General features: G+C 56.4%; 48 protein-coding genes and 1 pseudogene (1 of these 49 running past the window's edge). 27 read left to right on the top strand and 22 right to left on the bottom strand.

Going from position 1 to position 57,671, the window contains the following annotated elements; all coding sequences use genetic code 11:
- Nucleotides 1-890: the 5' portion of an amino-acid N-acetyltransferase gene (gene argA, locus EKL30_RS07570; RefSeq protein ID WP_126706622.1), read on the bottom strand. The gene continues 469 nt to the left of window position 1, outside the view; 890 of the gene's 1,359 nt are visible here — the first part of the coding sequence; it begins with the start codon at nt 888-890; the stop codon falls past the left edge of the window.
- An 81-nt stretch (nt 891-971) separates the two neighbouring features.
- Here argA and hrpA point away from each other — a divergent pair, with 81 nt between their 5' ends.
- Genes hrpA through EKL30_RS07535 form a run of 7 tightly spaced genes read left to right on the top strand, consistent with a single transcriptional unit; the run spans nt 972 to nt 13,014 of the window.
- Nucleotides 972-4,841, top strand: a complete 3,870-nt coding sequence (gene hrpA / locus EKL30_RS07565; protein WP_126706621.1) for an ATP-dependent RNA helicase HrpA — start codon at nt 972-974, stop codon at nt 4,839-4,841.
- A gap of 35 nt (nt 4,842-4,876) precedes the next feature.
- Nucleotides 4,877-8,368, top strand: coding sequence for a DNA polymerase III subunit alpha (gene dnaE, locus EKL30_RS07560; protein WP_126706620.1), 3,492 nt, complete (start codon nt 4,877-4,879; stop codon nt 8,366-8,368).
- Nucleotides 8,365-9,471: a glycosyltransferase family 4 protein gene (locus tag EKL30_RS07555; protein ID WP_126706619.1), complete on the top strand. Its 1,107-nt coding sequence runs from the start codon at nt 8,365-8,367 to the stop codon at nt 9,469-9,471. Before dnaE ends, EKL30_RS07555 begins: the two co-directional genes overlap by 4 nt.
- Entirely contained in the window at nt 9,468-10,307 is an 840-nt protein-coding gene (locus EKL30_RS07550) for a polysaccharide deacetylase family protein (RefSeq protein ID WP_126706618.1), read from the top strand. Before EKL30_RS07555 ends, EKL30_RS07550 begins: the two co-directional genes overlap by 4 nt.
- Nucleotides 10,304-11,083: a glycosyltransferase family 2 protein gene (locus tag EKL30_RS07545; protein WP_126706617.1), complete on the top strand. Its 780-nt coding sequence runs from the start codon at nt 10,304-10,306 to the stop codon at nt 11,081-11,083. The genes EKL30_RS07550 and EKL30_RS07545 overlap by 4 nt, the downstream gene beginning before the upstream one ends.
- Before the next feature lie 17 nt (nt 11,084-11,100).
- Entirely contained in the window at nt 11,101-11,826 is a 726-nt protein-coding gene (locus EKL30_RS07540) for a polysaccharide deacetylase family protein (RefSeq protein WP_126706616.1), read from the top strand.
- Nucleotides 11,827-11,838: 12 nt separating this feature from the next.
- The gene (locus tag EKL30_RS07535; protein ID WP_233582904.1) at nt 11,839-13,014 is read left to right on the top strand and encodes a glycosyltransferase family 4 protein; all 1,176 of its coding nucleotides are present in this window, start codon (nt 11,839-11,841) and stop codon (nt 13,012-13,014) included.
- Here EKL30_RS07535 and EKL30_RS07530 read toward each other — a convergent pair.
- Both EKL30_RS07530 and EKL30_RS07525 read right to left on the bottom strand, forming a co-directional pair.
- The gene (locus tag EKL30_RS07530) at nt 13,011-13,568 is read right to left on the bottom strand and encodes a hypothetical protein (protein ID WP_126706615.1); all 558 of its coding nucleotides are present in this window, start codon (nt 13,566-13,568) and stop codon (nt 13,011-13,013) included. The genes EKL30_RS07535 and EKL30_RS07530 overlap by 4 nt on opposite strands.
- Before the next feature lie 30 nt (nt 13,569-13,598).
- Nucleotides 13,599-14,984, bottom strand: coding sequence for an FAD-binding oxidoreductase (locus EKL30_RS07525; protein WP_126706614.1), 1,386 nt, complete (start codon nt 14,982-14,984; stop codon nt 13,599-13,601).
- 1,216 nt (nt 14,985-16,200) lie between these two features.
- On the opposite strand from EKL30_RS07525, the gene EKL30_RS18975 reads away from it, so the two are divergent.
- The 8 genes from EKL30_RS18975 (at nt 16,201) to EKL30_RS07485 (ending at nt 24,444) form a co-directional block, all read left to right on the top strand.
- Complete coding sequence (locus tag EKL30_RS18975) at nt 16,201-16,539, top strand: hypothetical protein (RefSeq protein ID WP_199748509.1); 339 nt, start codon at nt 16,201-16,203, stop codon at nt 16,537-16,539.
- Nucleotides 16,540-16,974: 435 nt separating this feature from the next.
- Nucleotides 16,975-17,862: a MurR/RpiR family transcriptional regulator gene (locus EKL30_RS07515; protein WP_158618407.1), complete on the top strand. Its 888-nt coding sequence runs from the start codon at nt 16,975-16,977 to the stop codon at nt 17,860-17,862.
- Between the two features lie 54 nt (nt 17,863-17,916).
- Nucleotides 17,917-19,221 carry an aspartate aminotransferase family protein gene (locus tag EKL30_RS07510; RefSeq protein ID WP_126706612.1) on the top strand — a complete coding sequence of 435 codons (1,305 nt, stop codon included), beginning with the start codon at nt 17,917-17,919 and terminating at the stop codon, nt 19,219-19,221.
- The gene (locus EKL30_RS07505; RefSeq protein WP_126706611.1) at nt 19,218-20,267 is read left to right on the top strand and encodes an ABC transporter ATP-binding protein; all 1,050 of its coding nucleotides are present in this window, start codon (nt 19,218-19,220) and stop codon (nt 20,265-20,267) included. The genes EKL30_RS07510 and EKL30_RS07505 overlap by 4 nt, the downstream gene beginning before the upstream one ends.
- Nucleotides 20,268-20,310: 43 nt before the next feature.
- Entirely contained in the window at nt 20,311-21,336 is a 1,026-nt protein-coding gene (locus EKL30_RS07500) for an extracellular solute-binding protein (protein WP_158618406.1), read from the top strand.
- Nucleotides 21,337-21,349: 13 nt separating this feature from the next.
- Complete coding sequence (locus EKL30_RS07495; RefSeq protein WP_126706609.1) at nt 21,350-22,189, top strand: ABC transporter permease; 840 nt, start codon at nt 21,350-21,352, stop codon at nt 22,187-22,189.
- Nucleotides 22,186-23,037 carry an ABC transporter permease gene (locus EKL30_RS07490; RefSeq protein WP_126706608.1) on the top strand — a complete coding sequence of 284 codons (852 nt, stop codon included), beginning with the start codon at nt 22,186-22,188 and terminating at the stop codon, nt 23,035-23,037. The genes EKL30_RS07495 and EKL30_RS07490 overlap by 4 nt, the downstream gene beginning before the upstream one ends.
- A 30-nt stretch (nt 23,038-23,067) precedes the next feature.
- Entirely contained in the window at nt 23,068-24,444 is a 1,377-nt protein-coding gene (locus EKL30_RS07485) for an aspartate aminotransferase family protein (protein ID WP_126706607.1), read from the top strand.
- Here the strand turns inward: EKL30_RS07485 and EKL30_RS07480 are convergent.
- From EKL30_RS07480 to EKL30_RS07470, 3 genes are all read right to left on the bottom strand, one after another.
- Nucleotides 24,441-24,686 (bottom strand): motility-associated protein, encoded by a 246-nt coding sequence (locus EKL30_RS07480; protein WP_126706606.1) that lies wholly within the window; start codon nt 24,684-24,686, stop codon nt 24,441-24,443. The genes EKL30_RS07485 and EKL30_RS07480 overlap by 4 nt on opposite strands.
- A 202-nt stretch (nt 24,687-24,888) precedes the next feature.
- On the bottom strand, nt 24,889-25,881 hold the full coding sequence (locus tag EKL30_RS07475; protein WP_126706605.1) for a tripartite tricarboxylate transporter substrate binding protein: 993 nt from the start codon (nt 25,879-25,881) through the stop codon (nt 24,889-24,891).
- A gap of 46 nt (nt 25,882-25,927) precedes the next feature.
- Nucleotides 25,928-27,022 carry a mandelate racemase/muconate lactonizing enzyme family protein gene (locus tag EKL30_RS07470; RefSeq protein ID WP_126706604.1) on the bottom strand — a complete coding sequence of 365 codons (1,095 nt, stop codon included), beginning with the start codon at nt 27,020-27,022 and terminating at the stop codon, nt 25,928-25,930.
- Between the two features lie 70 nt (nt 27,023-27,092).
- Between EKL30_RS07470 and EKL30_RS07465 the strand changes: the two genes are divergently transcribed.
- Nucleotides 27,093-27,986 carry a LysR family transcriptional regulator gene (locus EKL30_RS07465; RefSeq protein ID WP_126706603.1) on the top strand — a complete coding sequence of 298 codons (894 nt, stop codon included), beginning with the start codon at nt 27,093-27,095 and terminating at the stop codon, nt 27,984-27,986.
- A 203-nt stretch (nt 27,987-28,189) separates the two neighbouring features.
- Here the strand turns inward: EKL30_RS07465 and EKL30_RS07460 are convergent, their stop codons facing one another.
- The 7 genes from EKL30_RS07460 to EKL30_RS07430 form a co-directional block, all read right to left on the bottom strand.
- Complete coding sequence (locus tag EKL30_RS07460; RefSeq protein ID WP_158618405.1) at nt 28,190-28,930, bottom strand: enoyl-CoA hydratase; 741 nt, start codon at nt 28,928-28,930, stop codon at nt 28,190-28,192.
- A gap of 25 nt (nt 28,931-28,955) precedes the next feature.
- Complete coding sequence (locus EKL30_RS07455) at nt 28,956-29,783, bottom strand: CaiB/BaiF CoA-transferase family protein (RefSeq protein ID WP_158618404.1); 828 nt, start codon at nt 29,781-29,783, stop codon at nt 28,956-28,958.
- A gap of 489 nt (nt 29,784-30,272) precedes the next feature.
- Nucleotides 30,273-33,935: a hydantoinase B/oxoprolinase family protein gene (locus EKL30_RS07450; RefSeq protein ID WP_126706600.1), complete on the bottom strand. Its 3,663-nt coding sequence runs from the start codon at nt 33,933-33,935 to the stop codon at nt 30,273-30,275.
- Between the two features lie 15 nt (nt 33,936-33,950).
- A complete protein-coding gene (locus EKL30_RS07445; protein WP_126706599.1) occupies nt 33,951-35,234 on the bottom strand; it encodes a TRAP transporter large permease in 1,284 nt (427 codons plus the stop codon).
- Nucleotides 35,224-35,829: a TRAP transporter small permease gene (locus EKL30_RS07440; RefSeq protein ID WP_126706598.1), complete on the bottom strand. Its 606-nt coding sequence runs from the start codon at nt 35,827-35,829 to the stop codon at nt 35,224-35,226. The genes EKL30_RS07445 and EKL30_RS07440 overlap by 11 nt, the downstream gene beginning before the upstream one ends.
- A gap of 2 nt (nt 35,830-35,831) precedes the next feature.
- On the bottom strand, nt 35,832-36,887 hold the full coding sequence (locus EKL30_RS07435) for a TRAP transporter substrate-binding protein (protein WP_126706597.1): 1,056 nt from the start codon (nt 36,885-36,887) through the stop codon (nt 35,832-35,834).
- A gap of 18 nt (nt 36,888-36,905) precedes the next feature.
- Nucleotides 36,906-37,694 (bottom strand): putative hydro-lyase, encoded by a 789-nt coding sequence (locus EKL30_RS07430; protein ID WP_233582902.1) that lies wholly within the window; start codon nt 37,692-37,694, stop codon nt 36,906-36,908.
- Between the two features lie 116 nt (nt 37,695-37,810).
- On the opposite strand from EKL30_RS07430, the gene EKL30_RS07425 reads away from it, so the two are divergent.
- On the top strand, nt 37,811-38,689 hold the full coding sequence (locus EKL30_RS07425; protein WP_158618403.1) for a LysR family transcriptional regulator: 879 nt from the start codon (nt 37,811-37,813) through the stop codon (nt 38,687-38,689).
- 468 nt (nt 38,690-39,157) lie between these two features.
- Here the strand turns inward: EKL30_RS07425 and EKL30_RS07420 are convergent, their stop codons facing one another.
- A complete protein-coding gene (locus EKL30_RS07420; RefSeq protein WP_233582964.1) occupies nt 39,158-39,721 on the bottom strand; it encodes a TauD/TfdA family dioxygenase in 564 nt (187 codons plus the stop codon).
- An 18-nt stretch (nt 39,722-39,739) separates the two neighbouring features.
- On the opposite strand from EKL30_RS07420, the gene EKL30_RS07415 reads away from it, so the two are divergent.
- Nucleotides 39,740-40,462, top strand: a complete 723-nt coding sequence (locus EKL30_RS07415) for a cysteine hydrolase family protein (protein ID WP_126706593.1) — start codon at nt 39,740-39,742, stop codon at nt 40,460-40,462.
- 27 nt (nt 40,463-40,489) lie between these two features.
- Here the strand turns inward: EKL30_RS07415 and EKL30_RS07410 are convergent, their stop codons facing one another.
- The 4 genes from EKL30_RS07410 to EKL30_RS07395 all read right to left on the bottom strand — a co-directional run bounded on the left by EKL30_RS07410 (nt 40,490) and on the right by EKL30_RS07395 (nt 43,239).
- Nucleotides 40,490-40,810 (bottom strand): DUF4387 domain-containing protein, encoded by a 321-nt coding sequence (locus EKL30_RS07410; protein ID WP_126706592.1) that lies wholly within the window; start codon nt 40,808-40,810, stop codon nt 40,490-40,492.
- A 1-nt stretch (nt 40,811) separates the two neighbouring features.
- Complete coding sequence (locus EKL30_RS07405; protein WP_126706591.1) at nt 40,812-41,063, bottom strand: hypothetical protein; 252 nt, start codon at nt 41,061-41,063, stop codon at nt 40,812-40,814.
- The gene (locus EKL30_RS07400; RefSeq protein ID WP_126706590.1) at nt 41,063-42,214 is read right to left on the bottom strand and encodes an acyclic terpene utilization AtuA family protein; all 1,152 of its coding nucleotides are present in this window, start codon (nt 42,212-42,214) and stop codon (nt 41,063-41,065) included. The genes EKL30_RS07405 and EKL30_RS07400 overlap by 1 nt, the downstream gene beginning before the upstream one ends.
- 140 nt (nt 42,215-42,354) lie before the next feature.
- Nucleotides 42,355-43,239, bottom strand: coding sequence for a LysR substrate-binding domain-containing protein (locus EKL30_RS07395; RefSeq protein ID WP_126706589.1), 885 nt, complete (start codon nt 43,237-43,239; stop codon nt 42,355-42,357).
- Between the two features lie 92 nt (nt 43,240-43,331).
- Between EKL30_RS07395 and EKL30_RS07390 the strand changes: the two genes are divergently transcribed.
- The 7 genes and pseudogenes from EKL30_RS07390 (at nt 43,332) to EKL30_RS18840 (ending at nt 50,252) form a co-directional block, all read left to right on the top strand.
- The gene (locus tag EKL30_RS07390; protein ID WP_126706588.1) at nt 43,332-44,201 is read left to right on the top strand and encodes a CoA ester lyase; all 870 of its coding nucleotides are present in this window, start codon (nt 43,332-43,334) and stop codon (nt 44,199-44,201) included.
- Between the two features lie 73 nt (nt 44,202-44,274).
- Nucleotides 44,275-45,456 (top strand): CaiB/BaiF CoA-transferase family protein, encoded by a 1,182-nt coding sequence (locus tag EKL30_RS07385; RefSeq protein WP_126706587.1) that lies wholly within the window; start codon nt 44,275-44,277, stop codon nt 45,454-45,456.
- A gap of 82 nt (nt 45,457-45,538) precedes the next feature.
- Nucleotides 45,539-46,528: a tripartite tricarboxylate transporter substrate binding protein gene (locus EKL30_RS07380; protein WP_126706586.1), complete on the top strand. Its 990-nt coding sequence runs from the start codon at nt 45,539-45,541 to the stop codon at nt 46,526-46,528.
- A gap of 42 nt (nt 46,529-46,570) precedes the next feature.
- Nucleotides 46,571-48,241 carry an amidase gene (locus EKL30_RS07375; protein ID WP_126706585.1) on the top strand — a complete coding sequence of 557 codons (1,671 nt, stop codon included), beginning with the start codon at nt 46,571-46,573 and terminating at the stop codon, nt 48,239-48,241.
- Nucleotides 48,242-48,290: 49 nt separating this feature from the next.
- On the top strand, nt 48,291-48,980 hold the full coding sequence (locus tag EKL30_RS07370) for an isochorismatase family protein (protein WP_126706584.1): 690 nt from the start codon (nt 48,291-48,293) through the stop codon (nt 48,978-48,980).
- Between the two features lie 195 nt (nt 48,981-49,175).
- Nucleotides 49,176-49,361, top strand: a pseudogene (locus EKL30_RS19455) (hypothetical protein); the annotation flags it as partial.
- Between the two features lie 744 nt (nt 49,362-50,105).
- Nucleotides 50,106-50,252, top strand: coding sequence for a hypothetical protein (locus EKL30_RS18840; RefSeq protein WP_158618402.1), 147 nt, complete (start codon nt 50,106-50,108; stop codon nt 50,250-50,252).
- 764 nt (nt 50,253-51,016) lie between these two features.
- Here the strand turns inward: EKL30_RS18840 and EKL30_RS07360 are convergent.
- The 3 genes from EKL30_RS07360 to EKL30_RS07350 are packed head-to-tail and all read right to left on the bottom strand — an operon-like array spanning nt 51,017 to nt 53,023.
- The gene (locus EKL30_RS07360; protein ID WP_126706583.1) at nt 51,017-51,280 is read right to left on the bottom strand and encodes a YkgJ family cysteine cluster protein; all 264 of its coding nucleotides are present in this window, start codon (nt 51,278-51,280) and stop codon (nt 51,017-51,019) included.
- 3 nt (nt 51,281-51,283) lie between these two features.
- On the bottom strand, nt 51,284-52,048 hold the full coding sequence (locus tag EKL30_RS07355) for a YdcF family protein (protein WP_126706582.1): 765 nt from the start codon (nt 52,046-52,048) through the stop codon (nt 51,284-51,286).
- 18 nt (nt 52,049-52,066) lie between these two features.
- Nucleotides 52,067-53,023, bottom strand: coding sequence for a glycosyltransferase family 9 protein (locus tag EKL30_RS07350; RefSeq protein WP_126706581.1), 957 nt, complete (start codon nt 53,021-53,023; stop codon nt 52,067-52,069).
- A gap of 120 nt (nt 53,024-53,143) precedes the next feature.
- Between EKL30_RS07350 and msbA the strand changes: the two genes are divergently transcribed.
- Entirely contained in the window at nt 53,144-54,925 is a 1,782-nt protein-coding gene (gene msbA, locus EKL30_RS07345; protein ID WP_126706580.1) for a lipid A export permease/ATP-binding protein MsbA, read from the top strand.
- A 19-nt stretch (nt 54,926-54,944) separates the two neighbouring features.
- Nucleotides 54,945-55,370 (top strand): hypothetical protein, encoded by a 426-nt coding sequence (locus tag EKL30_RS07340; RefSeq protein WP_126706579.1) that lies wholly within the window; start codon nt 54,945-54,947, stop codon nt 55,368-55,370.
- On the opposite strand, the gene rng is transcribed toward EKL30_RS07340, so the two are convergent.
- Complete coding sequence (gene rng, locus EKL30_RS07335; protein WP_126706578.1) at nt 55,363-56,826, bottom strand: ribonuclease G; 1,464 nt, start codon at nt 56,824-56,826, stop codon at nt 55,363-55,365. The genes EKL30_RS07340 and rng overlap by 8 nt on opposite strands.
- Nucleotides 56,827-57,671 lie beyond the last annotated feature (845 nt).

Here is a 57,671-nt window from a genome sequence, read left to right as displayed (position 1 = left end):
CCCACGCCGTCGTGAGTAAAAATCTCGAGCAATACGCTGCCATCGAGCGTATAGGGAACCAGATGGGCTCGGGCAACGCCGCGTTTTACAGCACGGGAAGCATGGCCCAGGAAAGATGCGGTATCCTCGTCGAGCGTGCCTGCTGTCAATAATTTGTCGGCATCTTCGCGTGCGAGTTCGGTGTCGACCGATCCATCGGCATCATGCACCGTTCTGTCTTGTGTCAGGAAGATCAGTTTTTCAGCGCGCAGTGCAACGGCAGCGCTGGTGGCGAGATCCTCCATGGCCAGGCTGAACGCCTCGCCCGTCGGCGAAAACCCTAGCGGAGAAAGCAGTACTATGGCCCCTTGGTGAATGATCATCTTGATGGCATCGATGTCCAGCTTGCGCACTGCGCCTGTGTGCCTGAAATCAACGCCGTCAATGACGCCAACAGGTCGCGCTGTGACGAAATTACCGGAAATCACGCGGATCTGTGCGTGCGACATCGGCGTGTTGGGCAAGCCTTGGCTAAAAGAAGCTTCGATGTCCAGCCGAATTTCTCCGGCGGCTTCCTTGGCGCATTCAAGGGCTTCCGGGCTGGTGGGCTCCGTTCCGCGTCCGAACTGGGTGTCGAAGCCTTTTAGTTTGAGCTGTTCGTTTACCTGGGGGCGTGAGCCATGCACCAATACCAGCTTTACGCCCAGCGCCGACAATAGCGAGATGTCTTGTATCAGTGTATTGAGCGCACCGTCGTTAACAAGCTCGCCGCCAAAAGCTATGACAAAAGTTTTACCGCGAAAGTCGTGCACATAGGGCGCTACTTCGCGAAACCATCGCACAAACTGCGCCGGGGCAAACTCGGGTGCATCCTGCGCGGATAAGGTTGTGTCGATGTCGCTGGTGGTCATGAGTAGTTTAATGTTCCCGCAAAAAATGTTTATGCCTGGACCAAAATTATAATGATGGTCTGCCCACTCGAAAGAAGTTTCATGCAAGAGCCTGCAAATCTGTCGGAAAACGAACACAAAGAACGCAATGCCAAGCCCGCTAAGCCGGTGCGGGCCGAACGGCGACCGCAGCGCCAGGTCGAGCCACGGCGTGCCTTGCCACCCATAGTCTACCCAGAAGACTTGCCAGTCAGCGCTCGCCGGGGCGATATCGCGGCCGCCATCAAGGCACATCAGGTGGTAATTGTGTGCGGCGAGACGGGGTCCGGAAAAACGACGCAGTTACCCAAGATATGTTTGGAGCTCGGTCGTGGCCAGGAAAAAATGATAGGCCACACCCAACCGCGCAGGCTGGCGGCTACGTCGGTTGCCAAACGGATTGCCGAAGAACTGAAAACCGAGCTCGGCGACTGGGTGGGGTATCAGATACGCTTCAATGATCGCACAGGGCCAAACGCGGCGATCAAGCTGATGACTGACGGCATTTTGCTGGCGGAATCGCAGCGAGATCCTTTGCTGCGACGTTACGATACGATCATCATTGACGAAGCGCACGAACGCAGTCTGAATATCGATTTTCTGCTGGGATTCCTGAAGCAGTTGCTGCCCAAACGACGTGATTTGAAGTTGATCATTACTTCAGCCACCATTGACGCTGACCGCTTCTCGCAGCATTTTGCCGACAACGGCCGCCCGGCGCCGGTTATCGAGGTGTCGGGTCGCCTTTATCCCGTCGAGCTGGTTTATCGCCCCGTCTTGCAGGACAAAGAAGCCGGCGCTGAATCGGACAGCCGGCGGGCCACCGTCGACGAAGAGCGCGACCTGATCGATGCCATCGTGGAAGGCGTGGCCGAGTGCGCGCGCCACGGCGTCGGCGATGTCCTGGTTTTTCTGCCTGGCGAGCGGGAAATCCGCGAAACCGTCGAGGCGTTGCGCAAGAACCACCCCATCAGCACCGAGGTGCTTCCCTTATATGCACGGCTTTCTCAATCGGAACAAGAAAGGATCTTCAAGCCTCAAAGCAATGCCCGGCGCATTGTGCTGGCCACCAATGTCGCGGAGACTTCTCTTACGGTTCCAGGGATTCGCTATGTCGTGGATAGCGGTCTGGCACGCGTTAAACGATACTCCTGGCGCAACAAGGTAGAACAACTTCGCATCGAGCCTATCAGCCAGGCGTCCGCAAATCAACGTGCTGGCCGTTGTGGCCGTATTGGCCCGGGCATGTGTATTCGTTTGTACGACGAAACCGACTTTAAGGCTCGAGCCGCTTTTACGGATCCTGAAGTCTTGCGCTCGTCTCTGGCGTCAGTCATCTTGCGCATGAAAGCACTGAAGCTGGACGATATCGAGACGTTTCCTTTTGTCGACGCTCCTTCGGGACGCGCTATTGCCGATGGCTATCATCTGCTGCAGGAATTGGGCGCATTGGACGAAGACAACCGTCTGACCGCAACGGGCGAATCGCTGGCTCGATTGCCTGTGGATCCTCGTCTGGCGCGCATGATTCTTGCCGCCAAAGACCACGAATGCCTGAATGAGATCCTTATCATTGCATCGGCATTGTCGGTCCAAGACCCGCGTGATCGCCCCATGCAGGAGCGCGAGGCTTCCGAAGCGGCTCACGCCAAGTTCGGCGATGACAAATCGGAATTCGTCTCGTACTTGAAACTCTGGCGTTGGTACAACGAGCAGGTCGAACACAAAGCATCGCAGCGCAAGCTGGTTGCTTTATTGCGGCAGAATTTTCTGTCGCCATTGCGCCTGCGTGAGTGGCGGGACGTTCATAGTCAGCTTGCGTCCATCGTCGGAGAACAGGGCTGGCGGATGAATACGCTGGAAGCAACGTACGAACAGACTCATGTTGCTCTGCTCTCGGGGCTGCTGGGCAATATAGGCCTGAAAAGCGAAGAGTCGGGAGCCTATCAAGGCGCCCGAGATATCCGTTTCAACATTCATCCGGGCTCCCGGCTGGTCAAGAAGGCGGGGCGCTGGATAGTGGCTGCCGAACTGGTGGAAACGACTCGGCTATACGCGCGTTGCGTTGCTCGCATCGATCCCGTCTGGCTGGAAAAAGTAGGCGCGCATCTCATTCGCCGCACGTGGTCCGATCCTCGTTGGGAAAAAAAGGCGGGGCAAGTGGTGGCCAATGAACGAGCCACTTTGTATGGGTTGCCGGTGTACACCGGTCGTCGAATTCATTTTGGAAAAGTCGATCCGGCACAAGCGCGCGAGCTGTTCATTCGCCAAGCCCTGGTCACAGGCGAAATCGATACGCACCTGCCTTTCCTGAAACATAATCGTCAATTGATTGCGACGATCGAGAAGCTGGAACACCAAACCCGGCGACCGGATATCCTGGTTGACGATAGTCTGATTTACGCGTTCTACGATCAGCAGATCCCGGCCGAGGTCTATCAGACAGTGACTTTGGAAAAGTGGTTTAAGCGCTTAAGCAAAGAACAGGCGCAGGCCTTGATGCTGACGCGTGATGCGCTGATGAGGCATGATGCGGCGGGCATCACCACTGATGTCTTCCCCAAAAAGGTCGAATGGCAGGGCGTTCAGATGGCGCTCGATTATCATTTTGAGCCAGGGTCGGTACGCGACGGCGTGACCCTTACCGTTCCGTTGTTTGCCTTGAACAAGATCGATCCCTTACGCTGCGAGTGGTTGGTGCCCGGTATGGTGAAAGAAAAGGTTCATTTGCTGCTCAAGTCGCTGCCTCAAAAAATACGTCGCCATTGTGTTCCATTGCCCGAATATGCCGCTGGATTCGTCGATCGGTGGTTTGAACGCGCCGCCGAGCCGGAAGGGGGCTTGCTCGAAGCGATAGGGGCCGATATGTGGGAGCAACTCAAGATCCGTCCCTTGCGCAGCGACTTCAAGGTGGAAACCTTGCCCGCCCACTTATTCATGAATTTCAAGGTCGTGGATGAGAACGGCCGGATGCTGTCCGGTGGACGCAATCTCGACCAGCTCAAGGCCGAGCACGGAAAAGAGGCTCAAGCCTCGTTTCAAAAATTTGCCGCGAGCGATAACCAGGTGGCTCAGGCGCTTTCGCATGAAAAGCTGACCGACTGGACTTTTGGCCCTTTGCCCGAAATCATGGAAATCCGGAGGAAAGGTCAGTCGTTTGTCGGCTATCCGGCCCTGATCGATCGCCAAACGTATTGCGACCTGGACGTGTATGACGATCCGGCCGAGGCGCAGGTGCAGCACCATGCTGGCTTGTTGCGTCTGTTTCGCCTCGCCTTGCGTGAACAAGTCAAATTTCTGGAAAAAAATATTGCCGATCTGACACGTATGAGCATGCTCTACATGTCCTTGGGTTCTCAGGAAGAGCTGCGTGATCAAATCATCGATTGTGCGCTGGATCAGGCCTGTCTTGCAGAACCTTGGCCGCATAACCAAGAAAGTTTCGAGCAGCGCCGCAACGAGGGAAAATTGCGCCTGGGTTTATTAGCTCAGGAAATTGCCCGTCTGGCAGGCCAGATATTGACCGAATGGACGGCTTTACAGAAGAAGCTACCGCAGGCCCGTCCCCATCCTGCCGCTTATGCCGATATTCAAAAGCAACAGGGCAGCCTGATGACCAAATGGTTCTTGCGCGACACGCCGTATCGCCAACTTACCCACTACGCGCGCTATCTCAAGGCAGCGCAGGTACGGATCGACAAGCTACGTGCCGATCCGGCACGAGACGCACGACTCATGGCAGAGATGGCGCCACTGCTGGCTCAGTATCAACGCGCGGTATCCGCGCTCAAAGGCGCGCCCGATGCGCAACTGGAGGCGTTCCGTTGGCTGCTTGAAGAGTTGAGGGTCGCGCTGTTCGCCCAAGAGCTCCGAACCCCTATGCCAGTTTCGGTCAAACGCCTACAAAAAGCCTGGTCAACCATGCTGCGCTAGGTCTTGACCTGGCTTTCCCTAGGTACAATTAGCGCATGACCGAAGCGAATTCATCTCCTCTTTTTGTACATCTGCGCATCCACTCCGAGTTCTCCGTGGTGGATGGGATTGGCCGCATCCCCGATCTGGTGGCGAAAGCCGCCGAATTCGGCCAGCCGGCCATGGCACTGACCGACCTCTCCAATCTGTTTGGGCTTATCAAGTTCTACAAGGCGGCTCGTAAAGCGGGACTCAAGCCTATTGCGGGCTCAGATATTTGGATCGAAAACGAACAGGATCGAGACAAACCTTACCGGCTGCAGTTGTTGGTTCGCAATCAGCAGGGTTATCTGGCTTTGTGCGAGATCCTTAGCCGTGCCTGGCTCGAAAATCAGTATCGGGGCCGTGCTGAAGTGCGCCGCGAGTGGCTCATGAATTACACCGGCCTTATCGTTCTTTCGGGCGGGCGCATGGGCGACGTGGGACAAATGCTCGACGCTGGCAAAATAGACGAAGCCAAGGTCTTGGCTGCAAGTTGGTCTCGTGCTTTTCCGGGTAGTTACTACATTGAATTGCAACGTGCTGGCGTCGATGGCGATGAAGCCTACGTGCAGCATGCCATGCGTCTGGCTGGCGAGCTATCGCTTCCGGTCGTGGCAACCCATCCAGTGCAATTTGTTCACAGGGGCGATTTTCGCGCACACGAAGCACGGGTATGCATTGCAGAAGGCGAACAGCTTGCTAACCCCAAGCGAGTGCGACGCTTCACTGAAGACCAATACATGCTCAGTAGCCAGGAAATGGCAGAGCGCTTCGCTGATGTGCCGTCCGCGCTTGCCAACTCGGTGGAAATCGCCAAACGATGCAACCTGACCCTGGTTCTCGACAAGCCACGCCTGCCCGATTTCCCAACGCCCGACGGAATAACCCTCGATAACTACATGACTCAGCTGGCCGAAGAAGGCCTGGCGGTCAGGATGGAGCAGCTTTTCCCGGAAGAAGCACAGCGTCAGGAAAAATACCCCCAGTATCTCGAGCGCCTGAGGTGGGAATGTAAAACCATTACCAGCATGGGCTTTTCCGGCTATTTTCTTATCGTTGCCGATTTCATCAACTGGGGCAAGAAAAATGGGGTTCCGGTCGGTCCTGGGCGTGGATCAGGCGCCGGTTCGCTAGTGGCATATTCGTTGGGCATTACCGATCTTGACCCGATCTGTTACGACTTGCTGTTCGAACGCTTCCTGAATCCAGAACGCGTTTCCATGCCCGACTTCGATATCGATTTCTGCCAAGATAATCGCGAACGGGTCATCGACTATGTTAAGCAAAAATACGGCAAAGAGGCGGTAAGCCAGATCGCGACTTTTGGTACGCTCGGCGCCAAGGCGGTCGTGCGCGACGTAGGGCGGGTGTTGGAAATGCCATATATGCTGTGCGACGGCCTTTCCAAGATGATACCGTTCAGTCCAGCCGATCCCTGGACCCTGGCGCGCACGCTTGCTGAAGAACCGGCCTTCAAAGAGCGTTACGAACAAGATGAAGAAGTCCGGGCACTAATCGACCTGGCTCGACCGCTCGAAGGCCTGACCCGAAACATTGGCATGCACGCGGGCGGGGTGCTTATTGCACCCGGCAAGCTTACTGACTTTTGCCCCCTGTATTGTCAGCCAGGGGTCGACAGCAACGCCGTGTCGCAGTTCGACAAAGACGACGTCGAATCAGCGGGTCTGGTCAAGTTTGACTTTCTTGGCCTGCGCAACCTGACAATTCTGGATTGGGCCGTGCGCTTTGTGCGCCAGTTCAACGAGACCAAGCGCGATTTTGACATCATGGCGCTTTCCCTTGATGACCCGAAGGCGTACAAGCTGCTAAGCGAGGGCAATACCACTGCGGTCTTTCAGCTTGAATCGCGCGGGATGAAAGAGCTGCTGAAGAATCTTCGCCCCAATACATTTGAAGACGTTATCGCCATGCTGGCACTTTATCGGCCAGGCCCGCTTGAATCCGGCATGGTGGTTGACTTTGTTAATCGCAAGCACGGGCGGGCCGAAGTCGATTACTTCCACAAGGACCTCGAACCGGTACTCAAAAGCACTTACGGTGTGATTGTCTACCAAGAGCAGGTGATGCTCATTTCCCAGATCGTAGGCGGCTACTCTTTGGGCGGGGCCGATTTACTGCGTCGTGCCATGGGCAAGAAGAAGGCCGAAGAAATGGCCGAGCATCGCGCGATCTTCGAAAAGGGCGCCGTTCAAAAGGGTTATGACGCCGATCTTGCCGTCAAGCTATTCGACCTGATGGAGAAGTTCGCTGGCTACGGATTCAATAAGAGTCACTCCGCCGCCTATGCGCTGATTGCCTACCAGACCGCGTGGCTGAAGGCCTATCATCCCGCCGAATTCCTGGCGGCCACGTTGTCGTCCGACATGGACGACACCGACAAGGTCCAGATTTTCTGGAAGGATGCCTTGGCCAACGATGTTCAGGTATTGCCTCCCGACGTCAACGCATCGGCCTATCGCTTCGAGCCCGTCAATGACGAGCACTCTGCCAAAGGTAAGCCACCTCGCACCATGCGCTATGGCCTGGGCGCCGTCAAAGGCACCGGCCAGTCGGCAGTCGAAGCCATTATCAAAGCCCGCGAAGAGGGCGGGCCATTTGTCAGCCTTTTCGACTTCTGCCGCCGCATTGACCGTCATTCAGTCAATCGTCGTACCATCGAAGCCTTGATTCGCGCCGGCGCTTTTGACCTAATCGAAGAAAACCGCGCGGCTTTGCTGGCGACGGTGCCTAGTGCCATCGAAGCGGCAGAACAAGCCGAGCGCAGCGCTAACCAGGTCTCTTTGTTCGCGGACGACGCCAACGATATCGTCGAAGGCGAACTCGCCAAGGTCGCACCCTGGGATCTCCAAACTCGCTTTACCGAAGAAAAAGCCGCGCTTGGCTTTTTCTTTAGTGGTCATTTGTTCGATGCCTGGCGCGACGAAGTTCGCCGATTTGCACCGCAACCGCTGGCTCGGCTGGAAGCCGCGCGCGGCTTGCAATGGTTTGCCGGGGTTCTCTCTTCGGTTCGTCCGAAAATGACGCGCCGCGGGAAGATGCTGTACGCCATTCTGGACGACGGTTCGGCCCAAGTAGAAGTCGCCATTTTCAATGAACTGTACGAACAGCATCGAAATCGCCTGAAGGAAGATCGCCTGGTGATCGTTCATGGCAAAGTCAGTAATGATGACTATTCCGGTGGTTTGCGCGTGTCGGCAGAGTCCGTCTTCGATTTGCAATTGGCTCGCGAGGCCAGGGCGCGCAGCTTGCGGATCACCCTTAACGGGAATACCGACGCGGCCCGGCTACGGCAGCTACTGAACCCGTTCCGGGCAGAGCCAGAGAACGGCGTGCCAGGGGTTCCCGTGGAATTGCGCTTGCAGCATAGCGATTTCCTTTGCACCGTTCGCCTGGGAGAAGAATGGCGTGTCCGTATGGCCGACGCCATGCTCGAACAACTTAGCGAGTGGGCACAGCCCGATGGCGTGGAAATCAACTACGTATGAACACAGACCCTTTGCGCATTCTGCATTCTGAGGCAGCCACCAGCTTTGGCGGACAAGAGCAGTATATTCGTCGCATGATGCTTGCCATGCGCGAACGCGGTCACCATCTCGAAGCCGTTTGCCAGCCGGATGCCTTGCTGACCCAACGCTTGCGCGACGAAGGGTTTACGGTGCATACGACTTTTATGGATGGTCCTGCCAATTTCGTCAAGAGCGTGAGTAAGATCCGGCGCATATTGCGGCAGGGCAACTTCGATGTGCTGAATACCCATAGCCGTCGTGACACCATTGTTGCTGGCTGCTCGGGCCGCCTGGCAGGAACGCCTCTCATTGTGCGCACTCGCCATCTGGCAAACAAGGTAGGATCTTTACTCTCTTATACGGTAATTCCTCATCGCGTTACCACCGCCAGCGATTTCGTCCGGAATCACCTGATCGAGCGTGGTGTTCCGCCAGAATACGTGGCCACTGTTTACCCGGCCGTAGACCTGCCCCAGCCCCCGGACCAGTCGACTCTGCGCCAGGAACTGCAGCTTGCGCAAAGCGATATCATTGTGGGTTGTGTTGCTGTCATGCGAGCGCAAAAAGGTCACCGCGACCTTATCGATGCGATGGAACCCTTGTTCAGGCAGCGCCCGGATGTACATCTTGCTTTGGTGGGCGGGGGTTCGCCCGTTTTCGAGGAAATACTGGCGTACATAGCAGCAAAGAATATCGGGGGGCGCGTTCATATGCTCGGCGCCCGTCGTGATGTCCCAAACTTGCTGGCCGGCTTCGACATATTTGCTCTGGCGACAAGAAAAGAGGCGTCGGGCACTGTATTCGTCGAAGCTGGCGCAGCAGGGCTTCCAGTGGTCGGTACCAATGTCGATGGCGTGCCGGAAATGATGCAAGACGGCGTCAGCGGAATTTTAGTGCCGCTCGACGACAAGCCTGCGCTTACCGCCGCGCTGAAGCGGTTGATCGACGAACCGCAACTGCGTCAACAGATGGGCGAAGCGGGATTAAAGTTTTGCCGGGAGGAAAATCGCTTCAGCGCTGAATCGATGGCGCAACGGGCGGAAGCCTGTTATGCGCGCTGGCTTGCGGAGCGAAAGTCATGAAATATGCGCAAACCGTCCCGGTTCTGATGTACCACCACGTGTCACCCGTCGAGGGCATGATCACCACCTCGCCCATCAATTTCGAAAGCCAGCTCCAATGGTTGAAGAGGCGTGGCTATCAAACGCTCACGACTGACCAATTTGCCAGTCATTTAAACGGCAGCCCAGTACCGGTCAAATCGGTCCTTATTACCTTTGATGATGGATATCTTGATAACTGGGTATACGCTTATCCGTTATTGAAGAAATACGGGTACAGTGCCGTGATTTTTTTGGTGACATCCTGGGTCAACGACGGCCCCGTGCGTCATCATATGGGCCAAGGCGAACTTCCCCCGACCCCTTCCCATAATCAGTGTGAAGCGCTTATCGAGCAAGGCCGCAGCGACGACGTCATATTGCGCTGGAGCGAAATCAAGGCGATGCAGGCTGACAGCGCCTTCGAATTTCACAGTCATACGCATACGCACACGCGCTGGGATAAAGCCGACCCTGGTGAAAAAAACCGGCATATGGCCGAAGAGCTTGCCTTATCGAAAGAATCGCTGAAGGCACATTTGGGCGAGCCCTCTGAGCATTTTTGTTGGCCCCAGGGCTACTTCGATGCCGACTACGTCAAGCTCGCGCAGCAAGCGGGATTTCGATACCTTTACACCACGCAGGCTTTTGGCCAGAACCGCGCTTATACAGATCCCGCTTCGATTTATCGCTTTGCCGTTCGTAATACGTCGGGGAATTCGGTCGGACGCCGTCTTTCGATCGCCGCTCATCCATGGATTGGACCCTTGTTCAATCGCTGGAAGCTATGGAAACGAGCCCGCAGGCAGCAAGCATGACAACGTTATCGGTCATCATCATTACAAAGAACGAGGCACTGCATATCGGCGACTGTATCGATTCTGTTGCCTTCGCTGATGAAATCATTGTCGTGGATTCTGGCAGCACCGATGCGACCCGCGAGATCGCGGCGGCCAAAGGTGCAAAGGTGACACTTACGGAAGATTGGCCCGGTTTCGGCCAGCAAAAGAATAGGGCGCTTGGTTTGGCGACGCAAGAATGGGTACTGTCCATTGACGCCGACGAACGCGTCACGCCGGAACTCGCGCAAGAAATCCAGCGTATGGTTGCGCAACCTTCAGCAGAAGCGTACAAGATTGCGCGGCTGTCCAATTTTGGCGGCCGTTGGATACGCCATAGCGGTTGGTGGCCTGACTATGTCTTGCGCCTTTTTAAACGCGGCAAGGCTCGGTTCAAGGACGTAGCCGTGCACGAAAGCCTGCAGACTACTTCCACAGTACTAGCACTCCGGGGGCATTTTCTGCATTATCCGTACGCCGATCTTGAAAGCTTTATTGCCAAGATTAATCATTATTCCTCGGAAGCCGCGGCCATCATGCATGCCAAAGGAAAGCAAACGAGTGTTCTCGGGGCAACCGGCCATGCGTTCTGGACGTTTGTGCGCATCTACTTGATACGGCGCGGCTTCCTCGATGGAAAAGAAGGTTTTATTCTGGCGGTCATGGCCTCTGCAGGAAGCTTTTTTCGTTACAATAAGTTGCTATTTCTTAATAAAAGGCAAGTAAAGGCGCCTTCAGATTCCTTGAGCGCGTAGCATATATATATAATCTATTGATGATCCCTATTCTTATGTACCACCAGGTGGGTCAACCGCCTCCAAAAGGTTCTCCCTACCGCGGACTGACCGTCCATCCTTCTGATTTCAAACGTCAGATGACGTGGTTGCGCCGTTTTGGGTATCGGGGTCTTTCGATGCACGACCTTTTGCCTTACCTGCGCGGCGAGCGTCACGGGAAGGTGTTTGGTATAACTTTCGACGACGGCTACCGCAACGTTTTTCAGAATGCCATGCCCATTCTTAAAGAAATGAATTACACCGCCACTAATTATTTTGTCGCGCGGCAACTCGATGGCGGCAACGTTTGGGATTATGAAAAAGGCGTGCCCCATGCTGACCTGATGTCCATTGCCGAGATGCGGGAATGGGCGGCAGCCGGTCACGAAGTGGGTTCCCATACGCTGGATCATCCATATTTGCCCAACTTATCTCCCGAACTTGCCGACTACCAGATTCGGCAATCAAAGGTGGAACTCGAGCAAGCGTTGGGCACAGCGGTTACGGCGTTCTGTTATCCCTATGGGGGCGAATCGCCAGAAATCCGCAACATGGTTCATAACGCGGGCTACACCAATGCGACCACCACTCAACGGGGCTTGGCGAGGATCACTGATAGCCCTTATGGGCTTCCGCGCATTACCGTTTCACGCTCGACGCACATTCTCCGTTTTCTGCAAAAGTGCATGACCCGTCTTGAAGATCGTCGGCGCAAGGACTGATATCAGCCCACTATGTCCATGCCCCGCTTGAAGATCGCGTTCGTGGTTGATCGATTCGGTAATCGATTTGGCGGCGCCGAAGCCTACGGCGTCGCGTTAATGCGCGAACTCACAAAATGCCACGACGTTACGGTGCTGGCACGAGACTATGACGATGCCTGCGACTTACGCCTGCCGTTTGTGCCCTTGCGTTCTTGGTCGCGGTGGCCAAGCTGGATCCGGGTACTGATATTCGCCATTCGTGCGCGACGCGCTACGCGAAATGGTTACGATATCGTCCATTCTCACATGAACGGTTGGTGCGGTGATATCGAAGTCATTCATGTGACGCCCGTACGCTTTAACTGGCGAGTTCGGCCACTGCCGGTGCTCAAACGCCTGTTGTCATACGTTAGCCTCAGGGTGCAGACCTATCTTGGTCTGGAGGCACGGCGGGTCGCGCGCCGTCCGGCCCATAGGACCGTTGCCGTATCGGGCCTTATTGCCGAGCAGCTACGGCAAGCCTACGGTGATTCATTCATCTGTCCGGTAATTCCGCCAGGCGTGTCGCGTCCGGACACAAAAGGTGGTGCCCACAGGCACGTAATCCGCGAGCAAATGGGCTGGACAAACGACGATTGTGTCTGTCTGTTGGTAGCACGCAATCCTCTGCGCAAGGGACTGCCGACGGCGTTAAAAGCGCTTGCGCAACTGCCGGAAACATTCAAGCTTTTGGTCGTTGGTGGGAATGCGTCCACCCGCGAATTTATTCATAAAACGGCCGCATACTCGCATTTTTCGAATCGTGTCCGCGTGGTTGAAGAGACCTCAGACGTAGCTCCGTATTATCTGTCTGCCGATATCTATGTGCATCCGACCTTGAACGACAGTTTCGGTATGGCTCCTCTCGAAGCCATGTCCTTCGGTTTGCCGGTCATCCTCAGCCCCGGCCATTGCTGCGGTTTTGCCCAGTATGTTCGAGATGGGCAAGACGCTTTGGTACTAAGCCACCCAGAAGACGCTGCCCAACTGGCGCAGTTTGTCTTGCAAATTAAGGACGACGCAGCATGGCGCGAGCGCCTTGTTCAAGGTGGTAACGAAGTGGTCGACCGTCACAGCTGGCCGAAAATTGCCGATCAGTATCTGGAACTCTATCGCCAGGTAATTGCCGAACGAACAGAATTGGCCACAGCTGAGTCGAAAACCTAGTGCTGTGCCGCCATCACATTGGCTCTTGCTTCTGCTTCCCGAAACAGTGATTTGACTCTATCAATGTTCCATGGCCGCTCAATCAATTTTTCGTGATCCCATTCGCTTCGTGGTTCGCCCGGCTCGAAGAAATCGCCGCCATACACATGTATGGCGCAGGTCATTTTTCCGATCGGGTTCAGCACGGAATGGATAACGTCGCGAGGGAAGCTCGCCACATCGCCAGACCCCAGTGATTTGGCCCCAGCTGCCCTGATGCTTGTCTGTGTCCTCCGCCAAAGAATATTGTCTTCTCTGCCCGAGTAGATACCGATGACCGCGAACATTTGATGATTGTGCGGCATGAGGCTCATGCAGGGCGCCCAGACGAACTTGATGATGGTTAGATCGGGCGCCCTGTAAAGGGGTGTAATGCCGGCGTGCTCGGGTGTTCCGAGCCCCTTCATTACACCCTCGCTGTCGGAAACCGCTAAGGCTACTATCTCGCGGATAGCGTCTCGTCCGGCAGGAACGGCTTCTATACAGTCCTGAATAAATCGATCTTTATCAAACATGATCCTGTCCTGATCCTTGCCAACGTTTGTTTACGTAGGAGCGATGTTCTGGTTCATATGAAACAGATTATCAGGATCATATTTTCGTTTGATCTGTGCCAAACGATCATAATTTGCACCATAAGCGGAGCGCACCCGATCGGTTTCATCAGAGGTCAGAAAGTTCACATAGACGCCACCGCTTGCGAACGGAGCCGAGGCAGCGAAAAAGTCGCGCGCCCAAGCTATGCAGCGCTTGTCATCCGCTGGGTCGTCCCAACGGCCATGTACGTTCATGACATATCGCGCGTCACGATGGGCGTAGGCCGTAAAGTCGGAAGGCTTTCGCGTTGTGGCGCCGCCGATAGCACCAAAGAAAATTTCGCATTGTGGCGATGGAAGCTTTCCGATGTATTCAATAACGGCATCGAACAGTCCGTCATCCAGCTTGGCGAAATTGTGGGATTTCCAATAATTCCGGGCTCCCGGAGTTAACAGTGGATCAAAGGCCTTTTGCCAATTGACATAGGGTTGAACGCCGATATGTTCGCCGAGCAAGGTGCCAAATTTGCGCAAGGGATCGACCATCTTGGTGCCTTGATCTGGATCGCCCACATAAAGTATGGCAAGCACTACGACTGCCTGGCCATGGACGTCGGCTGGCAGGAACGGCAGCGGTGGAGCTTTGCGCAGGACGCTCCACACGGTGAGATCGTCAGGCGCCGCAGCCATAAAGTCGCGATATTGCTGAAGTACCGATTTCGCCTCGGATATCGGATAGACCATCAGGCCACTTAACAAGTCTGGTCCAACCTGGTGAAGATTAAATGTAAATCGCGTGACCACTCCGAAGTTGCCTCCGCCGCCTCTCAGTGCCCAAAACAGGTCCGGATACTCGGTTTCGCTGGCCCGTATGAGTCCGCCATCTGCCATGACGACCTCTGCCGATTCCAGATTATCTACCGTCATTCCGAACTTTCGGCTAAGCCATCCAAAGCCACCGCCTAGCGTTAAACCCGCTACGCCGGTGGTCGAGTTGATACCGAGGGGAGTTGCCAGCCCATGCGCCTGTGTCGCGGCGTCCATATCGGCAAGGGTGGCGCCGCCTTCGACCGTGGCGCGGCGAGTGGCGGGATCCACGTTTGCCGCCTTCATTCCCGAGAGGTCGATGACTATGCCGTCGTCGCACATCGCGTTCCCGGCGATATTGTGGCCGCCGCCGCGCACGGCGAGAAGAATACCGTTATCTCGTGCAAAGTTGACTGCGCGAACTACATCTTGTGTTGTGGAGCAACGCGCAATTAGCGCAGGACGCTTGTCAACGGTTGCGTTCCAGATTTTTCGTGCGTCTTCATAGGCAGGATCTTCCGGCAGTAAGATTTCTCCGCCGAATCCACCTTGTAGTTCTTCGGTGTTCAAGACTTGAGCATTCGTCATGGTTCTCTCCATAGTGCGTTATCGCAAACTACGTCTCATGCAGTTAAATGCAGAACCTGCCGGATGTTCTGGATGATGTGGACTATTCTGAGCATGGCCTTTTCGGTCAGTTTGATGCTAGACCCGGCACTCCACTTGCAGGGGCGCAATGTCTTGGCTGCGACCCTTTTCCATTGATTACTATACTCTCGACTTACTCCGCACTGAAATACTGAAAAACGCGGTATTTTTTCTTTTTTGTATCTACTGGCATCATCTGGCACAGTGAGAACGCAACAGACCGTGTAGCTGTTTCCATCCTTGCCAGATGGCTGAAGCCAAATGTAAACGGGCCCGACTGCCTGCCTTTGCCGAACAATCGATGTATGCACTTCACGGCTTGGGCGCCAAGGATCATCCCGGCTTATGAAGCCACCATCCCAGCCAGCGCATTAATGTCGGCATAACGACGTAAGACATGGTGGGCACGATCAATGCCGTCAATATGGCAATCCGCAGCAGGAACGGCAACCCTTCTAACAGGGGTGAACCAAACCATAGAGATACCGATACGGTGGGAAAGATTCCTAACCAACTTACTGCCGCCAGGCGGGCTTTATAAGCCCCGCGGACACGAGGAAGCATCTCGGTCAACGTAAAAATAGCTTTCGTTTCGATGAAGTGGCAACGATAGGTGGACGGCTCGGACCATGATTCGAGCTTTTTGTGCCAGCCCTTGCTTTCTATAGATTTCCGCCACTCATCCAGGTGATGCTGGGTAGAGAATTTCTGTATAAGCTTACATGCAAGTTTCTTCCGAAAACCCAGGGCAGATAAGTCGTGAGAGGATTGACATATTTAACTGGAGACGTTTTTTTAGAAAGTAAAAATACTTTTGCGCGGGAGCCCAGCAGGGCGACCAAGCGACACGCGAGGGCAGCAGCCCCAGGGTGTCTTCGTGCAGCAAGGGGCCGGCGCCAAAGTCCGCCCGGGCGGCTTCTGCCGGGCCGAAGGCCAGCGGCATGGTGGCCTTGGGGGGGCGGGCTCCTGCGAGCCAGAGCGACATCCGGTATAGCCGTGTGAGCGTCGTGTACGGGGAAAAACTGCTGGACCGGACACTACAGAAAGGATTGCGTTAAGACGCCTGTTTGGTTTATCGAATACCTCGCTATGCATTCGATCTCCAGGCAGCGAACCCACGCTGCATCCTAACTTTTTCGACATATGCAAACGGGTTGTGGGAGAGACTCAGCTCGCGGTCACGTTCACGACTCATGGTCATCGCTTGACGCCACAGCTGGTCGAGCGCCTCAAGGGCTCGATCCACTTTGCACGCATTAGCGTTGACGGGGTAGGTCGCACCTATGAAGAACAGCGCGGGAAGCAGTTTGCCAGTCTGCTCCGAGGCATGGAGTCGATTGCGACCTTGTCGCCCGTTGGAATCAACGTCGTGATCAACGAGCGCACGGTTACAGAACTTGACGCGATGAGCGAGCTCGCGCAAAAGGTTGGAGCTAGTGAATTGCTGTTGCTTCGATGGAGTGGTCGGCCGAGCACTTCAGGACTGGGTTTCTAACTACAGAGGCAAGGTTCGCCTCGCGGTCAGTGAGGCGGGTGCGACAGGATTGCCTACGTGCGACCTCTCCCCGATGAGCGAGGCCTTCAGGCCTATGCGCACATAGACGCGTCCGGAATGCTGCGCGCGAGTTCTTACTCGCCCGTCGGCACGAAGATTGGAGACGCCGGCGTTCTGTCGGCGCTTAAGCGACTCAGAAATATGTTCGAGATCGAAAGTGAGACGCAATCATGAAAATTTGGAATGGATAAGGGCATCGTGCGCCCATGATTTCAGCCCGCCCAAACCAGGCATGCTGGTCTTAGCATACGGAGCTACACCGCGCACTTTCAAGGCGATGCCACATTACGCACTAGGGTTTTCATCGATTCAATATTTGCGTCTGTCACTTAAGCTGCACTATAAATTTGCATGAAGATCGATAGGAACCTCAAGGTGACAGTTGAATCCATTGAAGATTTGCGTAGGTTTCTGGAGTACGAACGCCGTGGAACCGGTCGGGGACGTGTTGGTGACAAAACGCTTGCTGTCCTGGCCGATATGCTTAATCGGCCTGGCGCTGCCGCGGTGGAGAGCATTTCCGAGATTGCTGCCCATAGCCGGGTCGACCCTTCTACGCTGACACGCCTGGGTAAGCGACTCGGGTTCACCGGCTTTACCGAACTACAGGATATTTTCCGGCGCCATGTAACGCAAACGCAGCCGTTTTACAGTACCCGCATCCATGAGCGCGTACTCGATGCCCAAGGCAACAGCCAAACCGAACTGCTGAGGCATCACGCTGCAACCGAATGCCAAAAACTGCTGGCCGCTGTTGACAAGATAGACCCGCTGCTGGTTGACCAGGCCGCCGACCTTCTTGCCTCGGCGAAAAACGTCTTCGTATTAGGCCTTCGAGCCACCTACGGCTTGAGCTTTTTCCTGGGCAGCTACCTTGCCACCATCCGGGACAATGTGCGAATCCTTGGCGGCCCCGGTCAGGCACTCACCTCCGATCTGATCGCCATCCACAAAGACGACCTGTTGGTGGCCATCTCCTTTAGTCCGTACACCCGCAACGTGGTGACTTCCGTAGACATTGCCAAGGACATAGGCGCAAAAGTGCTCTCCATCACCGACGCGGTTTCCCCGCTCGAAGTGGCTGGTAGCCATGGCGTGACCATCGCCGTTGACCAGCCTTTTTACTTCGATTCGGCGACTTCTCATTTCTTTGTCCTGCAGGCCATCCTTTTAGCAACCGCCAGGCGCATTGGCCCGGCCGCCGTCGAAGTGTCCAAGCGGCGCGAGTTTATCGATAAAGCCCTAAACATTGAAGTCAGATAGGCCACGGCAGGACGCCGTTCTTTCAACCGAGACCAACCACGATCCCCGACTCCTATGACAACTGCAACCAGCTCACTTCAAGATGCTCTGCAAGACGCTCACGCGCGTTACGCAGCGGCCAACCCCAAAAGCCTTGCGCAGCACCGCAACGCAGCAAAAGTGTTGCCCGGGGGCAATACACGCACGGTTCTCTTTAGCGACCCGTTTCCGGTCTGCGTCAGTGCCGCTGAAGGGTGCTACGTGCATTCGCTGGATGGCGACGTCTATGCTGACTACCTGGGGGAGTACACGGCCGGACTTTTCGGGCATTCCGAGCCCGCCATCAAAGAAGCCGTGCAACGAGCGCTGGATAGCGGCTGGGTGCGCGGTGGTCATATCCCGCAAGAGGCTGAATTAGCCTCGCTCATTTGCGAGCGTTTCCCTTCGATCGAGCGAGTCCGGTTTGCCAATTCAGGCACGGAGGCCAACCTGTACGCCATCCAAACCGCGCGGGCCGTGTCCGGTAAAAACAAAGTCGTGGTGTTTGAAGGCGGCTACCACGGTGGCGTGTTCGTGTTTAGCGGCGCTAAAAGCCCGATTACGGCGCCGTTCGACTTCATTATCGCGCCGTACAACGACTGGGCGGGCACGCTCGCCCTGCTTGAGGCTGACAAGCGCGACATAGCATGCGTGCTTATTGAGGCTCACCAAGGCTCGGGCGGCTGCATCCCGGCAACACCGGCGTTTCTCAAGCACATCGAAGCCTGGGCCAACGAGCACGAAGCCCTCTTTATCCTGGACGAAGTGATGACGTCGCGGTTATCGGGAGGCGGGCTTCAAGAGGTCTACGGACTCAAGCCCGACATGACGACGCTCGGAAAATACATCGGCGGCGGTTTTAGCTTTGGCGCCTTTGGCGGCCGTGCCGACATCATGGAGCGCTACAACCCGCTGCGGCCCAACTACATCGGGCACGCAGGCACCTTCAATAACAACGTCTTCACCATGTACGCCGGTGTGGCGGGCTACGGCAAGGTGTTTACGCCCGAGGTGGCCAAGGCGCTCACCGCCAAAGGCGAGAGCCTACGCAAGCGACTCAATAAAATCGCCCGCACGGCCGCATTTCCCATGCAATTCACAGGCCTGGGCTCGATGATGAACGTACATATGTGCCCTGGTGAGATCACAAGCACGCGCGACCACAGCCGCAGCAACCCATTGCTTCGTGACCTCTTTTACTTTGACATGCTCGAGCAAGGCATCTGGCCGGCTCGCCGCGGCATGCTCAATTTGTCGCTGCCGATGGGTCAAAAGGAATTTGACCAGCTTGCCGACGCCGTGTCTCACTTCGTGGAAACGCGCCGGGACTTGCAAATATGAGCGCAATCGAGCTACGAAACATCTCCAAAAACTTCGGCGATACGCAGGTCATTTTCCCCACCGACCTGACAGTCGAGCATGGCGAGCTCGTCACGCTGCTTGGACCCAGCGGCTCGGGCAAGAGCACGGTGCTGTCGATGATCGCGGGGCTACTTACCCCGAGCAGCGGCCAGATATTGATTGGCGGCAAGGACATCACGCATGTGCCGTCGGCAAGGCGCAATCTTGGCATGGTGTTTCAAAGCTACGCGCTTTTCCCCCACATGACGGTTTTCGACAACGTGGCGTTCCCCCTTACGATTCGAAAGTTTTCCAAAGCGCAGATCGAAAAGAAGGTAAAGCGTGTGCTCGATATGGTGCGCCTCGAAGGCTTGGAAAAACGCAAGCAAACCGAATTATCGGGCGGGCAACAGCAGCGTGTCGCGCTTGCGCGGGCTCTGGTCTTCGAGCCGGATATTCTTCTCTTGGATGAGCCCTTGGGCGCACTCGATAAAAAGCTGCGCGAGGAAGTGCAGTTGGAACTGCGACAGTTGCAGCGCAACCTGGGTGTGACCACCATCATGGTGACTCACGACCAGGAGGAGGCACTCTCCTTGTCAACGCGTCTGGTCGTGCTCGACGCGGGCCGTGTTCAGCAGGTTGGCACGCCCGAGCAAGCCTACAAGAAACCGGTGAACAAATTTGTGGCTGAGTTTCTTGGTACGGCCAACCTGTGGCGGGGCAATGCCCACGAGGTGAATGAGGCGCCCTATATCAGCCTGCCCTCTGGCGAGCGACTGCCTTGCCCGCCCAACAGCACCTATCAAGGCGGCGCGCATCTGCTGGTCAGGCCCGAGGACCTGCGCATCAACGAGCCTGACCCAGTGCACGGCTTACCCGCCACCGTCACTGAAACGGTGTACTTGGGCCAAAGCACCCGAATGCACCTGGAGACGGCGAGCGGTCTGCCCGTTGTCGCCATGCTCAATGGCATGCAGGCTTTTAGCGAAGGGCAATCCGTCATGCTTACTTGGGCCCCTGAAAATACCTGGGTCATCCCAGCATAACGGGGCGTCAAGCCCCCCACTTTTACCACCAGAGGAGAGCAACATGAAAAAAAGATACAGCGTCGTCATCGGTGCAATCGCTGCGGCATCCCTTGCCTGCGTCGCAGGCGTGGCCAGCGCCCAAGTCAAAGAGTTGCGCATACTTGAGTCGGGCGGCCCAAGTGGGGAGGCGACCGAGGAAGCCTATATTGCACCCTTTACCGCTCGCACCGGCATCAAGGTGGTGCGCGAAAGCCCTACGAGCCTTGGCAAGTTGCAGGCCATGGTGGCATCCAAGAGTGTCACGTCCGTGCTGGTTGAGCTAGGCAGCACCAACCTGTTCCAGGCACGCGCATCAGGCCTGCTTGAGCCGTTGGACTGGAATAAAATTAATCCGGATCCGATGTTTCCGGAAGCCAAGCTTGCCGATGGCTTTGGCTACCAATACTTCTCCACGATCATGGCGTGGCCTAAGGGCACCAAAGCGGTCAACAGTTGGGCCGACTTCTGGAATGTAAAAGACTTTCCGGGCAAGCGCGCGCTACCCGACTACGCAGGCTACACCTTGCCTTTGGCCCTTCTGGCTGACGGCGTCAAGCCAGAAAATCTCTACCCTTTGGATATCGATCGGGCGTTCAAAAGCCTGGACAAAATTAAAGCGAACGTAGCCGTTTGGTGGAAAGCCGGAGCACAACCTCCCCAATTGCTTGAGGACGGCGAGATCCAATACTCCGCCGCATGGTCGGGTCGAATTGTCGGCAACGCCAAGCTCGACTACACCTATAAGCAAGGCTTTTTACAAGTATCGTATTTCGCCGTTCCCAAGGGGGCGTCCCCAGAAGCTAAGGAAGCCGCGATGGGACTGCTCCATGAGATGTCCAAGGCTGACAACCAAATCAAGGCCACCAGAACCATTCCCTACACAGGCGCAAGCCCTGATATTCAAGCCAAAATACCGGCAGACAAGCTCGATGACTACCCGACCTCACCGAACAATAAGGCCGTTCAGGCGCTGGCCGATCCAAGTTGGACTGCCAATAACGCCAAGGAAATTGAGCGTCGCTGGCAAGAGTTCAAGCTGAGCATGTAAAGGGGAACGAACGATGAGCGTTGTAGAAAAAGGGCGTCTTTCCCTGAGCTTCTGGATGGTCATCCCTTTGCTGCTCGTCATGGCAGCTGGCTTTAACTTTCCGCTTCTCGTCATGTTTGGAAGAAGCCTCATTGGCCCTGACGGATTCACGCTGTCTAGCTATGCAACGCTCATCGATACCACGGTGTACTTGAAGGTGCTTGGCAACACGTTCAAGATTGCCGTCATCTCGACGGTCTTCTGTGTCGTACTCGGCTACCCCTTGGCCTACTGGCTGCGCAGCCTATCGCCCAAGTGGCGCATGATTGGCTTGGCGGCCATCGTTATCCCATTCTGGATCAGCATTCTGGTGCGCAGCTACGCCTGGATTGTCATTATGGGGAACGCAGGCCTCATCAACCGGAGCCTGGCACACCTGGGCTGGATTAACGCTCCCCTGCAGCTGCTGTACAACGAGCTGGGGGTGATCATAGGAACCATCAACGTCTTGCTTCCCTTTTTGGTGCTCCCGCTATTTGCCTCAATGATCAAAATTGATAACCAAATACTCAATGCGGCCCAAACCTTGGGGGCGAGGCCTGGCACCATTTTCTGGCGCATTTTCTTCCCCTTGACCGTGCCCGCATTGGCCGCCGGCGCCATCTTGGTTTTCATCTTGTCGCTGGGTTTCTACATTACCCCGGCCATCCTTGGGGGAGGCCGCGTTCCGATGATTGCCAACATGCTGGACCTTTTAATCAACCAGATGCCCTCTTGGGAGCTTGCCTCCTCCATATCGGTCGTGCTGCTTGCGTTCACGTTGTTGCTCTTTGCCTTTTATTTGCGGCTCGCCAACGGGGAAAAACGCGCATGACGACCCATGTCCAGTCTGAGTTGTCGGCAGAGCCTAGCTACCGCTGGGAGCAGTTTTCAAAGAAGCTCAATAAATTGCTGCTAGCGGCTTCAGGCATTGGCGTGCTGTTCTTTCTCGTGCTGCCCGTGTTCATTGTTATACCGATGTCGTTCAGTGAAGCAAGCTCACTGAAGTTCCCCCCGCAAGGTTTCTCCTTTCGGTGGTATCTGGAGGTCTTCTCCGACGCCAGGTGGCTTGCCGCCATGAAAACCTCCGTCGTACTGGCCCTGCTGTCGAGCACCATTGCCTTGGTGCTGGGCAGTCTTGGGGCCTACGGCCTGACACGAGGCGTCTTTAGGGGAAGGGATATGCTGCAGAGTAATTTCATTGCGCCATTGATTATTCCTTCTGTCATCCTGGCGGTGGCGCTTTACCTGGCGCTGGCCTCTGCGGGGCTGCTGGGCTCCTTCGCAGGTTTGCTGCTGGCGCACACGTTGCTCGGTGTTCCCTATGTCGTCTTGATCATGTCGGTGGCCATCAAAAGTTTTGACATCCGCATTGAGCAGGTCGCCTTCACGCTCGGGGCGCCTTGGCCAACCATGTTTGTTCGGGTGCTCCTGCCCAATCTGTTGCCCAGCGCGGTCGCCGCATGGATTTTTGCTTTTGTCACGAGCTTTGACGAAGTGGTGGTCACCAATTTTGTGGCCGGCACCTACGAAACTGTGCCTAAACGCATGTTCAATGAACTTATCTTGCAAGTGAATCCCGGTATCACGGCTATCGCAACGGTACTCATCGCCGTAAGCATCATCCTAATGAGTATCGCGGTAAAGCTCAGTCACAAGCCCAAAGTCGCACCCATCCCCTAATTGTCTGCCCTTTTGTAAAGACCCGTCCAAATGAGCACCTCTACGTCAGCGCACTCCTTACCCGCTCATGGCGGGCCCGTCCAAGTGTTTTATCAAAAACCGGGGGCAACGCCGCGCCCTACCGTCGCACAGGGCAAGGGCATTTATCTTTGGGATACCGATGGCAAGCGCTATATTGACGGGTCGTCCGGGCCGATCGCCGTCAACATCGGTCATGGCAACGAGCGCGTGGCCCATGCGGCACGAAAGCAGATGGAGCAGGTGGCCTATGCCAGCCGGTTTTTCTTTGAAAACGAGGCGAACACGCAGCTCTCCAATTTGGTGACCGCTCATGCTGGCCCAGGCTTTGAGCGTGCATTCTTCGTGTCGGGCGGCTCGGAAGCCACGGAGTCCGCCCTCAAGCTGGCGCGCCAGTATGCCGTGTTAAGCGGCCAAAGCGGGCGCTGCAAGGTGATTTCCCGCAACCCCAGCTATCACGGAGCAACGCTTGGGGCGGTGGCCATCAGCGGCGACTTTGTCTCTGAACGCATGTACGGATCCATGACTCGCCCCATGCCCAAGGTCGGCGCCCCCTTTACGTATCGTATTCCGGGCGGCCAGACGCCCGAGAGCTTTGCCATCGCCTGCGCCGAGGAACTCGAGCACGCCATCGTCCAAGAGGGCGAAGAAACCGTACTGGCTTTCATAATGGAACCGATAGGGGGGCTCGCAACAGGGGCATTGGTGGCGCCCGATGTGTACTACCAGCGCGTGAGAGAAATCTGTTCCGAGCACGGCGTGCTGCTCATCTATGATGAGGTCATGAGCGGCGTGGGGCGCGCCGGCAAATTTCTGTCGGCCCACTATTGGAGCCATCACCTCCCCGACATCGTGACACTCGCTAAAGGGCTTGCCTCCGGGTACACGCCGCTTGGCGCGGTTCTCGCCTCCAATAAGCTGGTAGACGTCGTGGCGAGCTCCGGTGGTTTCATGCACGGCTTTACCTATTCGTCCAACCCCTTGTCGTGTGCCATCGGGCTTGCCGCTGTCTCGGAGACCCTGCAAAACAACTTGCCAGACAACGCTGCCGCAATGGGCGAACGCCTGCGGGGGCGTTTGCAGGAAATCCAGACGCGAAGAAAGGTGCTCGGCGACGTGCGGGGCCGAGGCCTGTTGATGGCCATGGAGATTGTGAAAGATCAGGAGAGCCAGGAAACCTTCCCGGCGCATGCACAGGCAATCCAACGCATCGTTGGGTTGGCCATGGACCGAGGCCTGCTTTTGTACTCACGCCGCACAGCCGAAGGTAAGTACGGTGAATGGGTCATGGTTGCGCCGCCGTTGATCATCGATGCAGCCCAAATCGATGAAATGGCCAACATCATTGATGACACCCTGGCCGCCTTCGAAGCAGAGGTTTTCGCCTAAGCCACCTTTATCCTAATGTACAGATCCTTGCTGTACGGATTTTTCCGCAGAATCATAGGAAACGCGGCAAAGAGCATCTTTATCGACTTGCCGCTGTTGGAGGCGATGTATGCGCCCAGCGCGGTGCCGGCAATGAGAACAAATTCAAACGGCTGGTACAAGGCGCCCAGATGTCCACCCATGGCAATAAAGCTGCCAAAGACCGAGACGAAAACGATGACAAAGCCAAGCAGAATAAACACGGAAACGCCCTAGTTGAACAGATGGCGCCTATGATCCGCTACTTTAGGCAAGGTAAAAGCGTCTTTCAAAGGGCATTTATCAGCCTATATCCCGGCGCTGGTATCAATGGACCGCGGCCAAAGGCGGCTGTGGCGTCGATCGGCTGCGCTGTGGGCGATGCCGGTATCTCCGTGAACCGAGACAGCGGCATCCGACCCGGCACTACTGTGCAACCAGTGCACCGCGTTTGATTACCTCTGTCCATTTGCGGACCTCGTCTTGAATGCGGCGCTCGAACTCGACAGGCGTGCTGCCCACCGGGATAAAGCCCATGTTCGTGAGCTTTTCGTGCATCTCGCCGGACCGTACCGACGTCGAGATCGTGGTGGATAGCGTCTGAATGATATCGTCCGGGACACCGGCCGGCGCCACCAATCCAAACAATGGCGTCAGATCGACTCCTGGCAAACCGAGCTCGGCAAAGGTCGGTACATCGGGCAGGCGTTCTACGCGCTGGCTGGTTGTGACGGCAATGGCGCGGAGTCGTCCGGCTTTGATGTGTTCAGATAAGGTGGGGACCGTGGCGAAGGCAAATTGCACTTGCCCGCCCAGAAGGTCTGTAATGACGGTCCCGCCGCCGCGGTAAGGAATATGCTGAATATCAATGCCGCCATGCTGGCGCAATTGCTCGCCTGCCAGGTGTGGCCCACTGCCAACCCCCGCAGAGCCATAGGACAGCATGCCGGGGTTGGCTTTGGCGAGCTCAATGAATGATTTTAGATCTTTGGCGGAAACGGAAGGGTGGACCACCATGACGAAGGGCGCGGTAGCTATCTGTGAAATGGGCTTGAAGTCTTTTAGCGTGTCGTAGGGGACTTCAGCGCCGCGTAGCCCGGGATTGATGACGAAAGCCGAGTCCACAATACCGATCGTGTAGCCGTCGGGCGCCGATGTTGCGAGGGCTCGCGTACCGATCATCGTGCCGCCGCCGCCCCGATTCTCCACGACGAACGACCGCTTGAGTGCCTTGCCCCAAACGTCGGCGGCCATGCGCCCCAAGTTGTCGCTCGCGCCGCCGGGCGGGTAGGGGATTATCAGATGCACCGGCTTGTCGGGATACCCCGCTGTATGCGCGGCACTTGTCGAAGTGGTTGCGAGGGCGCCCAGCATCAGGGCTGAAGCGCCTATTACAAACGAGCGACGTCCAGTTTTCATTTATGTCTCCTTTTCGGCTCTGAGGGATGTTTGTCGGTTCTAACTATTAAAGAAAACCGCCTTCAACCAGTTCGGTTTCGGGATCGGCGCCCAGTCCCGGGGTATCCGGAACGTGAATCCATCCATGCTCTATCGGCACGGTGTGCTGATAAGGTGTGCGGTCGAGTTCCACATACAGTCGTTCCAGCGACACCTCCTGGCGCTGTGCGGCTATCAAATGCAGACTGGCGAGATAGCCAGGGCCAAAAAAAGCAACTTGCGGCGCACAGACAACCGGGGTCCCGTCGCATCGCCGCGAAATGCCTAGCGTCGCGGTGAGCCCAAGTTTAATGACGCTGGGTTGCACATAACGCGCGGATTCGTTGTCGACTAGTTCGGTCAAGGCATGCGCACTGCTAGCGTTTTCGCCGACGGCCAAGGGCACTCCGCATGATTGCTGCAAGCGTGCCAGCGCACCGGCATCCTCCGGGGGCCAGAGAGGCTCTTCGATCCAGAATGGATTATGCTCGCGCATAGCTGCGATAGCCTCTGGCGCCTCATCGGGCAGCCATGCGCAATTCGTGTCGACCATAATGGGAACCTGCTCACCTGCCGCGCGGCGGGCTGCGGAAAGTGCCGCGCTGCCGCGCTCATGCAGCTTAATCTCCGTATAGCCCTCTTGCAGGGCCTGAGTCGTGACAGTGTCGAGAAGCCGAGCGTCTCCGTAATATTGCAACAGCGATGCGTACGCGCGCACACGGTCGCGGCGTTTGCCTCCCAATAGCTCATAGAGCGGGACACCCGCACGCTTAGCGCGCAGATCCCATAGCGCGATGTCCAAGCCGGCCATGGCGTGCACCACCGGGCCAGAACGGCCGAGGTTATGCAGTGTTCGCTGCATCGATGGCAAGAGCGACGGATCGGAAGCGGACTTGTCCAAGGCAAGCGGTGCGATCAGTGTCTTGAATATGGCTTCGAGTGCGCGAGGCTCCACGCAGTACGACTCGCCCCACGCCACCACTCCTTCCTGGGTTTCCAGGCGAACCAGGGCACTGTCCAGGGTTGTGCGCGGACGCCCCGCGAACAGTGGTGGATCGGTCCAATGGTGAAACGGTAGGCGCATCGGGATGCAGGTCACCGAGCGGATTATGTCGTCATTCATGCTTACATTGTCCAGTCCGCAATGCATATGGTCAAATAGATATATTGAATGATTTGATAATAAAAAACATATGTTAAGTAGACGTGAACTGACTTTGCTGCGCGCGATGTATCAATGCGGAACCGTGACGGCGGCTGGGGCATCGATCGGAATGACGCAACCGGCGGCAAGCACGTTGCTTCGCACGATGGAAACGCGCTTGGGCTTTGCATTGTTCAGCCGCCAGAACCGCCGTCTGCAATTGACCAGTCAAGGGCGTGCCTTAATTCCCGATGCCTTGAACGCCCTGGCGGGAATGGAAGCCGTGGACAGGCTGGCGGGCGACATTCGGCAGGGCTCAACGAGCCGGCTGGTGATAGGCGCAGTGGCCATTGCAGCATCCAGCATATTGCCCTCCGCACTAGCCATAGTGCGCCGTGAGCATCCCGGCATCGCCGTGACGGTTCGGGCGGGCACCGCGCTCGAGATCATAGAGATGGCGGTCGACCAGCGAATCGATCTGGGACTCATAGTGGGAACTTTGGTTGAGAAGGACAGGGTGGCCAGCCTCGCATTAGCCCCCATGAGCCTGTACGCCGTCATGCACGCCGCGCACCCTTGGGCCCAGAGGCAAGGATTGAGTCTGAAGGAGATTGCCCATGCCGGGCCAATCGTTCTGGCGACCACGCTGCCGGCAGGACGCGTAACGCGACAAGTCATGGAAGCGGCCCGGCTTCCTTATCAGCCCATTATGGAAGTCGGTCAGTCGTCGGCCGCATGCGGGCTGGCGGCACAGGGGCTCGGGATTGCCATCGTGGAGACGCTCGGCGCCCGTTACGCGCAGCGGCAGAGGCTAGTCGCCCGACATCTGTTGGCTGTCCCTGAAATCGGCCTTGGCCTGGTCTGGTCGCATGACCGAACAATGAGTCAGCCCGCCGAAACGCTGCGGTCCAGTCTGATTGCTGAAGCGGCCAGCGTTGTTTGAGCGCCATTGTGGGCGTCGAACCGGCACACCTTTCGGCAAGGGGCTTGAGAGGGGGCGGGAAATACGATATCCAATGCATCGACTAGCGCAAAAAAAAGACGGCAGCGGAGGTCGCACCACCCATCAGAAATGATGGCCGGATGCGGCATCATCTATACGCCTCGAAATACGGGCACTCTTTTTTCCTTAAAAGCGGCGCGCCGCTAACGATAATCCGCACTATCGAAGCAGTCTGAGATCAACCGATTCGCTGTCGCGAGATCTTGTGATGCGGTATCTAGCAGCGCTTGCCGAACGCTGAACTTCGCAAACTTAATCGTCAAAGGCGCGTTTCGAACAATTGTGGATGTGTACCGGTCGGTGGCGGCTTCCAGTTCACCAGCAGGCACGACTTGGTTCACCAAGCCCAATTGCAGTGCTTCTTGCGCATTGACGCGCCGGCCGGTAAATAAAATGTCCTTGGCCGCAGAAGGGCCCACTAGGTCGGTGAGCATCTGCACGCTATCAACGCCGTATGCGATGCCTAACTTGGCTGCCGGTATGCTAAAAATCGAACACTCGCTTGCGATGCGAATATCGGCCGGCAGCGCAATATCAACGCCTGCGCCAAGGCAATAGCCACGGATCATTGCGATGAGCGGCTTGGTCAAGCTGCTCATCGCTTCTCGCGCGCGGCTTGAGACCTGCGAATACTGCTGCGCTTGCTTGGCGTTATCGCGCACGGAGTCGAACTCCGATATGTCTGCGCCTGATACGAACGCTTTATCACCGGCGCCAAGCATAATCACAGCCTTTACGCTGGAGTCGGATTCGTACTCCAACAGCTTATTCGCAGCTACCTGCCAAAGCGACAGCGACATGGCGTTGTGCCGCGCAGGATTATCGAAGATTACCCAACCTACTGCTGGTGTAAGGCCGGTAACTTCGTCTTGGGAGAGGCTCATTGTCGTCACACCCTTGATCATTGTCTTAGAACACTTGTTCGCGCTGCAAGTGGGCTACTGCTTCTTCGCTCAGGCCCATCTCCTTTAATATGTCGACCGAATGCTCGCCGCGCGTCGGGGCGGGTTTATTGTCTATGGGCGTAGCGGCGGAAAGTCGTATGGGTTGACCAAGCACAAATTTTTTTCCCAAAGTCGCATGGTCGACAGCGCGCACAACCTGCAGGTGTTCGACCTGCTCATCACCGAACATTTGCTCAACTGTATAGACGGGACCGCACGCCACACCGGCCTTATTCAGCTTTCTCACCCAGTATGCCGTGTCTTGGGTTCGTAATACTGACTCTAACTCCACGTTTAGCGCTACTCGGTTCTTCGATCTGCCGGCCTGTTCGGCAAAGAGCTGATTAGAGACAAGATCCTCGCGCCCAATCTGTGCACAAAGCTTTCTCCACATTGCATCAGCGGCAGCGCAGATGGTTACCTCTCCGTCGGCGGTCTGATACACGCCAGTTGGCATGCGCGCTGCGTGATCGTTACCCACTTGCAACGGCATTTCTTTCTCGTTCAGGTAGCGAACGGCTTGGAAGTCCATCAAATTGATAAGCGTTTCCAAAAGCGAGACTTGCACCCATTGCCCGATACCCGATCTTTCACGCTCAAAGAGCGTGAGCAGTACGCCCTGGGCGCACATTTGGCCCGTCACCAAGTCGGCCACAGCGATTCCGGTGCGGACATAGGGCGTACCGGGATGGCCCGTAACCGACATCAGGCCGCTCATGCCTTGAATGATCTGATCAAACCCTGGTCGCTTATGGTAGGGGCCATCTTGGCCAAAGCCGGAGATGCTTGCCAAAGTAAGCGAGATGGGGGGGTCGAACCTTATACTTACTTTGTCCCTCAAGAATCTGCGCGGCCCCAGCGCTTGGTTGCTTATGACCTTGTATGGCATTATTCTATGGATCATTGATGTCTAGTCTTGTTCGCCCACTCATCAGACTCTAGGAGAACAAATCATGATTAGCCCAGAACTGGTCATCATCGGAGTCGGCTCTTTCATGGTTGCTTTTGGGCTTTTTTCTCTGTATTTCTGCAGTAAATCAGCACAGCGAAAATTCAACCCTAACAATGAAAGATGATCCTAGCTCACGTTAAAAAAAGCCAGATTAATCATCTGGCTTTTTTGTTGTCTGAGGCGCTACCCCGCTAGCTGGCGCCCCTTACCACTTGCTCAACCCCTTCACCCGTTACGCCTTGATCTTGGACAGCGGCTCTTCGCGTTGCGCGGGGTCAAATCCTTTAGCAAACTTTTGGGGTGCAGTCCAAAAGCCTGCGTTTTTATTTACTACTGCGGCCTCCCGAAGCCGCCGCCTCCGGGCGTTTCGATGACAAACACATCGCCCGCCTGCATGTCGGCCGAGCCCGTCGAGCCTAGCTCTACCCGACTGCCGTCCGTACGGATGACGTAGGTCTTTCCAGGTTCTCCCGGTTCACCGCCCTCCAACCCAAACGGCGCGATGCGCCGGCGATTGGCCAAAATCGATGCGGTCATCGGCTCAAGAAAGCGCACGCGGCGTATGCCGCCGTTACCACCACGGGCCTTGCCACGCCCCCCGCTGCCTTCACGTATGACATAACTTTCGAGCATCACCGGGAAACGCCATTCAAGCACCTCCGGATCGGTGAGGCGAGAGTTGGTCATGTGCGTTTGGACGACATCGGTCCCGTCGAAATACACGGACTTTCCATCGGCACCGCCCAAGATGCCGGCCCCCGAACCGCCGGAGATCGTCTCGTAATACTGATGCTGATCATTCCCGAAGGTGAAGTTGTTCATCGTGCCTTGTGCGGCCGCCATAACGCCCAGCGCGCCATATAGCGCGTCGGTCACGCACTGCGAGGTTTCGACGTTGCCGGCCACGGTCGCCGCCGGTGGCATCGGGTTAAGCATCGAGCCTTCTGGAATAATGACATTCAGCGGTTTGAGGCACCCGGCGTTCATCGGGATTTCGTCGTTGACCAGCGTACGGAACACGTACAGCACGGCGGCCATGCACACTGCCGAGGGCGCATTGAAGTTGTCCGCCAGTTGCATGGAAGTGCCAGTAAAGTCGATATCGGCGCTGCGATTGGCGGTGTCCACGCGCACGGCGACGCGGATGAAGGCGCCGTTGTCCAGTTCGTAATGGAACTCGCCATCTTGGAGCACGCCGATCACACGGCGCACGGCCTCTTCGGCGTTGTCCTGAACGTGATCCATGTACGCATGCACCACGTCCAGCCCGAACTCGCGCACCATACGGCGAAGTTCCTGAGCCCCTTTTTCATTGGCCGCGATCTGCGCGCGCAAATCGGCGATGTTCTGCGCCGGGTTGCGCGCGGGATAACGGCACTCGGTAAGCAAGCGGCGCAGTTCGGCTTCGCGCATGCGACCGCCTTCGACCAGCTTGAAGTTGTCGATCAGCACGCCTTCCTCTTCAATCGTGCGGCTGTTGGGCGGCATCGATCCGGGCGTAATGCCACCCACGTCGGCATGGTGCCCGCGAGAAGCGACAAAAAACAGTATGGTGGTTCCGGCCTCGTCGAAGACAGGCGAGACGACAGTGATGTCGGGCAGATGCGTGCCGCCGTTGTAGGGATCATTTAACACATAGGTGTCGCCCGCGCGCATGCGTCCGGCGTTCTTGCGTATCACCGTCTTGATGCTCTCGCCCATCGAGCCCAGATGCACTGGCATGTGCGGCGCGTTGGCAATGAGATTACCCTGCGCGTCAAACAAGGCGCAGGAAAAATCCAGCCGCTCTTTGATGTTGACCGAGAAAGCGGTGTTGGCCAGCGTCGCCCCCATCTGCTCGGCAATCGACATGAATAGATTGTTGAAGATCTCCAACATGACAGGATCGGCCTGTGTGCCGATGGCGCTGCGGCCTGCCTTGGGCACTGCCCTCGTCAGGAGGATCTCTGCGCCAGCGAGAATCTCCAGTTGCCACTCGGGCTCGACGATGGTCGTGCCGTTGGCGTCGCACACCACGGCCGGCCCTAGCAGACGCATGCCGAGGCTGAGATCCGCTCGGTAGAACACCGGTGCATCATGACGCGCTTTTTCGAAGTAAAGCGAGACGCTGGATTGTGCGACGGGTTGGGCCCCGAGCGTCGCCGCCGTGACGGATTGCTGCGGCGCTTCACCGCTCAGGCCAACGGCTTCCACCGACACCGCTTCAATGACCAGCCGCTTATCAGGCATCAAAAAGCTATAGCGCTGGGAATAGGTTTGCTCGAAACGCTCGCGCATCTCGCCCGCCGTACCATAGTTGACGACGAGCGCCGCATCCGTACCCTCGTAGCGCAAATGGGCGCGCTGGATTAACTGAGTGCGATCAGCGGGAATACCTTGGCCGGCGACTTCGTCGCGCGCTGCCCGCCCAAGCTCAGCCAGGAGAGCCTCGCAGGCGTCGAGCTCGCCGTCCTCGAGCACCAGCTCTACGCTGGCCTCGCGCATGGCGGTGATATCAGCCAGGCCCATGCCATACGCCGACAACACCCCGGCCAAGGGGTGAATCAGTGCGCGGGTCATGCCCAGGGCGTCGGCCACCAAGCAGGCGTGCTGGCCGCCCGCTCCGCCGAAAGACACCAGTGTGTACTTGGTGACGTCATAGCCGCGCTCCACCGATATCTTCTTGATGGCATTGGCCATATTGGCGACGGCAATATCAAGATAGCCTTTGGCAACCTCTTCGGGAGTGTTGACGCTACCGGTGTCGGCCTCGATCCGAGCCGCCAGTTCGGTAAACTTGCTGCGCACCGTGTCCACGTCCAGGGCTTCATTGCCTTGCGCACCGAAAATCTTCGGAAAGAATTCGGGCTGTAGCTTGCCCAGCATGACGTTGCAATCCGTGACGGTGAGCGGGCCGCCATTGCGATAGGCGGCGGGACCTGGATTGGCGCCTGCCGAATCCGGGCCGACGCGCATGCGGGAACCATCGAAGTGGACGATAGAGCCCCCGCCAGCTGCAACGGTATGGATATTCATCATGGGCGCGCGCAGGCGTACGCCGGCCACCTCGGTTTCGAAAGCTCGCTCGAATTCGCCGTTGTAATGCGAAACGTCGGTCGACGTGCCGCCCATATCAAAGCCAATCAGGCTGCTCGCGCCTACCGCTTCGGCCGTGCGTGCCATGCCCACGATCCCGCCCGCCGGACCAGACAGGATGGAGTCCTTGCCCTGAAAGCGCTCCGCCGCCGTGAGGCCACCGTTGGATTGCATGAACATCAGGCGCACGCCGTCCAGTTCGCTTGCCACTCGGTCCACATAGCGACGCAAGATAGGCGACAGGTAGGCGTCGACCACCGTGGTGTCGCCACGACCCACGAGTTTCATCATGGGACTGACTTCGTGAGAGACCGACACCTGGGTAAAGCCTGCCTCGCGCGCTAGCGCTGCCACGTGCTGTTCGTGCTGCGGATAGCGGTAAGCATGCATGAGCACGATGGCGATCGAGCGAAACCCCGCTGCATAGGCATCTCGCAGTTGCTCGCGTACGTCCTTGGGATTGAGCGCCTGCAGGATATCGCCCAGGGCGGTAATGCGCTCGTTCACTTCGTCGATGCGGCTGTACAGCAGCTCAGCCAACATGATTTGACGATCGAAAATACGCGGGCGCTCTTGGTAGCCGATGCGCAAGGCATCGCGAAAGCCCTTGGTGGTAAAGAGCACCGTTGGGTCGCCCTTGCGCTCGAGCAAAGCGTTGGTCGCTACCGTCGTACCCATCTTCACCGCTTCAATCATGTGGCCGGGAATGAGCTCGTCAACGCGCAGGTCCAGCAGTTTTCGTATGCCTGCCAACGCCGCGTCGGGATATTGGCTGGGGTTGTCCGACAGAAGCTTGTGCGTAAGCAAGGTGCCGTCGGGGCGGCGAGCAACGATATCGGTAAACGTACCGCCCCGATCCACCCAGAATTGCCAGCGTTTATCGGTACCCACCGCGTCGCTCGTTGTTTGTGTAGCCATTTAGCGTTGTCCTTCTCAATAGAACTGTTGCGGCAACCATGTTGCCATGCCTGGTACGAGAGCCAGCAATACGACCATGAATATCATGGCGATAACGAAGGGAATTGACCCCAAGATAACGTCGTTAAGCGATCCACCCCGGCGCACGCCCTGGACGACAAATAGATTCAGCCCGACGGGCGGCGTGATCAGTGCCATTTCCAGCAGCACCATGACGACGATGCCATACCAGACAGGATCAAACCCCATGCTTATCATCAGCGGTGCTGTGATCGGTATGGTGGTGACCATCATGGATAGCGTCTCCAGAAAGCAGCCCAATACCAGGTAGAACAGAACAACCGCCATGAAGGTTTGCATCGGCGTCCATCCCAGGCTCAGGATCGTGCTCGTGAGCATGTCCGTCAGGCCAATACCCACCAGTACGAAATTCAGGAAGTACGCGGCAAGAACAATCAGAATGACCATCGACGCCGTTCGTATGGTGCTTTCGGCCGCCTCGCGCAGCATTGTCCATGACAGGCTCTTGTACAGCGCCGCCAAGCCCAGCGCCGACATAACGCCGACCGCTGCTGCTTCCGTCGGGGTAGCGATACCGGCATAAATCGAACCGACCACGACCAGGAAAATCAGTAGCGGTGGTACCAGGTTGACCAGCGATGCGACGCGCGCCCCCCAGGTAGATGTCTGGCGAACACCGCCCCAGGCGGGCTTAAAGAAGCAGGCGATGGCCACCGTCAATGAAAAGATGCAGGCCATCACCAGGCCAGGGATAAAGCCCGCCAAGTACAGCTGCGGCACCGAGGTGTCGGTGAGCGTGCCGTAAATGATCATGTTGATGGAGGGCGGAATCAAGATGCCCAATGTGCCGCCGGCAGCAAGCGTACCGAGGAATAATGGCTGCGAATAACCGTGGCGTTCTCCCTGCGGGATCGCTACCGTTCCAATGGTGGCAGCGGTGGCTACGCTCGATCCCGACGTCGCGGCAAAGGTAGCGCAAGCGCCAATGTTGGCATGCATCAAGCCGCCGGGAAGCCAGCCCAGCCATTTCTCCATGGCATCGTACAGCCGCTCGGCCATCCCGGCTCGAAGCATAAGCTCGCCCAGCAGAATGAACATCGGAATGGACACCAGCAGGAAGTCGGTGCTGGTGGACCAGAACACTTCACCACTGGCTCGATACAAAGGTAGCATCGAATAGAGCTGGTCCAGGACCAGGCCCAGTATGCCCATGGCCGCGGCCACAGGAATGGCCAGGGCAAGCATACCCAGCAATAACATCAAGGCATTAAGGAGCATGGGATACCTCTGATTGAATCGCGCGCAGCGTCTGCGGTGATACTTCGTCGCTGACTTCTTCTTCAACGCTACGGATACCTGCGATAAGACTGACACCGTCCCAGTCTCCACGTATCAATAAGCCAATGACGCGCAGTACAAGAACCACCAGGACGAACATGAACAGCAGGAAGCCCGCCACCCACAGCGCCTGCGGGATAACCAGCGGCGTCTGCAGCTGCGTGCTGGCGGTGGCGCTCATGGCCGCTGAGGACAGTAGCATTTGCATGGCGAACCAGGTGACGAAGGCCATGAAAATACCCATGGCAATCAGCCCCAGCAGATCCAGCCACACTGTCCAGCGCTTTGGCAAACGCATATACAGCGCGTCGATCCGGATATTGGCCCGGCGCAGCAATGCGAACGACAGGCCCCAGCTGGTACTAATCGCCAGCACGTAGCCGGCCAGTTCGTCGCTGCCATGCAGGGATATGTTCAGCAGCTTACGCAAGATGACGTCCAGCGTAATGTAGGCCGCGACGGCGAACAGCATGGCCGCGCTACCCCAGGTAGCGGCCTTGCTGAGACGCTCGGCCCAGGTATAAAGTTTTTGCATGATTACGGTAGGGTGATGCCGACAACGGGGCCGACGGTTTCATTGAAGTCGGCGCTGCATGCGGGCCCACAGCGTTTGCTCCACGACTTGACCACGACATTCTCAAGCAAGGTATGTAGCGCTTTGCGATCGGCATCCAAAAACTCGACGACTTGCATCTTGGCGGGAGCACCGTAAGGGCAGGGAGCATTGCCGGTATTGCAGGCGATGCCTTCGGTGGTCTCTTTGTCGGCCGCGATCCAGATGCGATCCTCCAGTCCTTTAATTTCCTTTTGCAGAAAGGCTTGGGTTTTGGGATCCATTTTGTCCCAGGTCTTGTTGCTCACGCTATGCACGACTTGGCTCCAGCCAACGGGTAAGGTGTACAGGTAGTCGCTGACCTCGTGCCACTTGGCGGAATAACCGGACAGCGTGCCAGTGATGGCGCAATCGACCACGCCGGTTTGCAAGGCCTGTACCACTTCGGCAAAGGTCAGCGTCACGCCCGTGCCGCCCAAGGCACCCACAAAATCCGTTAGCGTACGGGTACCCGTGCGCACTTTCTTTCCAGCCAGGTCTTTTAAGCCCGTGATGGGCGCTTTGCAATACAGTACCTGGCTCGAGAACGGCCATACGCCCAGCAACTTGGCATCATATTTTTCCGCATACAGTTTTTCAAGGACGGGGCGATAGGCTTCGGTGACCTTGCGCGCCGTTTCGATATCGGGGCTAAGGCCGGCCAAATCAATCACTTCATTGCGAGGATCGTCACTGGCAAGGTAGCCGGGTGGGATGGATGCGAATTGGATGACCCCTTGTTTCATTAGGCGGCCGATTTCGCCACCTTTGAGGCCGAGTTCATTCATGCCCTTGATCTGCGCCGTGATCGCGCCGTTCGACTTCTCCGGGATTTCTTTGGTCCAGAACGGGTATTCAAAGTTTTTGTATTGCGACAGATTACTCCAGCTGCCGACGACGTTCAGCTTGGCTTTAGGTAAGTCCTGAGCAATGGCGATCGTGGATACGCTTGCGGCAAGGGCCAGGGACAGCAGTGGCTTAAGCCATTTCGAGTTTGACATGTCTACCTCCAGTTATTATTAAAACAACGAGATCTCGCTGATGCGAAGATCCGTGATGAGCATGGATCCGGGTGCGTGGGTGATGCAGAAAGGGGGCTTGCTCGTCTGCAATACGGCTTGAGGGGTGACCCCGCAGGCCCAGAATACCGGCACCTCGCCGGGCCTGACTTCGACCACGTCGCCGTAGTCGGGCTTATTCAAATCGGCGATGCCGATCGCGGCCGGATCGCCAAAATGCACGGGCGCACCGTGGACGTTAGGAAAGCGGGTACAGATTTGGATGGCGCGAATCGCATCGGCCGGCGTCATGGAACGCATGGACACCACCATCGAGCCTTGGAACCGCCCGCCAGGTGTGCAAGCAATATTGCTGCGGAAAATCGCAACATTACGACCTTCTTCGATATGGCGTAGCTTGATGCCCGCGTCCATCAAGGCATGCTCGAATGAAAACGAGCACCCAATGGCAAAGCCGACCAGATCATCGCGCCACAGGGAGGAAATATCGGTCGTTTCCTGCACCCGTTCTCCGTTCTCCCACACGTAATAGCCGGGAAGATCGCTACGCAGGTCGAGATCCTCGCCCAGCATTGGAAGGTAGGGGTCGCCGGGCTTCGTCATGCCGATGACTGGACAGGACTTGGGATTGACATGGCAAAAGGCCAGGAAATCGTCCGCCCAGTCCTTGGGCAAGATAGCCAGATTGGCTTGGACGAAGCCGGGTGCCATGCCCGAAGTCTGGCCCTGGATAACGCCTGCGCGTATCTGTTGACGAAGTTCGCGAGGAATCGAAGAGTTGCGAGTCACACCGTGCCTCCTAAAAAAGACAATCTGAGAGGGGCTATTACAAAGCAGTACAGCTATACAAACAAACGATTTAAAGTTATGGTTTGCCATCGTTTTTTATGATGGCCGCAGAAACCATGATCACCCTTAAAAATCTGGAGACCTTCGTCTGGGTAGCCCGCCTTGGCGGATTCGGCCACACAGCCAAGCGACTGAACACCACGCAGTCAGCCGTGTCGCAGCGCATTGCGCAACTGGAAGGCACCATCGGCACGCCGCTGATTGATCGTCAGCCGCGTCGAACGGTGGTCACCCCCAAAGGTCGCGAACTGTTGCCCTATGCGGAACGGATGTTAAGACTGCATTCCGAAATACTGCACACGGTAGGGACATCTGACACCTTGCGCGGCCATATCCGCCTGGGTGTCGCAGAGACGATCGCGCATACGCAGCTGGTGGGGCTCGTCCAGAAAATGCAGGCGGTCTACCCCTCAGTCGTGGTCGACATCGAGGTGGACGTATCAACAAACCTTCGGGACTCCTTGTTGCGCGGCGACCTGGACATGATCATTCCATCGATGCCTATCCTTGCGCCCAACGTGCGTAACCACGATTACGTGCGCTACCCCATGGCGTGGGTCGCACCACCGTCACTCCGCTTGCCAGAAGGCCCCATTACGCTAAACGATATTGCTCGGTTTCCGGTCATCACCTACCCGAAATCCACCCACCCGTATCAGGGCATACGAGACATGTTTCTGCGTGCCGGTATTGCCGACTTCAGGCTGTACGGCAATACCTCGCTGTCGGCGATCGCGCGTCTATGCGCGGGGGGAATCGGCGTATCGGTCATCCCGCCCACCATCATCGGGCCGGAACTGGAAAGCGGGGAACTGCGCATCGTGGAGGTAGTCGACGGTCAACTGGAAGACCTGCAATTTACCATCAGTTATGTCTTGTCGGCCGACGCCTATTTGCTGGAAGCTATCGCCAGTCTGGCGTTGGACCATCGGTAGGCGGCTAGGCGCGGCAAGCGCGGCGTCCACCGCGCCCAATGCGGTATTGTTTTCATCGCGCATTGAGTACCGCTATCGGTAAGGCCATTTATGAGGGCAAGAGCAAAGCGACACTACTCCATGAAATCAAGCCAAGCCTGGAAGCGATGTGCGCCTTAGGCCGAATGGGGAGGCTAAACCTCAAGTTTGAGCCGACTTATTATGCAGGCCGAGACCTGCATAATGAAATTGGATGATGGTGACCGTTTCGGGGAAGCGATGCAGTTTCGCCGTCCTGATGCGTATTCAGGCCCTATGAACATGGACATTGTCAATTTAGTAGAGCGATGAGATTATCAATGCGAAATTCGACAAAGGGTAAGCCAGCATTTGATTAGGCGGCGTTACGTAGGCCGGCTCAGTGAGCGCGAATAACCAAGCATCCAGTTGCATGGCTATTCGCCTTCTGTTACCGCAACACGCGTTGGCTCAGTCGACCATTTGAGCGAGCGATCCCTCTAGCAGTTTCTTGTAATGTATGGAGGGCAGCTCATTGAGCGGTTGCCGATACTGACTCCATAGCGCTCGATCCTCTTTCGTATGGAAAATTTGTGCCGGCGGCATAGCGGGCCAAGAGGGTACCTCGATCCAGAGTCGCAGCAGATGGCGGCGGTCTTCAAGCTTTGGCGCATCCTGATAATCGGTACGGCCGTGGACCATCATGCGGTTATTGAGAAACTGGATGTCTCCTTCTCTAAATCCCATGTCCAGGTAAAGTTCGGGCGATGCCGCCACCTTGCGCACCTGGTATAGCGCTTGCGATTCTTCGGGGGTGAAAGGGACCTGACCACTTTTTTCTGCGAGGCGGGCATAGCCGGTAGGTAGGTAGCACGTCACTTCACCGGGCTCGAGATGGCGCAGCAACTCAAGCACGATGTTGAGGTGTTCACGCAGACCGCAAAGCGCAGCGGTATCAACATAACGGGCAAGTAAGTGTGCGGTGCGCCGCACGCAAGCCAGGCGCGCTGCGCCCCGGAACACCCCTTTTTTCATCACAAGGAACACATAACCATGAATCCATGGGAGCAGTATTTGTCGCCAGCGGACCGCGCTGTCATTGACCGTGCCAAGTTCGGGCGCAGAATGGGCTTTGGAAAGAAGCCCGCTATCATCGTCATTGATGTCCAGCGGTTCATGATCGGGGACGCCGATGCGCCCATGGCGTGGCCCTCCAATAGTGGCGAGGCCGGCCACGCGGCCATCCCTCATATCCAGGAGGTCCTGCGTGTGGCAAGAGCGCACGACGTGCCGTGCTTTTTTGCAGCATTCGAGATCGACGCGAGCGGCAAGGATATGGGCGTATATCGCCGCAAGCGCGATCTGCTTGAGACCGAGAACTGGTGTCTGGCTGGCTCTCGGGGCGCCGAGCTGTTGCCCGAACTGGAGGTAAACGAAAGCGATATCATCTTCGTCAAGAAAAAGCCGAGTGGTTTTCACGGCACTCCCTTGTTGGGCTACCTGATTGAGCGCGAGATTGATACCGTCATCATTGTGGGTGGATCGACCAGCAACTGTATACGCGCCACGGTATTCGATGCGTCCTCATACAACTACCGCACGATCGTAGTGCGCGAAGGCGTCTTTGACCGAATTCCGATCTCCAACGCGATTTCGCTGTTTGATATGGATCGGCAGTTTGCCGATGTGGTATCCAGCGCAGACGTCGTTGACTATCTGAGCGCGCCCTCCGGCTGCGTCACAGAGCAAGGGGCGCTCGACGTTTCAAGCGAGTAGAGACCTCGGCTGCCGCCCGCGCGGTCATTAAGCTGCCCGGGCGGGCACTTGCATCAGCATAAGGGGAACATGCTGCTGGGCACCATAGACGTCGGTATCGGATAAATCGCCAGAGCCTATTCGTCTTGGCATGGTTACCTTAACCGAGAGCACCTCGGGGTACGGAATAATGAGTACGTCCGTGGGGGCAAGCCGATAGAGCTTTGCAATTTCTTCGGGCAGCAACGCTCCGGACTCAACGATCCAGGCATAGTCTTTTTTCGTCTTGAACACGACGTCTATCGTAAGAACGAAGGCGCCCGCGTTTTTCGAGCGCAATACGGAGGCGCTGTTTTTTAACGGTTCCATGTCAGGCCATCTCCTCGGCACCCAAGTTCACGAGCTCAATCGGGAATATCTCCAGCGGATCGTCAAGCTCCATGGCATGCCAGACACTGAACCGGTAGGTTGGCCCCACGGGGAGATCCGAGGGCGAAAACGGCATGGCAAGGTTGCCGGCCGTGCACAGACGGCCCTCAAATTCGGTATGCATGCTGATATATCGGGCCTTGGCCAGTACAGCTTGCGCTTGCGCTTCGGTGGGGGCCACGACGTCTAACATTAACCCGATTTCGTGGGGCATCTCCCTCGCCTGGGGCTCGGTATCACCGAGACGGCGTCAAGCCCGTAACGGCGTATGGTGAGCGAGTACTGCGAGGGCTCGATGCCAAGAGCTTGCGCTTCTGCGCGGGTGCGCTCCTGAATCTGCTCGGTAAAGGGAACGATTTGAGAAATCAGGATCGGATCGCGTATGCCTGCGAACATGACGGCGCGCCAGCCGGCGTGCATGACGCCTTCAAGCTTTACCGTATAGCGTGCCGCGTGACTGAAGGTGGTGCCTTGCACCTTAACGATGCGATCATCCAGCGCCTCGTAGGTGCATAGCTTCGTGCTGACGATGCCAGATGGCTCGATAAACTCATATGGTGAAGGGTTTTCATACATGGTGTGAGCGGCAACCTTAGTCGGTGTGCAGCGTTTGGCCGGATGGCCAGGCTCGACCGTGAAGTAGTCCGCCCCCAGTGTACCGATGATGCAATCCTGGCCAGTCTTTGGGCTGGCGATCGTCGCGCCGCACTCAATCGTCTTGCCAAGGTGCCAGGCAAGGGCGGGGTCATAACCGAGCATAAGGGGGATGGCGGCATAAATCGCGCTGTCGCTGCATCGTCCTGCGAGAACGACATTGGCACCTTGTCTCAACGCTTCTTGGAGCGGCTCGACACCCATCATGGCGACAATCCGTTCGCTGTGCACGATGGTGCTCTCGTCGAGCGGAACGGGCGGCCATAAGTCGTGGATGCGATGGGCGGCCAGGCGCTGGGCAATCAGATCTCGTGGCGGTTCGGCACCGATGACGGCCAGGCGCGCGTCAAGACGTTCCTGCTGGATGATGCGTTCGACGATCTCGCGCGTGGCTTGAAGGTGAGGGTTTCCCCCGCTGCCCCCGGCCGATCCGATGATTAAAGGAATGTCGTGGCGACGGGAAGCCACTAATAGAAGTCGTAGATCGCGCTCAATGGCCTCAGGAGAGACGTAAGCCTTACCGGCGCCAAGATAGTAGGGGCCTGGGTCCATGGAGCCGGCATCTGCACCAATAAAGTCGATCCCCATGCCCAGGGCCCGGTGCAATGCAATTTCCGTGAAACCATACCCAATGCAGGCGGTGGCGGCAAGTATTCGTAGCGGTTTTTCGGTGGGGATCGTTGGGTTCATCGTGACGTCGCCTCACAGGCAGGTAGGGGATATGCAGTGCATGCTACCATCGCGCCGCGCCAGTGCACTTTTTAAAACCATAGAAATATTGTCATCTGATACGTGCCCACCTATGGTATGAGACGGCACGTATCAACTTCTCAGCCACTGGCATCCCGTTGGTAGACCCAAATGGCGGCATCCAGAAACGCCTCGATTAGCTGCAGGCGTGGGGACGATCGTAGCCAGATGAGTCCGAACCGGCGCGGCTTGCATGGGGCTTTGAGCGGCATGCTGATGACATCCGTACTCGCTCGCCACTGCTCCCATACGCTCGATACGATCGCTACGCCCAAATTCTTATCCACAAGGCGGGTGATGGCTTCCGTCGAGGCGAGCTCGAACCGCTCTCTGAGGGCGATGTTGTTCTGGCGAAGGTAGCTATCGATCTGTTGGCCGGCCCAGCTTTCCCGGTGGTAGCGAATGAATGGCTCGCGCTCGAGCAGCAGGTGTGGGTCGGTACCTTCATGTCGGCGCGAGGCGATCATGACGAAGGGCTCTTCGCTCAGTAGGTGCCACCCCATGGTCTTGGAGGGCGTAAACGAAGGCTCTAGGGCGATTGCAGCATCAAGGGCGCCTCGTTCGACCTGAGTATGGAATTCCGAGGACTGCCCTGACATGATGCTCACTCTTATTTCCGGATAGCGCGCAGCGAGCACTTCCAAAATGTCAGGGATTTTTCCGGCCAGGACGGTGTTGCCGCTTCCGAGATTGAGCTCGCCTCTGAGCTCGTTCGTATTAGCCAGCGCCGGCAAGGCCGAGATGTCGCCCAGAATTTTCTCTGAGGCGTCAAGAATTCGGTGGGCCGCCTGCGTGAGATGCACGGCTTTTCCGGCGCGACGAACAAGGCTTATGTTCAGCTCGGCCTCAAGCGCGCGTATCTGTTGGGCGACAGCGCCGTGTGTCACATTCAGGCGCCGGGCGGCTTCGGCCATCGAGCCATAGCGGTGTACCGCCAGGAGAGTCGTAAGTAGTTTTGTATTCATACAATAGTGTAGCTATCTTCTAATGATACGGTAAAGCACCATCTCGCTTAGGTGTATATGAGTAAGATGCTCGCACTGAAACAGGAGGTTCCATGCGCAGCAAGCTATTTGTACCCGCTTCCAGGCCCGAGTTATTTGCCAAGGCGCTCAAGAGTCAGGCCGACGCCATTTGCTTTGACCTGGAAGATGCCGTTCTTGAAAGCCGCAAGCAGTACGCCCGCGACGAGATGGCGCGCTTTTTCGCCACGGACGAATTTCATGGCCTTCGGCAAGAGGGCAAGAAAAGCATCATCGTGCGTGTCAACGCCCTGGAAACCTGTCACACCGAAAAAGACCTTGCTGTGTGCTGCGCGCCCGGTGTAGATATCGTCAATATCCCCAAGGCGGACACCATCGAGAGCGTGCTGGAATTTATTTCCCTGCTTCAGGCGCAAGAGACCCGTTTCTCGGGTGGCCACGCGCCCCAGTTGAACATTCGCGTGCTGGCCAATATCGAGACGCCGCGCGCGATGTTGAATGCCGGCGGGATTGCGGGCGCTCACGAACGGATCTGGGGCCTCCAGCTTGGATTGGGCGACCTTTTTGAGCCCTTAGGGATCGATCGCAACGACGCCCAGAATGTCCATGCAATGATGATGGGAATGCGTATTGCGGCCGGTGCCTCTGGCAAGGTGGCCTACGATACCGCCTATACCAATGTCGCCGATGCCCAAGGGTATCGCCAAGAGGCCTGGCGAGCGAGGCGCCTTGGTTTTCTTGGCAAGACCTGCATTCACCCAAGCCAAGTCGCCATTGCTAATGAAGTCTTTAGCCCCTCTGAGGAGGAAATCCGCTGGGCTGCCAAGGTGGTCGAATCCGCCGAGCAAAACGACGTCAATGGCGCCTACATGCTGGATGGAAAAATGATCGACGGGCCTTTCATCGAACGCGCGAGGACGATTCTTGCCCAAAGCGGCGCGTAAACGATGACAGACACAGGCTCCCATGGTGCGTGTGTGCGGGGGGCCGGGCAAACCTTTGAGATCCTTACCCAACATGAATAACGACTATCCCTTGTCTGGCATCAAAGTGCTGGATCTTAGCGCCTATATCGCAGGCCCGTATGCGTGCAATCTTCTCGCCGACATGGGCGCCGAGGTGATTAAGATCGAGCCTCCCGAGGGCGATAATCTGCGCAAGTATCCGTCCACGCTGCCCAGCGAGAGTCGCGCCTTTCTCGGGGTCAACCGGGGCAAGTACGGCATGTGCCTCGATCTAAAGACCACCGTGGGCTACGATGTTTTCGTGCGCCTGGTCAAGCAGGCCGATGTCGTGGTGCATAATTTCCGACCCTCGGTGCCACCGCGGCTGCGTATCGACTACGAGACCCTACGAGCTCACAACGCACGGCTTATCTATTGTTCCTTGACCGGTTATGGCCAAAGCGGCCCATTGGCCAACCGGGCCGGCTACGACCAAGTGCTGCAGGCCAGAACCGGCATCTGCTCATCGCAAGGCACGCCCGAGGATCCGAAGATTGTGTATGGGTCGGTGGTGGACTATTACGGTGCGGCAATGCTGGCCAATGGCGTGACCGCCGCCTTGTTTCATCGCGAGCGAACCGGCGAGGGCCAGCACGTCGCCGTATCGCTCTTGGGTAGCGCTTTGGCTATGCAGGCGGCCAGGCTGGTGGTGGCCAACGAAGAGCCGCGGGCCATCAATCGAGACATGCGTTCGGGAGGCATCACCGGTATTCATGCCACACGAGGTGGACATATCTATATCTCGGCCAATACGCCGCACTTCTGGCGCGCGCTCTGTACCTTGATTGGTCTGCCGGCACTGGCCGATGACGAACGCTATGACACCGTCAAGAAGCGGGCCGCTCATGTCGACGAACTACTTCCCGTGTTGCGCGGCGCCTTGTTGTCACGAACCGCAGAAGAGTGGGAAACGCTTTTCGGCGAGCAGGTCCCGTGTTCGGTTGTGCGACGTATCGAGGATGTGTTTGAGGACGCTCAGGTCCAGGAGCAAGGCTTGGTGGGCGAGTATACCCATCCCGTGGTGGGCCGGTATAAAACTATCGCTAATCCGATTTCCTTCGGTAGCGTGAAAGACAGGCGCACGCTTCGTCCTGCACCCGGTTTGGGCGAGCATACGGGTGTACTCATGCAAGGACTTGGCTATTCAGAAGCCGAGATTGCCCAAGCGGTCGTCGAGCGCAACGTCAGCGCTTAAATAGTCATACCCGCATTCTGGCCGATCGAGCTGGAAGCGTTTTTTATGTTCACGTTGTGGGTCTAACTGCAAGGAGGCCGTTATGTCGAAACGCGATACCCTAAAGAAATTGTCCAGCCTTACCCTAGTGGGGGTGCTCAGCACCACCTTTGCCCTCTCGGGCGGTACCGCGGTCGCTGCGGCATGGCCAGAACGCCCGGTTCGCCTCGTCGTCCCGTTTGCCCCGGGCGGCAGCAACGATGTGATCGCCCGCAAGCTGGCTGACAAGCTGAGCAAGAGCATGGGCCAGACCTTTATTATTGAGAACAGAGCGGGCGCAGGCGGGGTGGTGGGTGCCGGCTATGTCGCCGCCGCCGCCCCGGACGGCTATACCTTTCTCTTTATTTCTGGCTCGTTGGCGACCTCGGCCGCCGTGCAAAAGACCTCCTACGACGTCAAGACCGCCTTTGAGGCTGTCTCCCTCGTGGCCGACGCCCCTTTCGTGGTCATTACGCGTAAGGACTTTCCCGCCAAGGACATCAAGGGCCTGCTCTCCTACGCTAAAGACAACCCCGGGAAGATCAATTTCGGCAGCGCCGGCTTAGGCGACAGCTCCCAGATGGCCACAGAGCTACTTGCCAATAAGGCCGGCGTGAAAATGCAAACGGTCGGCTACAAAGGGATCGCCCCCGCGCAGATGGATCTTGTCGCTGGACGGCTAGACATGATCATTACCACGATGGCGTCCATTCGCGGCACGCCAACCGATGAGCTTCCCAAGCTAGCCTTCACGGGCGAGGAGCGCGATCCGGACTTTGCGCACATTCCCACGGTCAAGGAAGAGACGGGTCTGAACTATGTCGTCAACGTCTGGTGGGGAGTGTTCGGACCCAAGGGGCTAGATACGACCGCCCGGGACAAGCTTAACGCCGAGATCCGAAAAGCGGTCTCGTCCGAGGATTTTGCACAGTTTCTGAAGTCCGCGGGCGCCCGTCCCAAAGCGTCCACGCCGGCGCAGTTGCAGGCGCTGCTGGAATCCGACGTTGACCAGTGGATGCAAACCGCGGAAGCCGCCGGGATACGCGCCAAGTAAGCCCGATCTTTTTAAATTTTTTCGGACGTTTCCGGAGTAATAATGACGACCCCACCGAACATTGACACGCCAGCCGAGCGAGAGGCGATCACGCAAGCCATGACGCAGTACTTCGCTATCAGCACAAAGCATCTGCATGACGTTCCTTCCCGCACGGAACCGGCGGTCTTGGTGAGCGAAGTAGAGCGGCTCAATGCTGCGGTGCGCGCCAGTGTTCGTGATGGGATGAGCCCGTTTTGGCAACCGGCCGATCACAGCCGCGTGCAGGCCCAGAATGAGGATCCGAGCAACAAGGCCCATTCAGCAAAGGACGGGCGTGTAAGCCTGCGACCAGAGCCGGCGGGCACTCCTTTGACGCTGGCGCAAGCTGCGCGACAGCTGCAATCTGGAGAGGTAAGTGCCGAAACACTAACGGCCCATGCCATCGAGCGCGCCACCGAGTGCCAACCTGAGCTCAATGCGTTCATAGAAATTTGGGCGGACAAGGCGATGGCGCAGGCCAGGGCGTTGGACCTAGAGCGCGACCGCGGACACGTTCGGGGCCTCCTACACGGCATCCCGCTCGCACACAAGGATTGCTTCGAAATTGAGGGTCATGCGGCGACCATCGGTTCCAAGGCGCGTCCTGCCGTGCCAGCACATCGTGATGCCCGCGCGATTCATCTTTTAAACGAAGCCGGCTCGGTTACGGTCGGCACCTTAAACATGAACGAGATGGTGGCGGGCCCAACGGGTCAAAATCCCATATTTGGAGACTGTTGCAATGCCCTGGAGCCTTCTCGGATCGCGGGGGGATCGTCTAGCGGTTCGGGAGCGGCGGTGGCCGCTGGCGCGGTTTTCGCCTCCCTGGGCAGTGACACGGGTGGGTCCATCCGCTTGCCAGCCTCCGTCCATGGCTTGTATGGTCTAAAGCCGACTTACGGCCGAATCTCGCGTGATGGCTGTTTTCCACGCGCCTTTTCCTTGGATTGCGTAGGCCCGCTGACACGCACGGCTGAGGACTGCGCCATTGTTCTACGCGCGGTGGCAGGCCATGATGATGACGATCCCTCGTCGATGAATGCCGTTGTGCCAGACTACCCGGCTTTGCTTGATGTCGCGGCAGAAAAAAGCCGCGTCGCCGTGCTCGGTTTGTCGCAGGCTGATCAATGCGACCCCGAGATAGCAAGCGTTTTCAGGGAGTTTATCGCGCGTGCCGAGCGGCTCTTCGGTGTCGTGGGAGAAGTCGCCTTTGCACAGCTATCGGCGTGCTACGCCATGGGCGACGTCATCTCCAAGGTGGAGGCGGCCACGCTGCATAGTCAATGGATGCGCACCAATCCGCAAGCTTACTCCCAGGCCGTGTATTCGCGAACTGAGCCGGGGCTACACATGCCCGCAGCGCGTTACCTTGAAGCAACCATGGTTCGCGCTCAAGTACTAAGCGAGTTTTTAAGCGGGCCGATGTCTGATGCGGACATTTTGCTTTGCCCGACGATTCCCATTCCCGTGCCCTTACGCGCTGATGCCGACATGGAGAAAAAGGGGAGCGTCTTCAATGTGGTGGCGGCCTTAACTCGTCTGACGCGTCCCTTTAGCTATCTGGGCGTGCCCGTCTTGACCATGCCGATTGGCCTGGATAAGTACGGCATGCCTGTGGGAGTGCAGGTCATCGGTCGCCCCTTGTCCGAAGCGCGATTGCTGTCCTTCGCGCATCAGATGTCGCTCGCTTGAGTGGCCCCTCAACGCTAGATCTAATTACATAGAGCAGGGTTAAACCGATATGAAACCGTGGGAAAAGTACCTTGGTGAAGAAGACAATGCCGTTGTGCAGCGAGGCCGTTTTGGTCGGCGCATGGGATATGGAGATCAGCCCGCCGTCGTAGTAATTGATGCCCAGCGCTATATGGTCGGCGAGCAAGGCGGCGACGAGAGCTGGCCTTCCAGTTGCGGCGAGGTGGGCCGTAAGGCCGTCGGACATATCCAGCGCATCGTGAAGCAAGCGCAGGCATGCGATGTACCCTGCTTTTTCACCCTATTTGAGATTGATCGCAGTGGCAATGACATCGGCGTGTACGGGCGTAAGCGCGACCTCCTCGATAGCGAACACTGGTGCCTTGCCGGCACAGTGGGCGCCGAGCTGGTTCCGCAACTGGCTCCCGGCAATAAGGACGTCGTCTTTGTCAAAAAGAAGCCCAGTGGGTTTCACGGCACCCCCTTATTGGGCTACTTGATCGAGCGCAATATTGATACGGTAATCGTGGTGGGCGGTGCTACCAGTAACTGCATCCGCGCTACCGTATTCGATGCTTCCTCCTACAACTTTCGCACCATCGTCCCCGAGGAAGCAGTGTTTGACCGGATCCCCATCTCTCATGCCATCAGCCTCTTTGACATGGACCGGCAATTTGCCGATGTGGTATTGGTGGAGGACGTGCTGGCCTACCTGAAGAGGCTTGCACACAAAGGGTAGGGTGTGAGCAGTAAATCCATGTGAGCTGCCATTGTGACGGCAAGAGGGCGGCCTTGATCGGCGCCACCATGAGCGGGGCCTTGGTCATCATCGGGGCTCTTGCGCAGTGCCGACGCAAGCAATAGCGCCGGGGTGGGCGGTATGTGACTGCTCCGCGCATAACGCTGAAGCGTTCAGCTTCGCAAGAATACCCCAAAGGCAGCAATTGAAAAATTTTCGAAGGCCCTTGCAGTCGTCCTACGCAATCCCGAGACCGAGCAAAGAATCAAGGCCATCAATGCCGCGCCCATGGTCGGTGGAGCAGAAGACTTAAAGCGACTGCTTAAATCTGAAATGCAAAGAGCAGAAAAAATTGTCCGCGATGCAAATATACAAGCTTAATGAAGCGGCAGGGTATCTTATACATGGCGGGGATACTAGCTTTCGTGTTCGGTGCAGGCTCCCCGCTTAACGCCAAGAACGCGCGTTTACTCAGCGATGAACTGGGCGATCACGACCCCGCATAGGGCCGCGTTGTGATCCATCTTGACCGCCTTGGAGTAGGGCCAATCCGGGTTTAGGAAGCGCAAGAAAAGGTTCGTACCATCGGTTGCCAGCTCTGCCGGAGTTGTGGTCGAGAGGAGAGTGGTTCATAGCCCTTATACTGTTTATATATACAACAGGCGTACCATAAGGGCTAAATGTGAGAAAGATCACGAAATAGGGCGAGCTTATAATGAACGGACGGATTGATCCACGACTGGCGGCTACGAACGGATTAATTTTCATCTGCGTTTGGCCTGGGTCGGATCGTCTAGCGTTGGTTGTGGTGGCGTAGAACTAAAGTTAAGTTGAAACTCTAAACATAATGCGCGGGTTGAGGTTTTTCAAAGAGGAGCTTAAACATCCGTGAGCGTTACGATTCGATGATGCGGTTCAGTGCAGCCTAGCAGTCTTTTGGAGAACCTGAATTCGGATGGTCCCATCATCGGATGAGCACAGAGACGGTTCTTGGGCAGAGTCTGCTGCGCAAATGGCGTAAACTTCCAGGCTTCGCTGCTCAGCGGGAAGGTTGGTCCTTAGCTTCGGTAGACGCTTCGGTTTTTGCTAATAGCCATCTGTCAGTGATATCGCCATAATTTCGGTATGGACGCTGCAAACATCACTCGAGAGCTTCTGCGCAGGGCCAAGCAAATCGTGCGCGACGAGCTCGACGCGGCGGATGCCGAGGCCGTTCTTCCCATTTTTTATCGCTTGTGCATGAACATGACCGTGCGTTGGAACAAGACTTAGATGACAGCCGAAACTTCCAGGTGCGGCGGTTACATTGATCGATAGTCATCCTTGTGAAAAGTCGAATTCTCGACAGTTGTCGGTTCAGCGGCACATTCCATAGGCCTCTCCGGTGATGGCGATAAGGCATCGCCGATCACGACGTGCTTGGTCACGGCGCTTAATACCGGCCTGGACAATAATTTTTGTCGCGCTGAGCTACCCAGCGGAGATAATCATTCTAATGACCGGCGCGTGTACAGACGTAATCGCTTGGCAATGAATACGCACTACGGTTGTTCAAGACATCGTGAAGGCGTTTGACTTCCGCAACAAGATCATGGCGTCCGCACTACCGCTGTTCCGATCTTAATGGCCCGTAGTCGCGTTCGAGTTGTAGTTGAAAGCACAGAGCCAGTCCTTGCAGAAAAATGGACAAACGGAGGTGATTTTGTCCATCATCTCGCAGCTTTCAACGGGCACATGAAAAGAAATTAAGTCATTGATTTTGCATGAATCAGTGCAAGTCCATTTAGTGTAGACTTGGGTGTAACAGCCGATAATCGCCACTCTCGGCAAGGGGCGGAATCACCAACGAGCAAAGATGACCGGGATGCTTTGCCGCATCCGCCAACGTGGAATTCAGTTGTGATTCAACTATGGTTTGAAATTCTTTTTTAACGTTCAAACGTATAACGCTTGAGGCTCCGTTCTTGAACTTTACCAACTTGGGTCTCGCGATAAAAAACGATTTGTGAAGACGTTCATGGTGCTGATCTGTGAGCTCACCGCTTGCACGGCGTCGTCAGAGCTTCTAATTTCGCCAGCCATTGCAAGGCATGCTCGCGGCTTTCTCCGCACATTGTGCGTTCTGGCTGCAAGGACGAGCACACGCTTGGCCGCTCAGGATGCCCGAAAATCAAGCACTGTTCGTTATCGTCTAACTGGACGCATCGGATTCCGGCTGCTTTGCCTTCGGGCATTCCGGGAATCGGGCTTGAAATGGAAGGGGCAATGCAACAAGCTCCACAGGCTGACCGGCATTCCACTTTTTAAATCCAGCCTCTGATCCAGTACACCAGCAAACCCACATATTCTTTAATGATCGAGCGGCTTGCGTCCAGCGCCCGCATATTTGGCTGCCAAAACGAGAATCCAGGCTCGCTGGGAACCACGATCTGCGGCGCCGATGGGGCAGCAATGGCTGTTACTCCCTGCTTTTTGAAGACCGCCATCGCTCGGGGCATATGCAGCGCCGAAGTGACGATAAGGACATGATCGATATACCGCTTCTTCAGTTCTTCCATGGTATAGAGGGCATTTTCGTAAGTCGTAAAGCTACGATTTTCTATGACCACCGCTTCAGAAGGGATATCTTGTTGCTTGAGCGCATTCGCCATCATTTGGGCCTCGCTGATCCGGCCCTCAAGGGCGGCGCCGGAAACGACGATGACGGGGGCACGATGCGCCTTATACAGACTGGCAGCGGTGTCGACGCGTGACGTAGCAGTTTCGCTGTTGTAGGGTTCAAACCAATTAAGCCGGTTATTGGCTGTGCTTCCTCCCAGTACAACGATTGCCTGCGCGGTCGGCAAGCTAACCGGAGGTTTATGGGGGTACAGCTGCTCTAGCCGGCCCCCCGCCCACAGCGATGATGCCGGCAACGACCAAAACAAGGCCCAGCTAAGCCCAGCGGTTGCGATGAAAAAGGCAGTCTTGCGTTGTCGAACAATGAACAAAATGGCCGCCACCACCAATAAAGCGATGCATAAATTCAGGGGAATCACTAAATTGGTTAAAAAACTCGAAAATGTCATTCGCTGCCGTTCAGTTTTTTAGCGCAAAAGGGTAAGAACCTGTTGCTCTGTTTCTTCAAGAGAGGGCCATGTGTGTGCCGATCCCAGGCATGTTGCTTTTTTTGACCACGGACCAGTACGCTCGGGTTGCGTTACGCCGAACAGCGTAAGTTGCCGGGCGTCTGCGGCCGCCGCAAGGTGAGAAACGCCGGAATCATTGCATACAACCAGCGAGGCAAGTCGGGTGAGTGTAGCAAACGCACCAAGATTAAGGGGCGGCAGGCACAGCGCGGTAGGCGCATTTCTGCGGGCCGCATCGGCTTCAGAGGCGGGGGGGCACATTGCAACGGTATAGCCGCGTTCTTGCAGCTTGCGCGTTAGCGCATCAAAATGCGGCCAAACCTTTATTCTTCCATGGTGAAGGCCTGTCGCCGTAGGTGCGATCAGTACGAATTCGCCCGGCTCCAGTCCGGCGTTCTTCAACGCGTGTAGCGCATCCTTGTGATGCTTGTCTGCCAACCGCAAACCCAGCCGTGGTGCCGGATGAGCGGGAGAAACCGAATGGTTCCAGCGCTTGAGTGCCTGGCTGGTGATGTAATGCCAAGATTCGACTGCATGCAGATTGGCGGGTGGTTTATTAATAGGCCAGCGCAATATCAGGCTGCGCCCGTCATCACGATATCCCGCGCTGGGAATACCCGAAAATTTGAAAACCATGGCGCTGGACAACGAATCAGGTAATAACAGGCCCCGAGGATGCGCATGCTGAGATTTTTTGCGGAAAGTGGTTACCGATGCACGGTCTTCACGCCAGTGTCCTCTCATTTCGATAAAGCCCCCCAGTTTGTACGCCGCGAGCAGGTCCTTCGCCCATGGTTTAGCGCAGACCACTATGGGTAGTTGCGTCGCTAACAGGGCGTGCAAGCTAGGCAGACTCATGCAAACGTCGCCGATCCAATTGGGAAGACGCACATAAATAGCTGAAAGATTAGACATGGATGAGTAAGGGCGGTGGCGGGGAAGTATGATGGCTGACGTTCATACTGGCGCTACGCAAAACGCGCAGCCTTGCAAGAACGTTAAAATCAGCCATCCAATAGTATATAAGCGAGTTTATTGTTGAAGTCTGCCCCTAAAGCCACATCGTCTCGTTCCGAACCCGTTAAATTCGATCTGTGGCGTCGGATCTACACTCGTGTGGGAGTTTACTGGAAGGCTGTGGTTGTGGCCGTTTTACTGGTAAGTGTTGCAGCCGCTACCCAGCCGACATTGGCCATCATCATGAAGCCTCTGCTGGATGAAGGCTTTTCGGGGAATAAGCCGTCGTATATTTGGTCCATACCGCTGGCCGTAGTCGGCTTGATGCTGGTGCGCGGTATATGCAGTTATGGCAGCACCTATTTGCTGGCCTGGGTCGCCAACAATATGCTGCTGGGCTTGCGCAAAGAAATGTTTCATCGTTTGTTGGGACTGTCAGATGAAAACTTCAAACGAGGTGATTCCGGCCGGCTACTGAACCGTTTCACCATCGATGCGGGCACCGTGACCGGCTTGGCAACCGAAGTAATAACCGTTGTCGTGCGCGAAACCTTGGTGGTTATCGCTTTACTGGCAGTGCTGTTGTATATGTCGTGGCAGCTAACATTGATTGTGCTGATTATGCTGCCGGTCTCCACGCTAATTGCCCGTGTCTTTATCAAGCGTCTGCGGCGTATCAACCGCGAGACGATAGGCATGAACGCCGAATTGACCCGCGTAGTACGAGAAGGCATTGACGGCCAGCGGGTCATCAAATTATTCGACGGCTACGATCGGGAAGCCAGCCGTTTCGAGTATGTCAATGGCCGGTTGCGGCGTTTTGCGATGCGTGCTGCTGGGGCCGATGCCGCGATGTCGCCGCTTACCCAGTTTTCCGTCGGGCTGTCTGTGGCTGCCGTCATTGCGGTTGCTTTGTATCAGGCCAACACCACAGGCCTCACGGTGGGCAGTTTCGCTGCGTTCATGGCGGCCTTAGGTCAGATTTTCGATCCCATGAAACGCCTGACCAATATTGCCAGCGCCATGCAGCGTATGTTGATCTCGGCGGAAAGCGTCTTTACCTTGATAGACGAAAAGCCGGAGGACGATAGCGGCAAACTGACCCTTGCCCAACCGGTTCGGGGCTTGGTCGAATTCGAAAATGTCTACCATCGGTTTGCCAACTCGCAATCCGACACCCTTAGCGATGTATCATTTACGGCGCAGCCTGGAGAAACGGTAGCGCTTGTAGGCCGTTCGGGTAGTGGCAAGACTACGCTGGTAAATATGTTGCCTCGATTCGTGCTGCCCACCAGCGGCGCTGTCAAGATCGACGGCCGGGACGTAAAAGACTTATCCTTGCGGGACCTACGCGCGCACTTGTCGTTAGTTAGCCAGGACGTCGTTCTTTTCGAGGGCACAATCGCCGATAACGTCGGCTATGGATCTCTGCACGACGCCAGCCGCGAAGAGATTTGCAACGCCCTTGATGCCGCCAATTTACTTAGCTTTGTGCAGGGCTTGCCGCAAGGACTCGATACGCCGGTGGGTGAAAATGCCAGTCAATTGTCGGGCGGGCAGCGTCAACGCTTGGCGATTGCTCGGGCGCTGATCAAGAATGCGCCGATTCTTATCCTCGACGAGGCGACATCGGCCCTGGATAACGAATCGGAACGACAAGTGCAGGCTTCACTTGAGCGCTTGATGGCAGGGCGGACAACGCTGGTCATCGCGCACCGACTGTCTACCGTACAAAAGGCGGATCGGATCGTGGTGCTGGATGCTGGCAAAATTGTGGAGCAGGGCCGCCACCAAGAACTCCTGGAAATGGACGGCCTGTATGCTGCGCTCTATCGTATGCAGTTCCGCGAAGAAGATTGATAATGATTGGAATTTAAAAATGAAAAGAATAGTGATGTTTGCCGCTGTAGTCGTGCTCGCTGGGTGCGCTACCAAGCAGGCTGGCGTAAGGGAATACGACTTGCGGGACCCACAGTATTTCCATACCGAACGGACCCTACCGCTAACTTTTCCAAAGATTCAAATGGCTTTGTTCAAGCACAAGACAGCTTGCGGGAGCGCACCTAAGTTTTCCATGGATCCTCGCCAGACTAACTATGCGACCATCATTGACCTGCCGGAAGATGCCGTGAGCTTGGAGCGAGCCGTATTGGCCGATTTGATCCAGTTACAAGGCACAATGATGGAAGAGTCACGTGTCAGGGTCAAGGTGTATTCGTATTATTCAGACGCGGCTGCTGACAAACGCGTTGAGCAGTTTTTCAACGCCATCTTGCGTCCAGAAGTGTGCGCGGACGCTAAATAAGCACGATATCGTATTGTTCCTGAGAGTATTGGCTTTCTACTTCCAGCGATATGGGCTTTCCGATAAAGTCGCCCAGCATGGCTAAGTGTGAGCTTTCTTCTTCCAGGAACAGGTCGACGATAGCCTGCGATGCGAGAATCCGGAATTCCTTGGGATTGAACTGCCGCGATTCACGCAGTATTTCGCGCAGTATCTCGTAGCATAATGTCCTAGGCGTCCTGACATTGCCGCGCGACTGGCAGGTGGGGCAGGGCTCGCATAACTGATGCGCCAATGAATCGCGTGTCCGCTTGCGCGTCATTTCCACTAGCCCCAACTGGCTAAATCCGCTTACGGTCATGCGAGTCCGGTCTTTTGCCAGCGCTTTGTTAAGCTCGGCGAGTACCGAGCTGCGATGCTCGGCATCGTCCATATCAATGAAGTCAAGAATAATAATACCGCCCAGATTTCGCAGGCGGAGCTGGCGTGCGAGCGCGATGGCGGCCTCGAGATTCGTTTTGAAAATAGTGTCGTCAAAACTGCGTCCGCCGACAAACCCCCCGGTATTTACGTCGACGGTGGTCAAGGCTTCGGTCTGATCGATAATCAGGTAGCCGCCCGACTTCAGGTCTACACGCCGGGATAGTGCTCGGGCGATTTCTTCATCGACGTTGGCGGTATCGAATAGCGGTCTTTCGCCACTGTAGTGCCTGATTCGGCTTAGTACAGAAGGTGTATAAGTTTTTGCCCACTCTAAAAGTTCTTGCGTGGTGCTTCGTGAATCTACTGTGATCATGCCGGTGTTGGGTCCGACCATATCGCGCAAGACCCGCTGGGCAAGTGTCAGGTCGGTGTACAGGACGGATGGGGTAGGCTGGACTTTGACCTTGGCTTGTATGCTGGCCCATATAGTCCGTAGATACGACTGATCCGCCTGCAGCTCTTCATCTGTGGCAACTTCGGCTTGTGTGCGTACGATAAAGCCGCCGCTTTCTTCTTCTGGCATGAACGACAGTACCCGCTCACGTAAAGAATGGCGGTCTTGCTCGGATTCTATTTTCTGGGAGATCCCTACGTGGGGATCGTAAGGCAGATAAACGAGCATGCGGCCGGCGATGCTGATTTGCGTAGAAAGGCGGGCGCCCTTGGTGCCCAGCGGGTCCTTGATCACTTGCACCATCAGTGATTGCCCCTCGAACAACAGTTTCTCGATCGGTGTGATCGCCGTGCCGTTGCTGCGTTCAGTCCGGTTCTGCCTGAGGTCAGCCACATGAATGAAGGCCGCACGGTCTAGGCCTATATCTACAAAAGCGCTTTGCATTCCGGGGAGGACGCGAACTACCTTACCCAAATACAGATTCCCGACATGCCCGCGTTGGATACTGCGTTCTATATGTAGCTCCTGTACAGACCCTTGTTCTACTAGTGCTACGCGAGTTTCAAACGGCGTTACGTTAATCAGAATGTCTTCAGTCATGGGCAGTTAGATTCATAAAGCTTCAGAAGGATAAGTGTAGGGCCGATTATGCTGCCGGTGGAGGCTATAAAGAGAGTGAACGGGCGCATTCAGGAAAGAACATCCCGAAGAGGGTACAGAAGATCAGGCAGTGGCACGTACTATATATAGATCAGAGCACGTTACGCTAACTATATAGGAGGCCTTCAGTAATCACTATACAGAATGATCACTATATAGAAAGAGAGCTTAGAAAGAGAGCTTAGAAAGAGAGCGTAGAAAGAGAGCGTAGAAAGAGAGCTTCGAAAGAGAGCTTCGAAAGAGAGCTTCGAAAGAGAGCTTCGAAAGAGAGCGCCGCGTTTGTATGGGAAATACTTTCGGAGGACCCTAGCTGTGGAAGGCCTTTCTCTATATATATAGAGAGAGAAGAAAGGATTCAGTCCCACCCAGTTCTTGATTTGCATCACTATTCAGGGGGAGGCGTGGTCTGCCTTCTGTCAGTTCTGCCGTATAAGTCTCGTATTTGTGGGTCGCGCCAAATTATTTTCTTAGGCCCGCCATTTATATTTCAGAATTGTTTCAATGGCTTAGGCGCGCGTCTCTGCGTTTGGCGCGCGCTGCTGACCGCTTTTGCCCCAAAGCCGCTTGCACGGCGCTAAAAAGCTGTGCTATAGTTTCGTTCTTCGCCGCACAACGCACTCGGGTTTACCCGGATGTTGGAAGGTAGCGAAGGGCAGGAAAAGAGCAGCGAAGGCAGGGCGGTAAGTGGCAGGTTGGCGGTGCGGTGCGGTCTAGGCCTCCCCCCGGTTTGACAAGCCCCACGAACTCCTTCATAATCTCGTTTCTCTGCAGACACCGCAGGCAGG

Source organism: Candidimonas sp. SYP-B2681, assembly GCF_003971065.1.
In the GTDB taxonomy this organism is placed as follows: Bacteria; Pseudomonadota; Gammaproteobacteria; order Burkholderiales; family Burkholderiaceae_B; genus Pollutimonas.
This window is presented reverse-complemented; position numbering and strand designations above follow the sequence as displayed.

What these genes read in the sequence shown, in the direction of transcription:
- EKL30_RS07395 (WP_126706589.1), bottom strand. Translation starts at nt 43,239, where the DNA reads ATGAATACAAAACTACTTACGACTCTCCTGGCGGTACACCGCTATGGC.
- EKL30_RS07465 (WP_126706603.1), top strand. Translation starts at nt 27,093, where the DNA reads ATGTTAAGTAGACGTGAACTGACTTTGCTGCGCGCGATGTATCAATGC.
- EKL30_RS07405 (WP_126706591.1), bottom strand. Translation starts at nt 41,063, where the DNA reads ATGTTAGACGTCGTGGCCCCCACCGAAGCGCAAGCGCAAGCTGTACTG.
- EKL30_RS07340 (WP_126706579.1), top strand. Translation starts at nt 54,945, where the DNA reads ATGAAAAGAATAGTGATGTTTGCCGCTGTAGTCGTGCTCGCTGGGTGC.
- EKL30_RS07505 (WP_126706611.1), top strand. Translation starts at nt 19,218, where the DNA reads ATGAGCGCAATCGAGCTACGAAACATCTCCAAAAACTTCGGCGATACG.
- EKL30_RS18840 (WP_158618402.1), top strand. Translation starts at nt 50,106, where the DNA reads ATGGACGCTGCAAACATCACTCGAGAGCTTCTGCGCAGGGCCAAGCAA.
- EKL30_RS07495 (WP_126706609.1), top strand. Translation starts at nt 21,350, where the DNA reads ATGAGCGTTGTAGAAAAAGGGCGTCTTTCCCTGAGCTTCTGGATGGTC.
- EKL30_RS07435 (WP_126706597.1), bottom strand. Translation starts at nt 36,887, where the DNA reads ATGTCAAACTCGAAATGGCTTAAGCCACTGCTGTCCCTGGCCCTTGCC.
- EKL30_RS07475 (WP_126706605.1), bottom strand. Translation starts at nt 25,881, where the DNA reads ATGAAAACTGGACGTCGCTCGTTTGTAATAGGCGCTTCAGCCCTGATG.
- EKL30_RS07500 (WP_158618406.1), top strand. Translation starts at nt 20,311, where the DNA reads ATGAAAAAAAGATACAGCGTCGTCATCGGTGCAATCGCTGCGGCATCC.
- EKL30_RS07415 (WP_126706593.1), top strand. Translation starts at nt 39,740, where the DNA reads ATGAATCCATGGGAGCAGTATTTGTCGCCAGCGGACCGCGCTGTCATT.
- EKL30_RS07510 (WP_126706612.1), top strand. Translation starts at nt 17,917, where the DNA reads ATGACAACTGCAACCAGCTCACTTCAAGATGCTCTGCAAGACGCTCAC.
- EKL30_RS07390 (WP_126706588.1), top strand. Translation starts at nt 43,332, where the DNA reads ATGCGCAGCAAGCTATTTGTACCCGCTTCCAGGCCCGAGTTATTTGCC.
- EKL30_RS07470 (WP_126706604.1), bottom strand. Translation starts at nt 27,022, where the DNA reads ATGAATGACGACATAATCCGCTCGGTGACCTGCATCCCGATGCGCCTA.
- EKL30_RS07530 (WP_126706615.1), bottom strand. Translation starts at nt 13,568, where the DNA reads ATGTTTGATAAAGATCGATTTATTCAGGACTGTATAGAAGCCGTTCCT.
- EKL30_RS07445 (WP_126706599.1), bottom strand. Translation starts at nt 35,234, where the DNA reads ATGCTCCTTAATGCCTTGATGTTATTGCTGGGTATGCTTGCCCTGGCC.
- dnaE (WP_126706620.1), top strand. Translation starts at nt 4,877, where the DNA reads ATGACCGAAGCGAATTCATCTCCTCTTTTTGTACATCTGCGCATCCAC.
- EKL30_RS07525 (WP_126706614.1), bottom strand. Translation starts at nt 14,984, where the DNA reads ATGACGAATGCTCAAGTCTTGAACACCGAAGAACTACAAGGTGGATTC.
- EKL30_RS07440 (WP_126706598.1), bottom strand. Translation starts at nt 35,829, where the DNA reads ATGCAAAAACTTTATACCTGGGCCGAGCGTCTCAGCAAGGCCGCTACC.
- EKL30_RS07485 (WP_126706607.1), top strand. Translation starts at nt 23,068, where the DNA reads ATGAGCACCTCTACGTCAGCGCACTCCTTACCCGCTCATGGCGGGCCC.
- EKL30_RS07545 (WP_126706617.1), top strand. Translation starts at nt 10,304, where the DNA reads ATGACAACGTTATCGGTCATCATCATTACAAAGAACGAGGCACTGCAT.
- EKL30_RS07370 (WP_126706584.1), top strand. Translation starts at nt 48,291, where the DNA reads ATGAAACCGTGGGAAAAGTACCTTGGTGAAGAAGACAATGCCGTTGTG.
- EKL30_RS07535 (WP_233582904.1), top strand. Translation starts at nt 11,839, where the DNA reads ATGTCCATGCCCCGCTTGAAGATCGCGTTCGTGGTTGATCGATTCGGT.
- EKL30_RS07380 (WP_126706586.1), top strand. Translation starts at nt 45,539, where the DNA reads ATGTCGAAACGCGATACCCTAAAGAAATTGTCCAGCCTTACCCTAGTG.
- EKL30_RS07350 (WP_126706581.1), bottom strand. Translation starts at nt 53,023, where the DNA reads ATGTCTAATCTTTCAGCTATTTATGTGCGTCTTCCCAATTGGATCGGC.
- EKL30_RS07450 (WP_126706600.1), bottom strand. Translation starts at nt 33,935, where the DNA reads ATGGCTACACAAACAACGAGCGACGCGGTGGGTACCGATAAACGCTGG.
- EKL30_RS07460 (WP_158618405.1), bottom strand. Translation starts at nt 28,930, where the DNA reads ATGAGCCTCTCCCAAGACGAAGTTACCGGCCTTACACCAGCAGTAGGT.
- EKL30_RS07550 (WP_126706618.1), top strand. Translation starts at nt 9,468, where the DNA reads ATGAAATATGCGCAAACCGTCCCGGTTCTGATGTACCACCACGTGTCA.
- EKL30_RS07420 (WP_233582964.1), bottom strand. Translation starts at nt 39,721, where the DNA reads ATGAAAAAAGGGGTGTTCCGGGGCGCAGCGCGCCTGGCTTGCGTGCGG.
- EKL30_RS07410 (WP_126706592.1), bottom strand. Translation starts at nt 40,810, where the DNA reads ATGGAACCGTTAAAAAACAGCGCCTCCGTATTGCGCTCGAAAAACGCG.
- EKL30_RS07555 (WP_126706619.1), top strand. Translation starts at nt 8,365, where the DNA reads ATGAACACAGACCCTTTGCGCATTCTGCATTCTGAGGCAGCCACCAGC.
- EKL30_RS07385 (WP_126706587.1), top strand. Translation starts at nt 44,275, where the DNA reads ATGAATAACGACTATCCCTTGTCTGGCATCAAAGTGCTGGATCTTAGC.
- rng (WP_126706578.1), bottom strand. Translation starts at nt 56,826, where the DNA reads ATGACTGAAGACATTCTGATTAACGTAACGCCGTTTGAAACTCGCGTA.
- EKL30_RS07375 (WP_126706585.1), top strand. Translation starts at nt 46,571, where the DNA reads ATGACGACCCCACCGAACATTGACACGCCAGCCGAGCGAGAGGCGATC.
- EKL30_RS07400 (WP_126706590.1), bottom strand. Translation starts at nt 42,214, where the DNA reads ATGAACCCAACGATCCCCACCGAAAAACCGCTACGAATACTTGCCGCC.
- hrpA (WP_126706621.1), top strand. Translation starts at nt 972, where the DNA reads ATGCAAGAGCCTGCAAATCTGTCGGAAAACGAACACAAAGAACGCAAT.
- EKL30_RS07490 (WP_126706608.1), top strand. Translation starts at nt 22,186, where the DNA reads ATGACGACCCATGTCCAGTCTGAGTTGTCGGCAGAGCCTAGCTACCGC.
- EKL30_RS07355 (WP_126706582.1), bottom strand. Translation starts at nt 52,048, where the DNA reads ATGACATTTTCGAGTTTTTTAACCAATTTAGTGATTCCCCTGAATTTA.
- EKL30_RS07425 (WP_158618403.1), top strand. Translation starts at nt 37,811, where the DNA reads ATGATCACCCTTAAAAATCTGGAGACCTTCGTCTGGGTAGCCCGCCTT.